Source organism: Nocardia implantans, assembly GCF_035544775.1.
Taxonomy (GTDB): domain Bacteria; phylum Actinomycetota; class Actinomycetes; order Mycobacteriales; family Mycobacteriaceae; genus Nocardia; species Nocardia implantans.
The window spans coordinates 1-56,053 of the sequence record NZ_JAYKYQ010000004.1 but is presented as its reverse complement, the minus strand read 5'-3'; the positions used below and the strand labels follow the sequence as shown (position 1 = coordinate 56,053).

58 protein-coding genes and 1 other RNA gene (1 of these 59 cut by a window edge) are annotated in these 56,053 nt (G+C 68.1%); 31 read left to right on the top strand and 28 right to left on the bottom strand.

From position 1 onward, the window contains the following. On the top strand, window positions 1–517 hold the 3' portion of the coding sequence (locus tag U3653_RS10805; protein ID WP_195078494.1) for an FAD-dependent monooxygenase. The gene continues 239 nt to the left of window position 1, outside the view; 517 of the gene's 756 nt are visible here — the last part of the coding sequence; its start codon lies off the left edge, out of view; it ends in the stop codon at window positions 515–517. 21 nt (window positions 518–538) lie between these two features. Here U3653_RS10805 and U3653_RS10800 read toward each other — a convergent pair whose 3' ends face one another. Further along, window positions 539–1,033, bottom strand: coding sequence for a hypothetical protein (locus U3653_RS10800; protein ID WP_195078493.1), 495 nt, complete (start codon window positions 1,031–1,033; stop codon window positions 539–541). A gap of 839 nt (window positions 1,034–1,872) precedes the next feature. On the opposite strand from U3653_RS10800, the gene U3653_RS10795 reads away from it, so the two are divergent. The 3 genes from U3653_RS10795 (at window position 1,873) to U3653_RS10785 (ending at window position 4,877) form a co-directional block, all read left to right on the top strand. Continuing rightward, window positions 1,873–3,267 carry a bifunctional lysylphosphatidylglycerol flippase/synthetase MprF gene (locus tag U3653_RS10795; protein WP_323124178.1) on the top strand — a complete coding sequence of 465 codons (1,395 nt, stop codon included), beginning with the start codon at window positions 1,873–1,875 and terminating at the stop codon, window positions 3,265–3,267. Between the two features lie 23 nt (window positions 3,268–3,290). Continuing rightward, window positions 3,291–4,244, top strand: coding sequence for a serine/threonine dehydratase (locus tag U3653_RS10790; protein WP_195078492.1), 954 nt, complete (start codon window positions 3,291–3,293; stop codon window positions 4,242–4,244). A gap of 102 nt (window positions 4,245–4,346) precedes the next feature. After that, on the top strand, window positions 4,347–4,877 hold the full coding sequence (locus U3653_RS10785; protein WP_397069027.1) for a thioredoxin family protein: 531 nt from the start codon (window positions 4,347–4,349) through the stop codon (window positions 4,875–4,877). Here U3653_RS10785 and U3653_RS10780 read toward each other — a convergent pair. Next, window positions 4,858–5,649 (bottom strand): DJ-1/PfpI family protein, encoded by a 792-nt coding sequence (locus tag U3653_RS10780; protein WP_195078490.1) that lies wholly within the window; start codon window positions 5,647–5,649, stop codon window positions 4,858–4,860. The two genes, U3653_RS10785 and U3653_RS10780, sit on opposite strands and share 20 nt — an antisense overlap. 121 nt (window positions 5,650–5,770) lie before the next feature. Here U3653_RS10780 and U3653_RS10775 point away from each other — a divergent pair, with 121 nt between their 5' ends. Together U3653_RS10775 and U3653_RS10770 are read left to right on the top strand one after the other, a co-directional pair. Next, window positions 5,771–6,286, top strand: a complete 516-nt coding sequence (locus U3653_RS10775) for an ester cyclase (RefSeq protein ID WP_195078489.1) — start codon at window positions 5,771–5,773, stop codon at window positions 6,284–6,286. A gap of 70 nt (window positions 6,287–6,356) precedes the next feature. Continuing rightward, on the top strand, window positions 6,357–7,277 hold the full coding sequence (locus U3653_RS10770) for a hypothetical protein (RefSeq protein WP_195078488.1): 921 nt from the start codon (window positions 6,357–6,359) through the stop codon (window positions 7,275–7,277). A 4-nt stretch (window positions 7,278–7,281) separates the two neighbouring features. On the opposite strand, the gene U3653_RS10765 is transcribed toward U3653_RS10770, so the two are convergent. Both U3653_RS10765 and U3653_RS10760 read right to left on the bottom strand, forming a co-directional pair. Continuing rightward, window positions 7,282–7,896, bottom strand: coding sequence for a dihydrofolate reductase family protein (locus tag U3653_RS10765; protein WP_195078487.1), 615 nt, complete (start codon window positions 7,894–7,896; stop codon window positions 7,282–7,284). 86 nt (window positions 7,897–7,982) lie between these two features. Continuing rightward, window positions 7,983–8,939, bottom strand: a complete 957-nt coding sequence (locus U3653_RS10760) for a GlxA family transcriptional regulator (protein ID WP_195078486.1) — start codon at window positions 8,937–8,939, stop codon at window positions 7,983–7,985. A 153-nt stretch (window positions 8,940–9,092) separates the two neighbouring features. On the opposite strand from U3653_RS10760, the gene U3653_RS10755 reads away from it, so the two are divergent. Continuing rightward, window positions 9,093–9,548, top strand: a complete 456-nt coding sequence (locus tag U3653_RS10755; protein ID WP_195078485.1) for a hypothetical protein — start codon at window positions 9,093–9,095, stop codon at window positions 9,546–9,548. Between the two features lie 3 nt (window positions 9,549–9,551). Here the strand turns inward: U3653_RS10755 and U3653_RS10750 are convergent, their stop codons facing one another. After that, window positions 9,552–10,457 (bottom strand): universal stress protein, encoded by a 906-nt coding sequence (locus U3653_RS10750; RefSeq protein ID WP_195078484.1) that lies wholly within the window; start codon window positions 10,455–10,457, stop codon window positions 9,552–9,554. A gap of 73 nt (window positions 10,458–10,530) precedes the next feature. Next, window positions 10,531–10,929, bottom strand: coding sequence for an Ig-like domain repeat protein (locus U3653_RS10745; RefSeq protein WP_195078483.1), 399 nt, complete (start codon window positions 10,927–10,929; stop codon window positions 10,531–10,533). Window positions 10,930–11,130: 201 nt separating this feature from the next. Here U3653_RS10745 and U3653_RS10740 point away from each other — a divergent pair, with 201 nt between their 5' ends. Next, complete coding sequence (locus U3653_RS10740) at window positions 11,131–12,039, top strand: EamA family transporter (RefSeq protein ID WP_195078482.1); 909 nt, start codon at window positions 11,131–11,133, stop codon at window positions 12,037–12,039. Window positions 12,040–12,051: 12 nt separating this feature from the next. Here the strand turns inward: U3653_RS10740 and U3653_RS10735 are convergent, their stop codons facing one another. Next, a complete protein-coding gene (locus U3653_RS10735) occupies window positions 12,052–12,939 on the bottom strand; it encodes a helix-turn-helix transcriptional regulator (RefSeq protein ID WP_195078481.1) in 888 nt (295 codons plus the stop codon). 101 nt (window positions 12,940–13,040) lie between these two features. Here U3653_RS10735 and U3653_RS10730 point away from each other — a divergent pair, with 101 nt between their 5' ends. Continuing rightward, on the top strand, window positions 13,041–13,793 hold the full coding sequence (locus tag U3653_RS10730) for an SDR family oxidoreductase (protein ID WP_195078480.1): 753 nt from the start codon (window positions 13,041–13,043) through the stop codon (window positions 13,791–13,793). A 219-nt stretch (window positions 13,794–14,012) separates the two neighbouring features. Here U3653_RS10730 and U3653_RS10725 read toward each other — a convergent pair whose 3' ends face one another. Next, window positions 14,013–14,903 (bottom strand): phosphotransferase, encoded by an 891-nt coding sequence (locus U3653_RS10725; protein WP_195078479.1) that lies wholly within the window; start codon window positions 14,901–14,903, stop codon window positions 14,013–14,015. Between the two features lie 292 nt (window positions 14,904–15,195). Between U3653_RS10725 and U3653_RS10720 the strand changes: the two genes are divergently transcribed. After that, window positions 15,196–15,885, top strand: coding sequence for a DUF899 domain-containing protein (locus U3653_RS10720; RefSeq protein WP_195078478.1), 690 nt, complete (start codon window positions 15,196–15,198; stop codon window positions 15,883–15,885). Between the two features lie 55 nt (window positions 15,886–15,940). Here the strand turns inward: U3653_RS10720 and U3653_RS10715 are convergent, their stop codons facing one another. Next, window positions 15,941–17,101, bottom strand: a complete 1,161-nt coding sequence (locus U3653_RS10715) for a helix-turn-helix domain-containing protein (protein WP_195078477.1) — start codon at window positions 17,099–17,101, stop codon at window positions 15,941–15,943. 159 nt (window positions 17,102–17,260) lie between these two features. On the opposite strand from U3653_RS10715, the gene U3653_RS10710 reads away from it, so the two are divergent. Further along, on the top strand, window positions 17,261–17,425 hold the full coding sequence (locus tag U3653_RS10710; protein WP_323124177.1) for a hypothetical protein: 165 nt from the start codon (window positions 17,261–17,263) through the stop codon (window positions 17,423–17,425). A gap of 296 nt (window positions 17,426–17,721) precedes the next feature. Here U3653_RS10710 and ssrA read toward each other — a convergent pair. Beyond that, window positions 17,722–18,092, bottom strand: a transfer-messenger RNA (tmRNA) gene (ssrA, locus tag U3653_RS10705). A 433-nt stretch (window positions 18,093–18,525) separates the two neighbouring features. On the opposite strand from ssrA, the gene U3653_RS10700 reads away from it, so the two are divergent. Both U3653_RS10700 and U3653_RS10695 read left to right on the top strand, forming a co-directional pair. After that, complete coding sequence (locus U3653_RS10700; RefSeq protein ID WP_195078476.1) at window positions 18,526–19,839, top strand: ABC transporter substrate-binding protein; 1,314 nt, start codon at window positions 18,526–18,528, stop codon at window positions 19,837–19,839. A 50-nt stretch (window positions 19,840–19,889) separates the two neighbouring features. Next, window positions 19,890–21,149, top strand: a complete 1,260-nt coding sequence (locus U3653_RS10695) for an ABC transporter substrate-binding protein (protein ID WP_323124176.1) — start codon at window positions 19,890–19,892, stop codon at window positions 21,147–21,149. Between the two features lie 335 nt (window positions 21,150–21,484). On the opposite strand, the gene U3653_RS10690 is transcribed toward U3653_RS10695, so the two are convergent. From U3653_RS10690 to recQ, 5 genes are all read right to left on the bottom strand, one after another. Beyond that, the gene (locus U3653_RS10690; protein ID WP_195078474.1) at window positions 21,485–22,348 is read right to left on the bottom strand and encodes an EamA family transporter; all 864 of its coding nucleotides are present in this window, start codon (window positions 22,346–22,348) and stop codon (window positions 21,485–21,487) included. Next, window positions 22,345–22,818 carry an SsrA-binding protein SmpB gene (gene smpB / locus U3653_RS10685; protein ID WP_195078473.1) on the bottom strand — a complete coding sequence of 158 codons (474 nt, stop codon included), beginning with the start codon at window positions 22,816–22,818 and terminating at the stop codon, window positions 22,345–22,347. The genes U3653_RS10690 and smpB overlap by 4 nt, the downstream gene beginning before the upstream one ends. A 56-nt stretch (window positions 22,819–22,874) precedes the next feature. After that, the gene (locus U3653_RS10680) at window positions 22,875–23,117 is read right to left on the bottom strand and encodes a WLR motif membrane protein (RefSeq protein ID WP_195078472.1); all 243 of its coding nucleotides are present in this window, start codon (window positions 23,115–23,117) and stop codon (window positions 22,875–22,877) included. Between the two features lie 67 nt (window positions 23,118–23,184). Further along, window positions 23,185–24,264 (bottom strand): metallophosphoesterase, encoded by a 1,080-nt coding sequence (locus U3653_RS10675; protein ID WP_195078471.1) that lies wholly within the window; start codon window positions 24,262–24,264, stop codon window positions 23,185–23,187. A gap of 76 nt (window positions 24,265–24,340) precedes the next feature. Beyond that, on the bottom strand, window positions 24,341–26,224 hold the full coding sequence (gene recQ / locus U3653_RS10670) for a DNA helicase RecQ (RefSeq protein WP_435406558.1): 1,884 nt from the start codon (window positions 26,222–26,224) through the stop codon (window positions 24,341–24,343). Between the two features lie 187 nt (window positions 26,225–26,411). On the opposite strand from recQ, the gene U3653_RS10665 reads away from it, so the two are divergent. Then, entirely contained in the window at window positions 26,412–27,380 is a 969-nt protein-coding gene (locus U3653_RS10665; RefSeq protein ID WP_195078469.1) for an NHL repeat-containing protein, read from the top strand. A 99-nt stretch (window positions 27,381–27,479) separates the two neighbouring features. Here U3653_RS10665 and hisN read toward each other — a convergent pair whose 3' ends face one another. After that, a complete protein-coding gene (hisN, locus tag U3653_RS10660) occupies window positions 27,480–28,259 on the bottom strand; it encodes a histidinol-phosphatase (RefSeq protein WP_323124175.1) in 780 nt (259 codons plus the stop codon). A 301-nt stretch (window positions 28,260–28,560) separates the two neighbouring features. Further along, window positions 28,561–29,157: an NADPH-dependent FMN reductase gene (locus tag U3653_RS10655; protein WP_195078467.1), complete on the bottom strand. Its 597-nt coding sequence runs from the start codon at window positions 29,155–29,157 to the stop codon at window positions 28,561–28,563. 140 nt (window positions 29,158–29,297) lie between these two features. On the opposite strand from U3653_RS10655, the gene U3653_RS10650 reads away from it, so the two are divergent. From U3653_RS10650 to ftsX, 6 genes are all read left to right on the top strand, one after another. Further along, window positions 29,298–30,158 (top strand): helix-turn-helix transcriptional regulator, encoded by an 861-nt coding sequence (locus U3653_RS10650; protein ID WP_195078466.1) that lies wholly within the window; start codon window positions 29,298–29,300, stop codon window positions 30,156–30,158. Between the two features lie 583 nt (window positions 30,159–30,741). Beyond that, complete coding sequence (gene prfB, locus U3653_RS10645; protein WP_195078465.1) at window positions 30,742–31,857, top strand: peptide chain release factor 2; 1,116 nt, start codon at window positions 30,742–30,744, stop codon at window positions 31,855–31,857. Continuing rightward, a complete protein-coding gene (locus U3653_RS10640; RefSeq protein WP_195078464.1) occupies window positions 31,858–32,718 on the top strand; it encodes a mechanosensitive ion channel family protein in 861 nt (286 codons plus the stop codon). Then, window positions 32,705–32,860, top strand: a complete 156-nt coding sequence (locus U3653_RS10635; RefSeq protein WP_195078463.1) for an Rv3103c transmembrane domain-containing protein — start codon at window positions 32,705–32,707, stop codon at window positions 32,858–32,860. Before U3653_RS10640 ends, U3653_RS10635 begins: the two co-directional genes overlap by 14 nt. A gap of 85 nt (window positions 32,861–32,945) precedes the next feature. Then, complete coding sequence (ftsE, locus tag U3653_RS10630) at window positions 32,946–33,635, top strand: cell division ATP-binding protein FtsE (protein ID WP_195078462.1); 690 nt, start codon at window positions 32,946–32,948, stop codon at window positions 33,633–33,635. After that, complete coding sequence (gene ftsX, locus U3653_RS10625) at window positions 33,635–34,540, top strand: permease-like cell division protein FtsX (RefSeq protein ID WP_195078461.1); 906 nt, start codon at window positions 33,635–33,637, stop codon at window positions 34,538–34,540. Before ftsE ends, ftsX begins: the two co-directional genes overlap by 1 nt. A 130-nt stretch (window positions 34,541–34,670) precedes the next feature. Here the strand turns inward: ftsX and U3653_RS10620 are convergent, their stop codons facing one another. Continuing rightward, window positions 34,671–35,075, bottom strand: coding sequence for a Uma2 family endonuclease (locus U3653_RS10620; RefSeq protein ID WP_195078460.1), 405 nt, complete (start codon window positions 35,073–35,075; stop codon window positions 34,671–34,673). A gap of 370 nt (window positions 35,076–35,445) precedes the next feature. Between U3653_RS10620 and U3653_RS10615 the strand changes: the two genes are divergently transcribed. Both U3653_RS10615 and U3653_RS10610 read left to right on the top strand, forming a co-directional pair. Next, the gene (locus U3653_RS10615) at window positions 35,446–36,840 is read left to right on the top strand and encodes an acyl-CoA dehydrogenase family protein (protein ID WP_397069045.1); all 1,395 of its coding nucleotides are present in this window, start codon (window positions 35,446–35,448) and stop codon (window positions 36,838–36,840) included. Window positions 36,841–36,874: 34 nt separating this feature from the next. Next, complete coding sequence (locus U3653_RS10610) at window positions 36,875–38,104, top strand: acyl-CoA dehydrogenase family protein (RefSeq protein ID WP_195078458.1); 1,230 nt, start codon at window positions 36,875–36,877, stop codon at window positions 38,102–38,104. 252 nt (window positions 38,105–38,356) lie between these two features. Here U3653_RS10610 and U3653_RS10605 read toward each other — a convergent pair whose 3' ends face one another. Both U3653_RS10605 and U3653_RS10600 read right to left on the bottom strand, forming a co-directional pair. Continuing rightward, window positions 38,357–39,256, bottom strand: coding sequence for a phosphatidylinositol mannoside acyltransferase (locus tag U3653_RS10605; RefSeq protein ID WP_195078457.1), 900 nt, complete (start codon window positions 39,254–39,256; stop codon window positions 38,357–38,359). Between the two features lie 3 nt (window positions 39,257–39,259). Then, window positions 39,260–39,427 (bottom strand): hypothetical protein, encoded by a 168-nt coding sequence (locus U3653_RS10600; protein WP_195078456.1) that lies wholly within the window; start codon window positions 39,425–39,427, stop codon window positions 39,260–39,262. A 333-nt stretch (window positions 39,428–39,760) separates the two neighbouring features. Between U3653_RS10600 and U3653_RS10595 the strand changes: the two genes are divergently transcribed. Both U3653_RS10595 and U3653_RS10590 read left to right on the top strand, forming a co-directional pair. Then, window positions 39,761–40,393, top strand: coding sequence for a hypothetical protein (locus U3653_RS10595; RefSeq protein WP_195078455.1), 633 nt, complete (start codon window positions 39,761–39,763; stop codon window positions 40,391–40,393). A gap of 84 nt (window positions 40,394–40,477) precedes the next feature. After that, window positions 40,478–40,978: an ArsR/SmtB family transcription factor gene (locus U3653_RS10590; RefSeq protein WP_195078454.1), complete on the top strand. Its 501-nt coding sequence runs from the start codon at window positions 40,478–40,480 to the stop codon at window positions 40,976–40,978. Here the strand turns inward: U3653_RS10590 and U3653_RS10585 are convergent. Next, the gene (locus U3653_RS10585) at window positions 40,946–41,548 is read right to left on the bottom strand and encodes a carboxymuconolactone decarboxylase family protein (protein WP_195078453.1); all 603 of its coding nucleotides are present in this window, start codon (window positions 41,546–41,548) and stop codon (window positions 40,946–40,948) included. The two genes, U3653_RS10590 and U3653_RS10585, sit on opposite strands and share 33 nt — an antisense overlap. Window positions 41,549–41,799: 251 nt before the next feature. On the opposite strand from U3653_RS10585, the gene U3653_RS10580 reads away from it, so the two are divergent. The 6 genes from U3653_RS10580 to U3653_RS10555 all read left to right on the top strand — a co-directional run bounded on the left by U3653_RS10580 (window position 41,800) and on the right by U3653_RS10555 (window position 50,032). Beyond that, window positions 41,800–43,425, top strand: coding sequence for an acyl-CoA synthetase (locus U3653_RS10580; RefSeq protein WP_195078452.1), 1,626 nt, complete (start codon window positions 41,800–41,802; stop codon window positions 43,423–43,425). A 178-nt stretch (window positions 43,426–43,603) separates the two neighbouring features. Then, the gene (locus U3653_RS10575) at window positions 43,604–45,262 is read left to right on the top strand and encodes an acyl-CoA synthetase (protein ID WP_195078451.1); all 1,659 of its coding nucleotides are present in this window, start codon (window positions 43,604–43,606) and stop codon (window positions 45,260–45,262) included. 145 nt (window positions 45,263–45,407) lie between these two features. Further along, on the top strand, window positions 45,408–45,971 hold the full coding sequence (locus U3653_RS10570; RefSeq protein ID WP_323124173.1) for a hypothetical protein: 564 nt from the start codon (window positions 45,408–45,410) through the stop codon (window positions 45,969–45,971). A gap of 319 nt (window positions 45,972–46,290) precedes the next feature. Then, complete coding sequence (locus U3653_RS10565) at window positions 46,291–47,754, top strand: PepSY-associated TM helix domain-containing protein (RefSeq protein WP_323124172.1); 1,464 nt, start codon at window positions 46,291–46,293, stop codon at window positions 47,752–47,754. Between the two features lie 97 nt (window positions 47,755–47,851). Then, window positions 47,852–48,595, top strand: coding sequence for a DUF8020 domain-containing protein (locus tag U3653_RS10560; protein WP_195078448.1), 744 nt, complete (start codon window positions 47,852–47,854; stop codon window positions 48,593–48,595). A gap of 267 nt (window positions 48,596–48,862) precedes the next feature. Next, on the top strand, window positions 48,863–50,032 hold the full coding sequence (locus U3653_RS10555; protein ID WP_195078447.1) for an AlbA family DNA-binding domain-containing protein: 1,170 nt from the start codon (window positions 48,863–48,865) through the stop codon (window positions 50,030–50,032). Between the two features lie 454 nt (window positions 50,033–50,486). On the opposite strand, the gene U3653_RS10550 is transcribed toward U3653_RS10555, so the two are convergent. From U3653_RS10550 to U3653_RS10525, 6 genes are all read right to left on the bottom strand, one after another. Then, a complete protein-coding gene (locus tag U3653_RS10550) occupies window positions 50,487–51,566 on the bottom strand; it encodes a hypothetical protein (RefSeq protein ID WP_195078446.1) in 1,080 nt (359 codons plus the stop codon). A 39-nt stretch (window positions 51,567–51,605) separates the two neighbouring features. Further along, window positions 51,606–52,085 (bottom strand): hypothetical protein, encoded by a 480-nt coding sequence (locus U3653_RS10545; RefSeq protein WP_195078445.1) that lies wholly within the window; start codon window positions 52,083–52,085, stop codon window positions 51,606–51,608. A 136-nt stretch (window positions 52,086–52,221) separates the two neighbouring features. Then, window positions 52,222–52,431, bottom strand: coding sequence for a hypothetical protein (locus U3653_RS10540; RefSeq protein WP_195078444.1), 210 nt, complete (start codon window positions 52,429–52,431; stop codon window positions 52,222–52,224). Window positions 52,432–52,691: 260 nt separating this feature from the next. After that, the gene (locus tag U3653_RS10535) at window positions 52,692–53,006 is read right to left on the bottom strand and encodes a hypothetical protein (protein WP_195078443.1); all 315 of its coding nucleotides are present in this window, start codon (window positions 53,004–53,006) and stop codon (window positions 52,692–52,694) included. Continuing rightward, window positions 53,003–53,332 (bottom strand): hypothetical protein, encoded by a 330-nt coding sequence (locus U3653_RS10530; protein WP_195078442.1) that lies wholly within the window; start codon window positions 53,330–53,332, stop codon window positions 53,003–53,005. The genes U3653_RS10535 and U3653_RS10530 overlap by 4 nt, the downstream gene beginning before the upstream one ends. After that, window positions 53,325–53,813: a DNA-directed RNA polymerase subunit beta gene (locus U3653_RS10525; RefSeq protein ID WP_195078441.1), complete on the bottom strand. Its 489-nt coding sequence runs from the start codon at window positions 53,811–53,813 to the stop codon at window positions 53,325–53,327. The genes U3653_RS10530 and U3653_RS10525 overlap by 8 nt, the downstream gene beginning before the upstream one ends. Before the next feature lie 237 nt (window positions 53,814–54,050). Here U3653_RS10525 and U3653_RS10520 point away from each other — a divergent pair, with 237 nt between their 5' ends. Then, the gene (locus tag U3653_RS10520) at window positions 54,051–55,244 is read left to right on the top strand and encodes a helix-turn-helix domain-containing protein (RefSeq protein WP_195078440.1); all 1,194 of its coding nucleotides are present in this window, start codon (window positions 54,051–54,053) and stop codon (window positions 55,242–55,244) included. A 294-nt stretch (window positions 55,245–55,538) separates the two neighbouring features. On the opposite strand, the gene U3653_RS10515 is transcribed toward U3653_RS10520, so the two are convergent. Next, complete coding sequence (locus U3653_RS10515) at window positions 55,539–56,051, bottom strand: ArsI/CadI family heavy metal resistance metalloenzyme (protein ID WP_195078439.1); 513 nt, start codon at window positions 56,049–56,051, stop codon at window positions 55,539–55,541. Between the last annotated feature and the right edge of the window lie 2 nt (window positions 56,052–56,053).

Below are 56,053 nucleotides of genomic sequence, written 5' to 3'. Positions count from 1 at the left end.
GGCGTTCTTCGCCTTCCGGGAGGACCGTGTCCTCGATGTCGATCATCGCGACCAGGATGCTCAGAAAGCTCTGCTGCGCCGGCATTTCGACGATCGAGCCTGGCAGGTGCCCGCGCTGCTCGACCAGGCCACCGCCGACGACGGCTTCTATTTCGACGCGGTGAGCCAGGTCCGCATCCCGGCCTGGTCGAACGGGCGCGTCGCGCTGGTCGGCGACGCAGGCTACTGCGCGACGCTGCTGTCCGGAGCGGGCGCGGCGCTGGCCATCGAGGGCGCGCATCTGCTCGCGACCGAGCTGGCCGCGGCGGGCGGCGACCACCGGATCGCCTTCCGCCGCTACGAGCGAATCCTGCGTCCGAACGTGGTGCGGGCCCAGCGTTCGGTGCGGGCGAGCAGTTCCATGCTGATCCCGGCCACCGGCGGCCACATCTGGTTGCGCAACCAGCTGACCCGCCTGATGGTGCTGCAGGCTCTCGCGTCCCGCGTCTACCGGCCGGTCACTGTGCGCGCCGCCTGAGCGGCGGTCACCGAGCGCGGGTCAGCGCTGCGGCGGCGCGATCGGAACGATGGCGCGCGGCACGACGCGCAGATACGGATCACGCTGCGCGGCGGCGATCTTCGATTCCGGATCCCGGCAAGCCACGGTGACGTCGGTGTTCGGGACGGAGGAGAACGTCCACACCGTCACCCAATCCGTCCCGCCGAACGCCTCGGTCTTCTTCGCGTCCGACGAGCGCAGATCTTCATTCCGACCGGAACTGTCGGTGACCGTGCAGCGAATGCCACTGGCGGCCTGTCCCCACGCGGCGGGAGCCCGGATATCCAGCACCACATCGGCGGGCACCGGCACTTTCTTCGCTTCTCCCAGCAAAATTCGCAGACCGCCGTCGGCCGCGTCGTCGTCGCGCGCCGCGGCCGTCGTCGCCGCAGCGCTCGGCGCGGCAGCGGCATTCGTCGAGGTCGCCGCCGCACCCTCCCCCGGGTCGTCGGAACAACCGCATACGGCGGCGGCGACCAGCGCGGTAATCGCCATCCAGCTCAATTTCACAGTCGGACCTCTCGTCGCGCCCACTCGACAGGCGATTGGTTCGGATCAGCCAGGCACTGAGCATGACAACGGGTCAGCGGAAAATCTCGGATACACGCCGAAGAACCGGCAATTGGACCGCAATCTCTTGAATCCACGCCGTACAGAAAGAAATAGGGTTGAATTGTCGATTCACTCCGATCGGGTGCCGTGCACGTTCGAGCAATCGTTCTGCAGCCGAGGGTTTCTTCGGTGCGGCGCACCAGCCGCTGCCAACGCCCGAACTCGGAGACTTGGGCGCATGCGCTGCGTCCTTCCCGGCGCTCGGCCGATGCGCGAGGCGCACACGCCCCGGCGGGCGATCGAGGACGCGCACGCCTACCTCGACCGGCTGGCGGGCTCAGCGTTCGTCGCGCCAAGCCCGCTGGCGGCTATGCCGGCGGCTCGCGCTGCGCACGGCGGCAGCCTTCGGCGACCGGATCGCCGCGGCGGCGAGTTTTCACGGCGGCCATCCGGCCGCCGAGACCCCGCATCAGGAGGCGGCGGCCATCACGGCGGCATCCCACGAGGACGCCTGCGAACGGCAGCTGCGCGAGCTCGTCGCGCTGCTCGATCGCTCGTTTCGGGCGACGAGGGAATAAAACGAGATTCATCCGATGTTTGCGCCTGCGTGGCGGGGCCTGCCTCCGGTCCGGTTCGCGCCACGCCAGCAACCGGCCGGTTTCGAAAAGGCATTTCCTCGAGACCGCCCGGGCGCATAGTGTGTCGGTAGGCGATCATCTGGAGGGCCACCATGGCGAAACTGTCGTGGGCATCAGAACGCGAAGGCAGGGCGGAGCCCCGTCGTGCCTGACGGCCAGGGAACCTCCAGCGCGCGCACGTTGCGCGCCGCCACCCTCAGCGGCTACCGGGAAGCCGCGTTCACCACGACACCCGCCACGCGCGCCATGCTGATCACGTTGGCACTGCTGATCGCGGTGATCCTGGCCTACGAATCCAACGTCACCTCCGACGAGACCGTCGACCACGGGTGGTTCGTCGCGCTCGCGCTGTCCGGGGTGTTCGTCGCGCGCGGGCTGCATCTGCGCAGGCCGATCACGCTTCCGCATCTCACCGCCGCGGTGCTGGTGCTCGCCGTCGCGCATGTGGCCTACCGCGCCGAGCATCCGGACGCCGGTTTCGTGCTGCTGGCCGCCACCGGCTTCGTGCTGGTGCTGCCCATATCCAGCAAACCGCAGCCCGATCAGCTGTACCGGGTGGCCGAGCTGGTCGGCCGCACCGAAGGCGATCCACTGGCGCCGTTCGCCTTGCACTCGGCCAAGACCTACTTCTTCAACGCGTCCTCGACCGCCGCGATCGGCTATCGCGCCCGCTTCGGCATCGCCGCCGTGGCCGGCGACCCGATCGGCGATCGCGCGGCTTTCCCCGAACTGGTCGCCGCGTTCTCCGACTTCGCCGTCAACCAGGGCTGGCGCGTCGCCGTGCTCGGCGCGAGCCCGGAACTGGCGGAGCTGTGGCAGGTGTGGGCGCTGGAGCATCGCGGGCTGCGCGCGGTCCCGATCGGCCGCGACGTGGTGCTCGACGTGGACAAGTTCAACCTGGTCGGACGCAAGTTCCGCAACCTGCGCCAAGCCGTGAGCCGCACCAAGAATTTCGGCGTCACCACCGAGGTGGTGTACGAGTCGGCGCTCACCGAGCAGCGGCGCGAAGAGTTGCTCGCCATCGTCGACGAATGGCGGCGGGGCAGGCAGACCCGCGGCTTCTCGATGATCCTCGACCATCTGCTCGACGGGCGGAACCCCAACATGCTGGTGGTGATCGCCAGCGACGCCGACGGCAACCCGGTCGGCTTCCAGCGCTACGGCGTTTCGGGGCGGGGAAGGGAACTGAGCCTCGACGTGCCGTGGCGGCGCAGAGACGCACCCAACGGCCTGGACGAACGCATGATCGTCGATCTGGTCGACTATGCCGCGGCGCACGACATCCACCGGATCTCGCTGGCTTTCGCCCCGTTCCCCGAACTGTTCGCCGAGAAGGACAAATCGCGCACGGCCACGCTGTTCTACCTGCTGGTGCACCTCGCGGATCCGCTGATCCGGCTGGAATCGCTCTACCGCTTCCTGCGGAAGTTCCACGCGCTGTCGGAGCAGCGGTACGCGTTGATCCGCTGGCGCGAAGTGGTGATCGCCGCCGCCGCGCTGCTCACCTTGGAGTTCGTCCCGCACCGCCGCGAGCACTGAGCGGCACGACAGGCGGGAATCCGATGGAACTGACCCACAGCGACGTCAAGGCCGCCGCCGCGCGGGTGGCCGGGCAGATCAGGCCGGTGGCCGTGGCGCAGGCCGACCACACGGGCGAGTTGTGGTTCGCGCTGGAGTTCCTCCAGCACACCGGCAGCTTCAAAGCGCGCGGAGCGCTCAACTTCTTGCTCGCGCACCGCGAGAACGGCACGCTCCCCCGGGTCGGCGTGACGATCGCCTCCGGCGGCAATGCCGGACTCGCGTGTGCGTGGGCGGCCCGCAACCAGGGCATCCCCGCCACGGTGTTCCTGCCCACCACCGCGCCGCGGGTCAAAGTGGACCGGTTGCTCTCCTATGGCGCAGACGTCCGTCTGGTGGGAACGCAGTACGCCGACGCGCTCGCGGCCAGTCGCGAGTTCGCCGACGCCACCGGGGCCCTGCTCTCCCACGCCTACGACAACCCGCTGATCGCGGCCGGCGCAGGCACGCTGATGACGGAGATCCACGAGCGCATTCCCGACCTGAGCGCCGTCGTGGTCGCCGTCGGCGGCGGCGGGCTGTTCGCGGGTGTCGCCACGGCCGCCGACCACTACGGCGTCCGGACCGTCGCCGTCGAACCCGTCCGTTGCCGCGCGTTGCACGCTGCGATCGCGGCCGGGCAGGTGGTGGACGTGGAGGTCGACTCGGTCGCCGCCGACTCGCTCGGCGCCCGGCGCGCCACGGAGCTGGCGCTGACCGCCGCACGGCGTTACGACGTGACATCGGTGCTGGTCGAGGAGGACGCGATTGTCGCGGCGCGCCGCGAGTTGTGGGCGCGGCGCCGCCTCGCTGTCGAGCACGCCGCGGCGACCGCGCTGGCGGCGCTGCGCGGCGACGAGCCCGCGTTCCGGCCCCCACCCGGCGAGCGGATGTGCGTGGTGCTGTGCGGAGCGAACACCGACCCGGCCGATCTGGCCGGCGCCCGCCACGCCGACTGACGGCCCATCGGCGTATTTCCGACGAATCGGACGACACGGGGTTAGGCTGCCGCTGTCCTCTGCGATCCCGACGGAAGGCACACCATGGCGCATACCTCCCACATGGTTCCCATCGGTACACCGCTACCCGGCTTCTCGCTGCCCGATCTCGACCAGCGGATCTACTCCCGCGACGACTTCGCCGACGGCCCGGGTCTGCTGGTCGTCTTCGCATGCAATCACTGCCCGTACGTCAAGCACATCGAGGCGGCGCTCGGCGAACTGGTCGACTCGCTGCCGTCCATGCCGACCGTGGCGATCTGCACCAACGACGCGACCGCCTACCCGGACGACGCCCCGCTGCGACTGCGCGACCAAGCGATCCGCGCCGGCTGGACCTTTCCCTACCTCGTCGACGAGGAACAGCACGTGGGCCGGGCCTTCCGCGCGGCGTGCACCCCCGATTTCTTCCTCTACGACGCGAACCTCCGGCTCGCTTACCGCGGCGCCTTCGACGAATCGACACCCGGGAACGGCAAACCGCTGACCGGAAACGACTTGCGCACGGCCGTCGAAGCCGTGCTGGCGGGCGAACCCGCACCCGAACCGCACCGCCCGAGCATGGGTTGCTCGATCAAATGGCGGGACGCCTGAAGACCTTCCCGCGTTCGCGCGCCCGACGAATCGCGCTACGCCACGCCAACTGCGGCACGGCGGCCGACAACCTGGCGAATTCCGCGAGGTTGCCCGGCTCGACCACGGTCCTGGCCTGTTGGGCGGTGGCGGCCAGCCGCACGGCGCGCGAGGCTTTGCCGACATGACCGGCGTCGTAAGGCGGCTGCGGGTCGTACTCGATGATCAATTGAGCGGTCTGCGCCTGCTGCTCCCCGAAGATCTCTCCCACCAGCCACAGCGCCAGGTCGATGCCCGCGGAGACGCCCGCGGCCGTGACCGTCTTCCCGTCGCGCACCACCCGTTCGTCCGGGCGAGCGTCGGCGCCGAGGGCGCGCAATGCCGACTGTGCCAGCCAGTGCGTCGTGGCGGGCCGTCCGTGCAGCAGTCCTGCGGCCGCCAGTACCAGCGAGCCCGTGCACACCGAGGTCGTCCACAGCGTGCTCTGGTGCGCTCGCCGCAACCAGGCCAGCAGCGCGTCGTCGACCGCGGCGACCGTCGAGCCGGGTCCACCGGGGACGAGCAGGATGTCGGGCGTCGGCGTCTCGTCGAACGAGTGCGTGGCGCCCAGCACCAGCACCCCGCTGTCGGTGGTGATCGGTCCCGGCTCGTGCCAGACGAACCGGATCTCCACCCCCGGCGCGAAACGCAGCACCTCGTACGGGCCGATCGCGTCGAGCGCGGTCATCCCCGGATAGGTCACTATCGCGATACGCACGGTCTTGCCCGCTGCGCGCCCTTCGGACCCGGTCATCGTCGACCCCTCCGCCGAAAATCTGTGAGACGAAGAAAGAATCAGACTCTCATTGTGCCCGGCGCGTGTCAATCGCTGCCGTGATGGACGCACCCGCCGTTTCCCGACGAAAGGATTCCCGTTGACCGAATCAGACGAGCCGGGCGCGGTGGCGCGTCGTTATGTCGAGGCGATCGGCGCGCAGGACTGGCCCACCGTCGCCGGCTGCTGGCGGCCCGGTGCGCGTGACGTGTTCGTCGGCGTCGCCGATCTGCGCGCTCCGGGCGAGATCGTGACCTTCTTCCGCGACGTGCACGCCGCGGTCCCCGATCTGACCGTGGACATCCTCTCGGTCACCGCGCAAGACGAGCGTGCCGTGGTGCACTGGCGCATGCGCGGCCGGTTCGACGGCACCGCGCCGCTGATCGGGTTGGCCCCCAACGGAAGACAGCTCGACTTGCTCGGCACCGATGTGTTCGTCGTGCGCGAGGGACTGATCGAGTCGAACACCGCGATCGTCAACGGACTGGAACTCGCCCGCCAACTCGCCGTCCTGCCCCCGCAGCACTCGATCGCCGAGCGAGTGCTGTTCGGGCTCGTCAATTCGATTGCGCCACTGGGCAAAGCGATCCGGGCGCGCAACCGATCCGGACGATGATCCCGGCTGCCGATCTCGCCCCGGATGAGGGACACTGTTCCCGGCACCGGGGAACGAAAGGGGTGGGACATTGGCGACGATCGTCCTCGTACACGGCATCGCGCAGGAACAGGAATCGGCCGACACGCTGGAGGCGCGCTGGCTGCCGGGGCTCGCGGGAGGCGTCCGCAACCACGGCGCACCGGAATTGGCTGACCGCTTGTGGCGCAACGGCGCTCCCGGCGACCTGTCCACCCGCATGGCCTTCTACGGCGATCGGTTCCTGATCGAGGGCGCGCAGGGCACGGGTGCCGAACTCGACGACGCGCAACGGGATCTGATGGAGCAACTCGCGGCCGCATGGCTCGCCACGGCCGTGGAACACGCCGGTGACCAGCGCGATCGAGCGACGGCCCGCCGCCTGGGCACCCCACCGCCGCCGGACGCGGTGGCGCAGGGAACGCAAGCGCGGCTGCGGCCGGCTTTGAACGCGCTGATGCGTTTGCGCTGGTTCGCGCCGTTCGGATTCGGGCTGGCGCAGAAGTTCGTCATCTCCGCGTTGTCCCAGGTCGCTCGATACTTCACCGACGACGAGTTGCGGGAGTACGCCCAGCGGCAGGTGCTCGACCAGGTGGGCCCGGAGACACGCCTGGTGATCGCGCACTCGCTGGGCAGCGTGGTCGCCTACGAAGCGCTGCACCGCACCGGCCACCCGGTGACGCTGCTGACCATGGGCTCGCCGCTGGGCCTGCGCACGGTCGTGTACGACCGGCTGCGCCCGCAGCCGAGCGCCGTGCCGAAGGCGGTGACGAGCTGGCACAACCTGGTGGACGAGGATGATCTCGTCGCGGCGCACCTCGACCTCGCTCCGTTCTTCCCGCCGTGTTCCGGCGGCGCCGTCGTTCCGGTCACCGAGCCGCACTTCGACAACGGCGCGTCACCGCACGACTCGACGAGTTATCTCGTCAAGTCGGTCACCGGCGGCATCGTCGCGAAGGCGCTCGGCCACTGAAGTCCTACCGGACTGCTTGGGACAGATGCACTTTCGCGTCCTCGTAGGTCCCGGCCTGCGCGGCGTCGTCGCGGGTGTAGACCAGATGCAGCACACCGGTGTCGAAGGTGGCCGACGACAGCAGGCGCAGCGCGACGGTGGGCGCGCCGTCCTGGAACAGGCGCTCGCCCTTGCCGACCGCGATCGGATGCACCAGCAGATGCAGCTCGTCCAGCAGCCCGGCGGCCAGCAATTGACGGACGACCGAGACCGAGCCGCTCATACCGATGTCCCCGCCCGGCTCGGCCTTCAACGCCGTCACCGCCTCGATCAGGCCGCCGTCGATCACTTCGGAGTTGCGCCAATCGAATTCGAGATGCTGCCGGGTCACCACGATCTTGCGCGCATCGCCCAGTTTCTTCGCGAACGCCGCGTCCGGGCCGCCCGCCGCTTCGCGCTCCGGCCACGCGCCGGCGAAGCTCTCGTAGGTCTTGCGGCCGAGCAACAGGGTGTCGGCGGCGCCGAGCTGGGCGTCGACGGCCGCGCCCATGGCGTCGTCGAAGTACGGGAAATGCCAGTCCTGCGGGTCTTCGACCACGCCGTCGACGGCGATGAACAGACCAGCGGTGATCTTCCTCATGTGCGTTGCTCCCGGATCGTGTTACGAAGGTGGTCGCTTGATCCGACGGGACGACGCGCGGGAACTCATCGGTCGGCTCGACACGCCTATCGGTTCGCGCCGGAACCGTGGAACGCCGCACGGTAGCTGTGCGGGCTCGTCCCGACCACTCGCTTGAAGCGGTCACGGAACGCGGTCGGCGACCCGAACCCGACCTGGCCCGCGATCCGATCGACCGGGTGGCTGGTGGCTTCGAGCAGATGCTGAGCCTGCCGGATGCGGGCGCGCAGCAGCCATTGCAGCGGAGTGGTTCCGGTGTGTTCGCGAAACCGGCGGTTGAGCGTGCGGGTGCTCATCCCGGCCTGCGCGGCGATGTCGTCGAGGGTGAGATCGCGCGCGGAGTTGTCCTGGATCCAGCGCAGCACCGGCTCCAGCGCCGAGCCGCGCGGCGTCGGCGGCTGATCGTGCACGATGAACTGCGCCTGTCCGCCTTCCCGTTCCAGTGGCACGACCGACTTCCTGGCCGCGTCCGCCGCGACCGCCGAGCCGTAGTCGCGGCGGATCATGTGCAGGCACAGGTCGATTCCGGCGGCGGCGCCCGCCGAGGTGAGCAGCGAGCCGTTGTCCACGTACAACACGCCGGGGTCCACCTCGATGTCCGGGTAACGGGCGGCGAGTTCGGCGGCGGCGAGCCAGTGCGTGGTCGCGCGATGACCGTTCAGCAATCCGGTCGCCGCCAGGATGAAGGCGCCGGAACAGATCGACGCGATGCGGGTGCCCGCGGCGGCGGCCCGGCGCAGCGCGTCGATCACCTCGTCCGGCACCGGAAGGCCCACATCGGCGCAGCCGGGCAGCACGATCGTGTCGGCCTCGGCCAGCGCGTCGAGACCGCGGGACGCTCGCAGGGTGAACACTCCGGCGTCGACCGTCGGCGCGCACGCGCAGACCAGCACGCGATAGGCGGGGCGGCCGTCGGGCAGGCAGGTGCGGCCGAACACCTCCACCGGCGTGGCCAGATCGAACGAGATCACCTGGTCCAGCGCGAGTACGACCACGGTGTGCATGGCAATAGTGTAGTAGTCCAGTCGATTCCAGCCAACGCGGTTCACCTGGGTCTCGCAAGGACTCCGCATTTCACAGTGGGTGGCGATAATCCGGCGGTATATGGCACTTTCGCCAATTCCTCGCGCGCCCGACACTGGTTAGTGTCGACCGCCGTGACGAAGTTCCTGCTCTCGGTCCACGTGCTCGCCGTGATCATCGCCGTCGGACCCGTGACGGTGGCTGCCAGCATGTTTCCGGCCACCACCCGCCGTGCCCTGACCCCTTCGGGGGCCGACCACAGCCCCGCCGTGCTCGGCACGCTGCACCGCATCTGCCGGGTCTACGCACTGCTCGGTGTGCTGGTCCCGGCGTTCGGCGTGCTCACCGCCCTCAGTCTCGGCGTGCTCGGCGACGCCTGGCTGATCGTGTCGATCGGGTTGACCACGGCCGCCGCGGGCGTGCTCGCACTGCTCGTGCTGCCGGGACAGCAGAAGATCCTGGCCGACCTCACCGGGACCACCCCGGCGCTGATCCGCCGTCTCGCCATGGACACCGGGGTCTTCAATCTGCTGTGGGCGGCGGTCACCGTTCTGATGATCGTCCGGCCGGGTTCTACGACCGGAGCGTGACGCTCAGTCGGGCAGGTGGCGGACTTCCATCGAGAGGTCGCGGACGATCATGATCGGGCACGCCACCGACAGCAGCAGCGACTGACTGGTCGAGCCGAGCAGCATGCCGGCGAACCCGCCCCTGCCCCGGCTGCCCACCACGAGCAGCTGGGCCTGTCCGGACCGTTCGAGCAGGCAGCGCTCGGGCCGGTCGGTCACGATCTCGCGGCGGATCTCGACATCGGGAAAACGCTCCTGCCATCCGGCGAGGCTCTCCGCGAGCACGATCTGCTTCTCGGTGTCCACCGCGAGCTCCGCGCTCACCGACGGCACTTCGGCGCCGGTCCACACGTGCAGGGCCAGCAGGGGCGCATCTCGCGCCGAGGCCTCGTGCAGCGCCGCTTCGATGGCGGGTTCGCTGATCTGCGTGCCGTCCACCCCGACCACGATCAGCTGCTTCCTGGCCTCCTCGGTGAGCGGCGCGCCCTCCCGGACCACGACCAGCGGGCAACGCGCCCGGCGCGCGAGCGCCGCGCTGACCGAGCCGAGCAGCGCGCGCCTCACGGTTCCGCGTTCGCGGGTGCCGACCACCATCATCCGCGCTCCGCCGGTGCGATCGAGCAGCGCCGGACCGACCGGCTCGTACACCATCTCGGTGGCGATCTCGATGTCGCGCAGCGCCCTGACCGCGATCCGCGCCTCTTCGGTCGCGGTGTCGAGCACCCAGCGTCCGTGCCCCTCCAGCCGGGTGTAGTCGGTGCTGGTGAGCGGTTCGGTGACGCCGGGCCCGTAGTCGGCGACCGGGTCGAGCACGTGCACCAGACGCAGTGGCGCCCGATGCTGCGCGGCGGCCTGTGCGCCCCACGCGACCGCCGCCGACGATCCGGCGGAGCCGTCCACACCGACCACGATCGGCCCGTTGCTTCGCATGCTCAGTTCCTTTCCGGACGAAAAGATCGAGCTCGGCATCGCCGGTTGCGGCCCTACCGGCGCGGCGAACCGGTCAACCGCCGCTGACGATGCACGCATACCCGAGGTGGACGCCTTCACCGACCCGCAGGTCGATACTCGCCACATACGGCGCGTACGGCTCCTGCACCGCGCTGACGGTGTGCGGGCCCGGTGTGGCGGGCACCCAGTCGATCAGCGCGACGCCGCCGGACGGCCGCACCACGCCGAACGGAATGCCGTTGTCGTAGAAAGTCACCGGTGCGACGGTGTCGGTCACCGTGGCTCGCGCGGTGTGGGTGCAGCCCGTCCCGTAGTTCGTCGCCAAGCCGTAATTGATGCCGGGATACATCCCTACCTGGGTCACCGTGGCTCCGGCCAGGGAAGGGCAAGCCAGCGCGACTGCCGCGCCTGTTCCGATCGCCGCCGCTGTCGCGGCAACTCCTTTTCGCATGCGAGGTGGTCCTATCGGTCGTGTGTCGCTCTTCGTCGAACGGACGCCGGCCGCGCACCGGCGCGATAACTAGATAGTCACTCCCCCACGGGTTCGACGGAGGCAAACCGCGGAATCTCGATCAGATGCCTTACCGACCGGCGGTCGTGTCATACCGGCGTGGTTGTGTGTCCGAAGGTCTTGCCGAGACGGAGGTGTGGCGTGGTTGCGATCGACTTCGAGCGGAGGGTGCGCGGCGCGAGGCCGGTGTCGATCTGGCGATCGGTCGCCGCCCATGGGCTCGGTGGCGTCCCGCCGACGGCGCTGGTGCTGACGGGCATCGTCAGCGTGCAGGTCGGCGCGGCGGTGGCGAAGCAGTTGTTCGCGGCGACCGGCGCGGCTGGGGCGGTCACGCTGCGGCTGGTCTTCGCCGGCATCGTCCTGCTGGTGATCTGGCGCTCGTCGCTGCGGGTGGCGCGTCGTGCGTTGCCGGTGGTCCTCGGCTACGGCGCGGTGCTCGCGCTGATGAACCTCTCGTTCTACGAGGCGATCGACCGGATTCCGCTGGGCATGGCGGTGACCATCGAGTTCCTTGGACCGCTGAGCGTCGCGCTGGCCGGATCACGGCGCTGGATCGACCCGTTGTGGGCGGTGCTGGCCGGGGCCGGAGTGCTGCTGCTGACCAGGGCGGACGGCGAGGTGAACTGGGCCGGGGTGCTGTTCGCGCTGGCCGCGGCGGCGTGCTGGGCGGGCTATATCTTGCTGAGTGCCGCGCTCGGCGAACAGACCAGTGGCGGCGGCGGTCTGGCGCTGGCCATGGCGTTCGGCGGTGTGATCATGCTGCCGGTCGGCGTGCTCGACGCAGGGGCCGCGCTGTTGCAACCCGGCGTGCTCGCCGCCGGGTTCGCGGTGGCGATGCTGTCGTCGGTGCTGCCGTATTCGGTGGAGCTGGAAGCGCTGCGGCGGATTCCGCCGCGCGTCTTCGGCGTGCTGATGAGCCTGGAGCCCGCGGTCGCGGCGATCGCGGGCCTGCTCGTCCTCGGCCAGATCATGAATCTCGGACAGTGGGCAGGCGTGGCGTGTGTGGTCGCGGCGTCGGCCGGGGCGACGCGCACCGAAGCGAAGGATTGACGCGCGGGCCGCTCAGCGGGTTTGCCGGGAGGAGTCCGGGTGCCCGGCGGCGCGCTGCTCATCGGCTGCCGTGCCGGGGTTGTCCGCGATCAAGCTGCCGAGCAGCGCCAGCGATCGCTCCGAGGACGATCCCGGTTCCGCGTGGTAGGCGATGAGCATCTGCCCCGGCGCGCCGTTCACGCTGAACGTCTCATAGGACAGGGTCAGGTCCCCGACCATGGGGTTGCGGAATTCCTTGACGCCCGCGGTCTTCACCCGCACGTCGTGGCGCGCCCACAGCTGGCGGAACTCCTCGCTCTTCAGCGACAGCTCACCCACCAGCTCGGTCAGTCGCGGGTCGTCCAGGTCCGCGCCCGCGGTCGCGCGCAGGCTGGCGACGGTGTCGGCGGCGATGGTCGGCCAATCCAAGTAGAGGTCGCGCGCCTCCGGATCGAGGAAGACCATGCGCACCTGATTGACGCCAGGAACCGAACACGAGTTGACGGCCGCGGCCAGCGGGTTCGCCGCCAGCACGTCCAGATATCTGCCCAGCACCAGGGCGGGAGTGTTCGGCCACGCGTCCATCAGGCGCAGCAGGCCGGGCGCGACGCGTTCGGGCCGCCGCGAGGCGCGCTGGCGCTTTGCCGTGGGCCGGGCCAGTTCGCGCAGGTGCGCCGTGCCCTCCTCGTCCAGCGCGAATACGCGTGCGAGCGACGCGATGACCTGTTCGGAGGGATGCCGGTCGCGCCCTTGCTCCAGTCGCACGTAATAGTCGGCGCTCACCCCGGCCAGCAGGGCGATCTCCTCCCTGCGCAGCCCCGCGACCCGCCGCTGGCCGCCGCCGGGCAGGCCGAAATCCTCCGGTCGCACCAGTTCGCGGCGCGCGCGCAGGAAGGCGCCCAGTCGATTGTCGGAGTCCATGATTCGAGCGTAGGTCAGGCGGCCTGCCCCTGGGTGGCCCTGCGACTCCCAGGAAGTCCGCAGCCTGTCAGGTGCGCGCGAAGGGCAGGAAGGTGGTGGACATGACGAACAACAACCTCACCGGCCGCGTCGCGGTCGTCACCGGAGCATCGAGTGGAATCGGCGCCGCAACCGCGCGGCGGCTCGCGCAGGGCGGCGCCAAGGTCGCCTTGCTGGGAAGGCGCAAGGATCGCATCGAGGAACTCGCCGCCGAACTGGGCGCGGACGCGCTCGCGGTGGTCGCCGACGTCGGCGACCAGCAGTCCGTGCGGGATGCCGCCGCCACGGTGCGCGCGGCGTTCGGGCCCGTCGACCTCGTCGTCGCGAACGCGGGCGTCATGCTGGCCGCGCCGTTCGAGTCCGCGCTCACCGACGAGTGGGACCAGATGGTCGGCACCAACGTCACCGGCCTGCTCTACACCGGGCGGGCGTTCATCGAGGACCTGCTCGCCGCCGCGAGCGAAGGCAAGCGCGCGGATCTCGTGCTGGTCGGCTCGATCGGCGGGCACACGGTCTTCCCCAACTACGCCGTCTACACCGCCACCAAGGCGGCGGTCGCGCACCTGACCCGCAATCTGCGCGCCGAATTCGGGCCGCGCGGCGTGCGGATCAAGAACATCGAACCCGGTTTCGTCGGCACCGAACTCGGCGACGGCATGCGGGACGAGCAGCAGCGCGCGGGGTTGGCGCAATGGCGAACGGCGATCAAGATCCTGGAACCCGGCGATATCGCCGACGCGATCGCCTACGCCGTCGACGTTCCCGAGCACGTCAACATCGCCGAACTCGTCGTCGTGCCGACCCAGCAGGGCTGATCACCGACGCGTTCGCTGTCACCGTCCTGCGGATGACGGAGGTCGCCCCGGTGCTGCGCCACGCCAGGTCCGACGACGCCTCGGCGATCGCCGAGATCCGGTACTCGGCCGGCGGGACGCGCGTCGGGGACACCGTCGCCGCCCCCCTGGACGGCGCGGTGGCGGGCTTCGGCATGACGACGTCGACCGGGTGGACGTCACCGGACGGGCGCGACCTCGCTAGTCGAGGTCCGCCCACCCCGGCCACGGTCGCATGCCCTCGTCGCCGCGGATGTAGGCGAGGCGGCGCAGCGCCTGCCGTTGGTAGGCGGGGTCGGCGGTGGCGGCTCGTAGCGACTGCAAGGCCATCCGGAATTCCTGGATGTCGCGCAGCAGGTAGAAGCCGTCCCAGCGCATCACGTCACGGCCGTATCCGGCGCAGAATTCGGCGTATTGCGCGGCGGTGATCTTCTTGGCGGTCCAGCAGTCGATCGCCGTACGCACCAGGTCCCACTCCGGCGGGCCGACCATCGCCCGGCCCAATCCGACCAGGATCACGTCGCCGTCGTCGCCGACCACGACGCCGTCGTCCCCGCCCGCGCCTCGGACCACAGACCATGGCAGGCCCCGCGGCAGGGCCTTCCAGCGGCCACGCAGTTCCTCCAGGTGTTTGCGCAGCCAGCGGCGGTCGTCCTCGGTCACCGTCCGCGCGGCGTCGATCTCGTCCTCCACTCGAGCCAAGGGCGACATCCGGCGAAGCTCGAAGCCGGGCAGCGGCAGCCGATGCAACTGCCCCAGCGCCCTGGCGACATCACCGGGCGTACCGGGATGGTGCGGCGGCAACTCCTGCCAAAAGGTGACCGGCCTGCTGTCGATCACGACCGGCTGCGGGATGTCCGGGACGACCCGCGTGGCGGAGACCCCGCAGGTCTCCAGCCATCGAGCCACGGCGACTTCCCTGGAGGCCGCCAGCTTCTGTCCCCGCCTGCCGATCCGCACGACGATTCCGTCATGCAACCGGTAGACCCCCTGGGCGTCCACCGCCTCGGCATCGCTCGCATCGACACCGACACTCACACAGGCGGCACGCAGGACCGACGGCGTGCCGTTGCCTGCGACATCCGCGGTCATGTCGACCTCCCGCACCCACCGTGGGGGCAAGAGTTCCGCATCTCGGCTTCGAGCATCATGGCAGCCATCCAGATACCGGGGGGCTAACACCCCATTTTCCCTGGTCAATGGACATTGATCCCGGAATTCCACGAGGCTCAGCAACCAAACAGAATCCGACCTATTGGACCGAATTGCCCCATTTCGAACACCGTCGCCGAGGAGGCGATTCGGCGGGCGCCGATTAGTTCCGCTCGCGTGCGCGGTCTACACCTGCAGCCCACCCGAGAACACGCCAGAGAGGACGACCTCCATGAGCACCACAGCACTCCCGCCCGTCGCCGACGCCGACACCTGGCAACGCGAACTCGAAGCGCTGCGTGTCCGGGAGAAGGCCGCAACCAGGGAGCTGGACGCGATCGCCGCGCAGCGCCGCCGCCTGCCGATGGTGCAGATGCCCGACTACACCCTCGAGGGCGAAGACGGGCCGGTCCGGCTGGTCGACCTCTTCGACGGCATGCGGCAGCTGATCGTCTACCACCACATGTGGTTTCCCGGCGAGAAGTGGCAGTGCGGCGGCTGCACCGGCTTCACGTCGCAGTTCACCCGCCTGGAGTTCCTGAACAACTACGACGCCAGGTTCGTCATCGTCACCCAGGGGCCGATCGAGGAAGCGCTCGCCTACAAGCGGCGAGTCGGAAACGGGATGACCTGGTACTCCACGGCGAACAGCTCCTTCGGCGCCGACGTCGGCGCACCCCCGGGCGGAGGATTCGCGGTCAACGTCTTCCTCCGCGACGGCGACACCGTCTACCGCACCTGGCACACCACCGGCCGCGGCACCGAACAACTCAGCCACTCCTTCGCCCTGATCGACCTGCTCCCCTACGGCCGCCAAGAGGAATGGCAGGACTCCCCCGAAGGCTGGCCCCAGTCCCCCACCTACAGCCGATGGAGCAGCTCCCAGGACATCGCCGCGGCGTACGGCGATCCGAACGGATGACATGAGAAGGCCCCTCGCCTGCGAGGCAGGTGAGGGCCTTGTGGTGGAGCCGAGGTCAGAGCGTCGTTCCGAGCCAAGACGCGAACCCCACCAGCCCCTCGCTCTGCCGACGCTGCGCGGCGGCGATCCCGTGAACCGTCTCCCGCACCCCCGGGTGTAAACGGGTCTGCTGTGGCGCAGCTGCCCGCGCCTTGTTGAGCGCCACCAACGCCTTGTCCGGTTTTCCCGACATCAGCCACGCACGGGCGTTGTCCTGCCAGTGATGGCCGATCCGGGTAGGTGGCGCTCCGGCCGAGTAGACCAGCTCGGCGCCCTCGATCGCGGCCCGGTTCGGGTCGCCGGATTCCAACTCGATCGCGTGCGAGTGGATCTCGGTGTTCAGCGGCCCGAAGTCCACCATGTACTTGTCGGTCTCGCCGGTCCGCGCTGCGATCTCACGCGCTGCGGCGATGTGGTCTACCGCAGCCGAATGGTTCAGCTTCCGCGCTTCGTTGACCGCTCCCGCAAGGTGGGAGTACCCGCCCAGGATCAGTCCGGGTCGCGTTTCGTCGGCTGCGGATATGGCCGAATCGATGAGTTGCCCAGCGACCTCCGATTCCCCGTAGTGAGTGAGGACCCGCGCCCGTGCCAGGACGGAGAACGCGCCCCAATTGCGATCATCGGCCAGCGGCGCGTAGGTGTCGGCGAGGTCGAGCGCGGGCAACGTCAGCAGCAGGTGACCCGTACGCCTGGCGGACCACTCAGCGAGCACGTACGCGGCCGTCAACAGGGTGTACGCGTGGGCCTGCTCGTCGCCGGACAGCTCCCGCACCGCGCCGTGCAATCGGCGGATGATGCCGGGCAATACCTCGATGGTCTGCCGCGTCCGGTCGCGGCGGTACAGCAGTTGCGCGGCGGACAGGTCGGCCTCGAGCTGGGCCAGCGGACCGGGGTCAACCGCTCGGGCGTATCGGCCTTCGGTCAGCAGCACCGACAGTTGGTTCACCGCGTCGGACAACGGCTTTCCGTCGTCGTAGGGCGCGCCGGTCAACTGCTCCGGGGTGATCCGTAGGGCACGTGCTACCGCCGAGATGAAGCCAGGAGAAGCGGGTTCCCGCCCTTGCTCGACTGCCTTCACCATGTTCAGGCTGTAGGCGGCCCGGGATGCGAGCGCCCGTTGGCTGAGTCCGGCGATCTTGCGTTCCGACGCGATCCGCTGCCCCATGCTGTCGCTCATGCCCCAACGGTAGATCGATCGCGGCCCGCTGTCCCACCACTGGCCCTCGGCGACCTTGCCGTCCGCGAATGTTTCCGGCAGGCCCCGGCGCCGGGTGAACCGTGAATCCCCGGCGCTGGGTGCCAGCCAACCAACACCACGATGCAAGGGGGTTCCGGAGTGACCGAACTCGCAGTCACCCTTATTGTCATGGCCGCTGTCGGCGGCCTGCTCATCCTCGTGTTCTGGGTCCTGCCTTGGCTACTCGATCTCGGAGGCGATACGGACGAGCAGGTGCCGTTCCGTGAGGTCATGGACCGCATCGAGAGCGAGGACAAGCGGTGACGACTCGGCGTTCCTGGGTGCAGGACTATTGCGAGGACGGCAACATGCCTGCGGACGAGAAGCACGCGCGTGGTCTGCTGAAGATCCACACGAACTGCGAACCGCCATGCCCCCGCAAGGTGTCCGCTGAGCGATACCTCCGGGACAGTGGCAAGGCCGGCGAAGGCAAGGCGGGGGCTAGCGAGGACAGCTAGCCCCACCCGTGACGTCACGCAATCGGCTCCGAAGACATGATCGGTTCGGACGGTCGCGTTACGAAAAAGGCCCCTCACCTGCGAGGCAAGTGAGGGGCCTTGTCGTGGAGCTGCCGGGAATCGAACCCGGGTCCTCCGCCGCGTCTTCAGGGCTTCTCCGTGTGCAGTTCGCTGTGTCTCTACTCGGATCTCCGGGTCCCGCGAACAAGCCCGGATGACGATCCCAGTCGCTGTTGGATGTCCCGACCTACTCCGCGACCGAGTAGGACGGTGAGCCCTCTAGCTGATGCCGGCACCGGAGCCGAGGGCATGCCCCGGGCCGACAGAGACGCTCTGCTGATCAGGCAGCGAGAGCGTACTCGCGCTGATTGGAATCGGCGCTTAATTGGTTGCAACGACGCTTACGGTGGTCTCTTGCCTGCACCGACACGCTTCCCCTGAATCAACGTACGCAGTCGAAACCGTTCAGCCCCGTACGTCCCGGCACCTTGCCGGGCTGTTCATGTTAACACCGGGGAGAGCACGGATCATCCCGATATCCGGGGGTGGCGGTCGTCACGCCCGCGTGCGGTCCACGGAGGTGAATACCGCAGGTCAGGCCCCTGGTTACCCAAGGTCGACGCTGATCGCCGGTGTCCGCTCGACCGGATGCCCTGCTGGCCGCGCATCCGGAGCGCGGACCCCGGATACAGCCGGAAGTCCGCCCGCGAGCCGGCGGACCATCGACCCGGCGGTGGCGCTCCGCGAGCGCACGGGCCGACCCAAGCGCATGCCACGCGTCGGCTCCGATCCTTCCCGGATGCTGGTAGCCGATTCCCGGGGTCCGAAGACCAACCCGACTTACACTGCACGAGCCGTACGATCGGCTCTGAGCAGCGGATCTCGATTTCAGACTAAGGAAACACTTTGGCAGTTCGCACCATTCGGGACAGGTTGCTGCGCCTGTGCGCCCTCACCGTCATCGCCGGACTCGTCTTGACCGGGTGTTCCGCCCTGCGCGACAAGTCCAACGACGCCATCGAACCCGGGGTCACCTCCGATCCGTGTCCGAACGCGGTGGACCCGCGCAAAGGGTGTATCTATCTGGGCGTGCTTTCCGATCTGACGAGTGGGCCGTTCGCCGCGCTGGGCAAGGACATTCACAACGGCCAGCTGGCGTTCTGGCGGGCGGTGAACGAAGCGGGCGGGATCGGCGGCAAGTACGAGGTGGACATCGCCACCTATACCGAGGACACGAACTACGATCTGCAGAAACACGCCGAGGCCTACCGGAGAATCGAGCCGCACATCCTCGCGCTCTCGATGAGTTTCGGCACCGTGCAGACGCAGAAGGTACTTCCCGAGATGGACGCGGCGAACATGATCGCCATCGCCGGAACCCTGTGGTCGGGCTGGCAATTCGAGAACAGTGACAAGGGTCTGCTGCTGGAGTCGGGCTACTCCTACTGCTCGGAGGCGATCATCGCGCTGGACTGGATCGCCGAGCACGACGCCAAGCCGAATTCGATCGCCACCGTCAGCTACCAGGGCGACTACGGCGGCGATTACGCCACCGGCGCCAAGAAGTGGGCGTCGGCCAATCGCGTGGACCTGGTGGCGCAGATCGACACCGAGCCGAACACCCAGATCGGCAACCAGGACGCCGCGGTCGCCAAGATCCTCAACAGCAGGGCGGATCTCGTGCTCTTGGCCACGGGGCCCGCGGAGGCGGGCGAGATCATGGGCAAGGCGGCGCTGGCCGGTTTCCCCGGCAAGTTCCTCGGCTCGGGCCCGACCTGGAACGGCGGCCTGCTGAAAAGCCCTGCCGCCTCGGCGATCACCGCTCGCTACAACATGACCTCGCCGCTGGACGGCTGGGACGGCACCAGCGCGGGCGCCAAGAAGGCAAGGGCCTCGGCGACCAGGGAGCCGTCCACGTGGGGCTACAGCGCAGGATGGATGTTCTCGTATCCGATGAAAGCGCTGCTCACCCGCGCGGTCAACGAAGGCAAGCTGACCCGCAAGGGCGTCCGGCAAGCCGTGCACGGACTGCGCGTGGACTACGAGGGCGCGATTCCCGAACACACCTACGGCGCGGTGAAACCCGACCTCACCCGGCAGCGCGCCGTCATCGAAGCGCCCGATCAAACCGCGCCGCTGGGCGCGAAGACCCTGGCGACCGACTATCACGGCCCGACTCAGGACCGCGTCACCCTCAACGAGCCCTGCGTACAGCCGTAAGCGAGCGACATATGCCTGTTCACAGTAAATTTCGTCGGCTACTTCGTCTCGTGGCCGCTCCCCTCGCGCTCGGGCTCGTCCTGACCGGCGGCTGTTCGTCCTCCTCGCCCGGCGCCGCGCCCGGCGTCACCCGCGAAGCCTGCCCCCATGCGATCCAGCGGGACAAGGGCTGCATCTATCTCGGCGTGCTGTCGGACCTGAACAACGGTCCTTTCGCTCCGCTGGGAAAGTCTTTGCAGGAGGGGCAGATCGCGTTTTGGAACGAGGTGAACAAACAGGGTGGCATCGGCGGATACGAAATCGATATCACGACCTACACCCGCGACACCGCCTACGATCCGCGCAGGCACGTCACGGAATTCGAGAACATAGCCCCGCACGTGCTGGCCCTGGCGATGAGTTTCGGGACCGCGCAGACGCTCGCGGTGCTGCACGAGATGGACGAGGCGGACCTGGTGACCGGGGCCGGCACCCTCTGGTCGGGGTGGCAGTACCGCACCACCGACCGCGATCTGGTGCTCGACGACGGATTCTCCTACTGCACGGAAGCCGTGCTCGGCCTGGATTGGTTCGCGCAGACCTTCTACCAGCCGCGCACGCTCGGTGTGGTCGCCTACCGCGGCAACTACGGCGGTGATTACGCCAGCGGCGCGCTCAAGTGGGCGTTGGACAACGGCGCGACGATCACCGAGCGGATCGACACCGGGCCCAACACGGAGGTCGGCACACAGGACTACCCGGTCGCCGAGATCATGGCCGACCCGCCCGACGTGGTCCTGCTGGCCACCGGACCGGCCGAAACCGCGGAAATCGTCGGCAAATTGGCGAAATCCGGTTACACGGGCCGCTTCCTCGGATCCACCCCGACCTGGAACAGCGCGCTGCTCAAGACACCGGCCGCGCCCGCGCTCACCGCGCTGTACAACTACACCTCTCCGTTCGACGGCTGGGACGGCGCGAGCACCGGAGCGAAACGCGCCAGGAACGCCGCGCCGAGCGAACCCACGAATTTCGGCTACAACCTGGGCTGGGCGATTTCGTATCCGCTGAAGGCGCTGCTCACCAAGGCGGCCGAGACGGGCAGCCTGGACCGGCCGACCCTGCGCAAGACCCTCGCCGGGCTCACTGTCGATTCCGAAGGCATGGCTGCGCCGCAGGTCTATGGGCGCGACGAACCGGATGTCGCGGCGCAGCGCGCGGTGATCAACGTGCCCGACCCGTCCACGTCGCTGGGTTCGCGCACCGTGGTGGCCGACTACCGCAGCCCGACGCTGAAGCGCATATCGATCCGGGAACCGTGCACCCGCTGATCCGCGCGGGATAGCTCTGGGCAGCGGAACGGCTCCGGACGACGGAACCGCTCGGTGCGACGGAACAGCTCCGGGCGACGGAACCGCTCCGGACGGCGGGACAGCTCCGGCGACGGAACCGCTCCGGCAGCGGAACAGCTCCGGCGACGAGACAGCTCCGGCAGCGGAACAGCTCCGGCGACGAGACAGCTCCGGCAGCGGAACGGCTCCAGACGGCGGGACGGCCCTGGGCGGCGGGGCTGGAACCTAGCCGGTTCTCCCTCGCTCGGGACGGCCCGACACCCCTCGCCCGAGTCGTCTCCGGCTCGCTTCGGAGCGCATCCCGGCCGGTGAACTCAGGCCGCGGCGATGAGTGCGACCGCGGCCAACGCGAGAAGCAGGCCGAATTGCTGCTGGCGGTGGACCCGCTCACCGAGCAGAACCATCGCCAGCAGCACGGTCACCGCCGGGTAGAGCGAGCCGATCACGCTCACCAGCGACAGCAGCGAACCGTGGAAGGCGTACAGCAGCGCCGCGTTGCTCATGACGTCCAGCACGCTGATGTAGCAGGCCAGGCGCAGCGGTTCACCCCGCAACCGCCCGAACTCTCCCGCGGTCAGCGCGGTCAGCCAGACCACCGCGGTGGCCGCGAGACGCTGCATGAGCAACGGCCACAGTCCGGAGTCCGACGCGGTTTCGTGGAAGAAGACGAACGCGAGACCGTACGCCGCACCGGAACCGATGGTCAGCGCGGCGACCTTGCGGGTGAACCGTAGTTCGCGTCCGCCGGTGATCTCCTCCGTCACGTCGTCCGGCGACTCCCGGCTCACCAGCAGCACCGAGACCAGGGCGAACACGATACCCGCGAAGGCGAGCGGGCCGGGGCGCTCGCCGGTCGCCAGCCCGGCGAGTACCGGAATGCCCGCGACCAGCACCGCCGTCAGCGGCGACACGACCGCCATCGGACCGTCGGCCAGGGCGGCGTAGAACCACCACACGGCGACGCCGCTCGCGACGCCCGCCGCCGTGCCCCACCACAGCGACGCCGCGTCCAGGCTGCCGGACACGAACGGGAGCAGCACCAGGACCAGCAGCACCGAGAACGGATAGGAATAGATGACCACACGCAGCGCGGTCACCCGCCGCGACGCCACACCGCCGTAGAAGTCGCTCACGCCGTAGCCCACCGCGGCTGCCAGCGCGAGCAGGACGGCGGTCACCGCATGCCTTTGACCCGCCGTCCTAGTTCACGAGTGACCTCTCGCTCGGCGGTGCGCCGGGCCAGGTCCTGCCGCTTGTCGTAGTCCTGCTTGCCCTTGGCCAGCGCCAGTTCGACCTTCACCTTGCCGTCGGAGAAATACATCGACAGCGGCACCAGCGTCTGGTTGCCCTCTCGCGACTTGCCGACCAGCCGCTCGATCTCGCGCTTGTGCAGCAGCAGCTTGCGCACCCGGCGCGGCGCGTGGTTGGTCCAGGTGCCGTGGCTGAACTCGGGGATGTGCAGGCCACGCAACCACACCTCGCCGTTGTCCACCGTCGCGAAGGCGTCCACCAGTGAGGCCTTGCCCTCACGCAGGCTCTTCACCTCCGTGCCGACCAGCGCGATCCCGGCCTCGTAGGTGTCCAGGATCGTGTAGTTGTGCCGCGCCCGGCGGTTGGTCGCGATGACCTTGCGCCCCTTCTCCTTCATAACGGTCCACTTTAAGTGACCCGGCAACCGGATTATTCCCGCAGGTCGCGGACGCGCTAACCACCCTGGTGCAGCACGACGTAGAGCGCGAGGACGGCGAGGAACGCGACGAGCAGCGCCACCGTCGACATCCGCGGCACGCCGGGGCGCTGCGGCGGCGGACTGCGGCGCAGCCACACGTTCTCGACCGCCGGATCAGTTCGGCTGCGTACAGACGGCGGCGTGTCCGGGGTCTCGCCCCCCACCGAGCTGATGGAAAGGTCATCGCCTGCGTCACTGGAACCATCACCCGGTGCCATAGCCAGAACGGTAGCCGTCGTGACGGCGGCACGCCGCAATTCTCGCGCGGCGCAACACAGTTGGAACTCAGGCCAGACGCCGCCGGAACGCCTCGGCAGACGCGCCGGTCGCCGGATCGACCGTGTGCACGCCGAGGTCGACCCCGCCCCCGGTGAGCTCGAGCACCATGAACCCCAGCTCGTGGTAGTTCTCGTAGAGCGCACCGTGGCCCGCGCTCGCCACGAGCCGCGGCTCCGCGCCCACCGTTTTCGCGGCCGCACCCGATACGACCTGCCTGGTCCCCTTCGACTCCGTGGTGGGTTCCAGCACCTGCAGCGAGTGATCGTGCCCGGACAGGATGAACTGACAGCGCCCGATCACATGGTCTTCGAAGAAGCGTTTCACGTGCACGCCGCTGATCGGCTCCAGCGAAAGGCCCTCGTAGCGGCCCGCGTCCCCGTGCGGGCCGTTGTTGAGATACGGGTGGTGGGTGCAGGCGATCTTCCACGTGGCGGGCGAGTCGGCGATGGCGCGATCGAGCCAGTCGCGCTGCTGGTTCATGAACTGGCCGTCGACCGCCCAGTACGGCGAGAAGACCGGCGGCACGTAGGCCGCCAACGGGTTGACGTCGAGGACGAAGAACTCGACGACGGGGTCGTGCTCCGGAATCCGGACCGAGTAGTAGCGGCTCGGCATCCACCAGCGCCGGGAGTTCGCGTGGTACTCCACCTCGGCGTTGCCGCGCAGCAACCACCCGCCGTCACCGCCGAGAACCGAGCTGTTGTCGTGGTTGCCCAGCACCATCAGCCAGGGGAAATCCAGTCCGGCGTTGGGGTTTTCGAACTTGTCGGCGAACTGGACGTCGGCCGCGCTCTCGGGCCCGTGCTCGTAGATGTTGTCGCCGAGGCCCACGGCGAGCGAGATGGGTTCGCGGCCGTGCAGCGCGCGCATGGCGTCGGCGACGGCCCACTGGGTGCGGGTGCCGGTGCCCGCGTCGCCGGTCACCAGCACCCGCACCCGGCGCTGCGCCGGGAAGGGGAACTTGGTGACGCCCTCGGCTACGGGTACCGCATGCGCTGGCGTGCGCCCGGCCAACGTGGTCCCGGCCGCGAGGGTGGCCGCACCGGCCAGGAACGCCCTGCGCCCGATCGTCTGGCTGCGAGTCACACTGTCCTCCACGGTTTTCGGCGATCCGGCTCGGTGGCCGTCCGCGCCGATCGGTATGCCGCGTGAGGGTAGCGGTTCATCCGGCGGCGAGCACCTCGAGCACCTGTTCGCCGTATTTCGCCAGCTTGTTCTCGCCGACACCGCTGACGCCGCCGAGCTGGGCGAGGCTCGCCGGCTTGCGCGCCGCGATCTCGCGCAAGGTGGCGTCGTGGAAGACGACGTAGGCGGGCACGCCCTGTTCCTTCGCGGTGGCCGCGCGCCATTCGCGCAACTTCTCGAACAGCGGCAGGTCGGTGGGCGTCAAATCGACGGAGACGGCCTTGGCGGCTTTCACGGACCGGGCGGGCTTGGCCTGGCGCTCCGGCTCGCGGCGCAGCGGTACCTGCCGCCCTTCGAACAGCACCTCGCCGCTGGCCTCGGTGAGCGTGAGCACGCCGTAGTCGCCGTGGACGGCAAGCAGCCCATGGGCCAGCAGTTGCCGCACCACACCGCGCCACTCCGTGTCACGCAGGTCGGTGCCGACGCCGAACACCTTCAGCTCGTGATGGTCGTATTGCAGGACCTTGGGACTTTTCTTACCGAGCAGGATGTCCACGATGTGGCCCGCGCCGAAGCTCTGGCCCCGTTCGCGCTTCAGCCGCAGCACGGTGGACAGCAGCTTCTGCGCGGCCACCGTGCCGTCCCAGGATTGGGGTGGCGACAGGCAGGTGTCGCAGTTGCCGCAGGGCAGACCGGGCTCGCCGAAGTAGGCGAGCAGTTGCGTGCGCCGGCAGCCGACCGTCTCGCACAGCGCGAGCATCGCGTCCAGGTGCAATTGGAGCTGGCGGCGGTGGGCGGCGTCGCCGTCGGAGGAGTCGATCAATTTGCGCTGCTGCACCACATCGCTCAGGCCGTACACCATCCACGCCGTGGAGGGCAGACCGTCGCGGCCGGCGCGGCCGGTCTCCTGGTAATAGCCCTCGACCGACTTCGGTAGGTCGAGATGGGCGACGAAGCGCACGTCGGGCTTGTCGATGCCCATGCCGAAGGCGATGGTCGCCACGACGACCAGCCCGTCTTCGCGGAGGAAACGCGCCTGGTTCTCCGCGCGGGTGCGATGGTCCAGGCCCGCGTGGTAGGGCACCGCGGTGATGCCGTTCTCGGTGAGGAACGCCGCGGTCTTCTCCACCGAGTTGCGCGAGAGGCAGTAGACGATGCCCGCGTCGCCCGCGTGCTCGGCGCGGATGAATTCCAGCAGCTGACGCTCGGGACGGTTCTTCGGCTCGATCCGGTACTGGATGTTGGGGCGGTCGAAGCTGGACACGAACCGGCGGGCCGAGCCGAGGTCGAGGCGCTGGATGATCTCGTCGCGGGTCTTCTCGGTGGCGGTCGCGGTCAACGCGATCCGCGGGACGTCCGGCCATCGCTCGTGCAGCACCGAAAGGCCGAGGTAGTCGGGCCGGAAGTCGTGACCCCACTGGGAGACGCAGTGCGCCTCGTCGATGGCGAACAGCGCCACCTTGCCGCGATCGAGCAGTTGCGCGGTGGAGTCGAGGCGCAACCGTTCCGGGGCCAGGTACAGCAGATCCAGTTCGCCCGCGACGAACTGCGCTTCGACGGTCCTGCGCTCGTCGGGGTACTGGGTGGAGTTGAGGAAGCCCGCGCGCACGCCGAGCGCGCTGAGCGCGTCCACCTGGTCCTGCATGAGCGCGATCAGCGGGGAGATGACCACACCGACACCGGGGCGAACCAGAGCGGGGATCTGATAGCACAGCGACTTGCCGCCGCCGGTCGGCATGAGCACCAGCGCGTCGCCGCCGTCGATCACGTGGCGCACGATCGCCTGCTGGTCGCCGCGGAAGCTGTCGTAACCGAAGACTCGGCGTAGAACCTCTTGCGCCGCAACGGATCCGGCGTCCGATCCGGACGCGACTTCGGTCGCTACAGCAGCGAAGACATCGGGGGGATTCACCCGGCCCATCCTACGAGCGCACCAGCGGGGCGGTACCCGCGCGGTTCGGCGTTCGCCCTGCTCGGCCGCCGAGTTGTCCACATGTGGACAACTCGGATCGGGATTTCCCGGCACGGCTCGCCGACCTCGCGTTTCTTCCCTTCGAGCGGCGTTCGCCGGCCCGCCGGCGTGGCCCGGCGCTGTTATGTTGTCGCTCATGGCAAAAGGGATAGGCCGGGCGCGCGCGGCGGTGTTCGGCGCCGTCGCCGTCGCCGCCGGGGTCACCGCGGCGATACCGGCGGCGCGGGCGGAGACATTCCCCGCCCGGTGCTCCGATGGCTGGGAGATCACGACCGTGGTCGAAGGGGCCGGCAATCTGGAGAATCTCGATTCCGACGGGCGAGGCGGCTTCTACGTCACCGGTCTGATGGACGGCTACCTGGCGCACGTCGACCGGGCCGGCCGGATGGAGAAGCTGGTCACGGACCTGTACCGCCCGGCGGGCGTGCGCGTCGCGGGGCGCTATGTCTACTTCCTCACCGGGGACGGGCTCAGCGAACCGCCGGGCACGCTGCAGCGCTACGACACCGAGACCGGCGCCGTCAGCGTCCTGCTCACCGGGTTGAACGGGCCCAACGGCCTGCTGTTGCTACCCGACGGCAGCCTGCTGTTCACCACGATCGGTCTCGGCGGACCGAACGGGATCTCGCGCTACTGGCCGCAGACGAGCGAATACGAGCGGGATTGGTCGGTGCTACCGCCCGCCAACGGCCTGGCGCTGGCCGCCGACGGCGAATCGGTCTACGTCGACACCATGACGCTGCAGATCCTGCGCATCCGGCTGGACGATCCGGCCCACCCCACCGTCGTCTCCGGCATTCCGGACCTGGTCGCGCTGCCCGACGATATGGAAGCCACCAAGGCGGGTGCGCTGTTCGTGGCCGATCACGTGCTCGGCGCCGTCTATCAGGTGGACACCGCGACGGGCGCCACCTGCGCGATCATCACGGGTTTGATCAAGCCCGCTCCGGTGCGCAACCCGCCGGACGGCGCCACGTCGGTGCGCATCGACCGTGACGGGGACGCGTGGGCGTTGTTCGTCACCAGCATGGACGGCACGCTGCGCCGCATGCGCCCTCCGGCCGGGATCGACCTCACGCCCGCGACTCCGGGGCGGGCCGGATAGCTCCGAACCTGCCCACGGCCGACCGGACGCACTCGGGTTCGGCCCCGGCGACCGATCTCCGTGCGCTCGGTCCCGCGGCGCAGCGCGTCGTGGCCGCGATCAGCGCAAGCGGTCGAGAACCTCGTCGTGCAGCAGACCGTTGGTGGCGATGGCGTCGCCGCCGTGCGGACCGGGTGTACCGTCCAGCGCGGAGAATCGGCCGCCCGCCTCACGGACGAGGATGTCCAGGGCGGCGAGGTCCCACAGGGACACCTCCGGTTCCGTCGCGATGTCAACGGCGCCTTCGGCGAGCAGGCAGTAATTGAGGAAGTCGCCGTAGCCGCGAACACGCCAGACGTCGTCGGTCAGGGCGATGAACTGCTCGCGCAGGCCGCGATCACGCCACCCGGACAGACTGGAGAATGCCAGGCTGGCCGCGCTCAGCTCACCGACGGCCGACACCGAGATCCGCCGTTCCCGCCCTTCGAAGCTCGACCACGCCCCGGCTCCCGCCGCCGCCCACCAGCGCCGTACCAGGGCGGGCGCGCTCACCACGCCCACGACCGGTGCGCCGTCCTCCAGCAACGCGATCAAAGTCGCCCACACGGGCACTCCGCGCACGAAGTTCTTCGTGCCGTCGATCGGATCGACCACCCATTGCCTGCCGCTGAATTCGGCGGCGCCACCGAATTCCTCACCCAGCACGGCGTCGTCCGGTCTGGCTTCGGACAGCACCTGCCGGATCGCCTGCTCGACGGCCAGGTCGGCGTCCGACACCGGCGTGAGATCCGGTTTCGCGTCGACTACCAGATCCAGCGCACCGAAGCGAGCCCGCGTGATCTCGTCGGAGATATCGGCAAGCCGCAGGGCGAGTTCGAGATCAGAGGAATACACAGCCACGCCCCGCACCCTATCGGCCCGCCTGGTCACTGCCTCTTCGGTCCGCCGCGCCCGAAAGCAAACCGCGGGCATCTCTCCGCCCACCCGTCCCCGCCTCCACTGCCGAGCCGACGGAACACAGCGCTCCCACAGCTTCATCCGGGAAGAACCGGGGCTGCGGTTCCGCCGAGCACGCGCGCAGCCGCCGAGGCGGTGCCCCTCGCACCCGGCGGCGCCGCCCTACCGCGCCCACCGCCGCAGTCGGCAACGGCTCGCGGCCCCGCCGTCACCGTGCCGACGATGATCTGCGCCGATCCCGACCTCACCCCACAGCTTCCAGCGACCGCGCCGCGGCCAACGCGGTCGCCCACCAGTGCAGTTGGTCGAGCATCGCCGTCGCGGCGGCCGCGGGCTCCTCCGGCTCCCTCAGCCGGCCGTCTTCATCGAAGAGCAGGTAGTAGCGCGGGAACGACACGTAGTTGCGCACGGTGTGCGCGTTGAGCTCGTTGAAGATCTGCCGCAGGTGCTCGATGGCGAGCAGGCCGCCGGAGGCTCCGCTGTAGCCGACGAAACCGATCGCCTTCGCGTCCCACTGGGTGTAGTGCCAGTCGATGACGGCTTTGAGGGACGCGGGGATGCTGCGGTTGTAGTCCGGAGTGACGATGACGAAGGCGTCGGCCGCCGAGAGCCTGCGGGTCAGGTCGGCCATCTCTTCCGGCCGCTGCAGGTCCGGGTCCAGTGCCGGGGGTACCGCTGGCAGTTCCAGCGGAATCCGTGCGTCGGCCAAGTCGATGACGTCCACCTCGAACGAACCGTGCCGCCGCGCCTGCTCGCTGAACCACCTGGCCACGACCGGCCCGAAACGTCCCTCGCGAACGCTGCCGATGATCACCGCGAGCTTCAGTGGTGCGTTGGACATGCTTTCCTCCTGAGATCACAAGCGGCCCGGCCGGGCCGTCCATCTCAATCTGCTGCCGGGCGCGCGGCGCAGGGAGACCGCCGTAAGAGTGGTAGTGGCAGGGATACTCTCCGGGCACTCCGCCTTGTTAACTTCGTAAGGTGAGCGACAACGAATTGGGGCTGTTCCTGCGCACCCGCCGCGAAGCGGTGACGCCCGCCCAAGTCGGCCTGCCCACCGGAGCGCGGCGGCGCACCCCCGGCTTGCGCCGCGCGGAGCTGGCCACGTTGGCCGGTGTGAGCGTGGAGTACGTCACCCGCCTCGAGCAGGGCCGCGACCGGCGTCCCTCGCCCCCGGTGCTGTCCGCGCTGGCGGACGCGTTGTGTTTGAGCCCCGCCGAGCGTGTGCACCTGCATCGGTTGAGCAAATCGGTGGACAGCGGCTTCAGCTGCATGGGCGACGCGCAGCCGCTGCGCGAGGTGCGGCCGACGGTGCGCGCGATCCTGGACCGGCTCGAGCCGACGCCCGCCGTGGTGGTCAACCGTCTCACCGAGGTGCTGGCCCACACCGGCGCCTACCACCGGCTGATGGCGCCGACCGGACTCTTCGACCAACCCCATACGCCACCCAACCTGGCGCGTTTCGTCTTCTGCGCCTCCAGTGCCCGCGATGTCTACGCGGACTGGGAGCACGTCGCCGACGAGACCGTCGCCACGTTGAAACAGGGACCGTTCCGCGCCGACCCCCACATCGCCGCGCTCGCCGACGAACTCACCGTCACCGTCGGCCCTGCTTTCGCCGACCGGGTCGAGACCGTGCCCAGCTTGGCCGCGGCCTCCGGCATCACCCGGCTGGCTCACCCCGAAGCCGGATCGCTGCGCTTGGCCTACGAGTTCCTCGACCTCTCCGCCGACGACGACCAGCGCGTGATCGTCTACCTACCGGCCGACGACGCCACCGCCGCGGCCCTCGACGCGCTCACCGGACGCCGCCCGGGCGGATTGCGCGCGGTATCGGGCTGAGCGCATCACATCACTGCGTGCGCAGTGGTACCAACGGGGCCTCCGGTGATCGCCAGTTCGGCGCATGACGATCCAGCCGGTGACGACTGGACGAGTTCGACGCGAGCACCTGTCTCGCAGCGTGCCGGCACCGCAGAGCTACCGGACTGGGCGCGCGGCGGTCCCACTCGCGCCCGGTCGGCCACAGTTCGCGGAGCAGAGCGCGAGGGCTCCCGTCGGCGTCGCTGCGCGGCCGACGGAGTGGAATTCGCCACATTGTCCGCCGCGCAGCGAATCCGTCCGCCCGGCAAGACGACTGATCAGGCACGACCGGCGTCCACGTACGCGGACGAACCAGCGCCTCCGCCGCGAATTCCAAACACCAACTGCGCCAAGCGCGGTCGCGGTTTAGGGTGGAAACCCATGAGGCGTCCGTCACAGCGCACCGACCCGGCCCGCGGTGGGCGGCGAGCGCTCCGCGTCCCGGCGATCCGCTCGCCCGGCCGGTGCGCGGCGCAGGCCGCCCACGCCGACGCCGTTCCCGGTCACACACCGCGCGCACTCGTGTGCTGCGGCCGGAGAGGGGCAGCTAGGCTTGACGATCGTGCATCCTGACGTTTCCGCTGATCTCGCCGACCTCGACGCCACCCTCAAGACGGTCGAGTCGGTCCTCGACATCGACGAGCTGCGCCGTCGTATCGACGAGCTCGAACATCAGGCCGCCGACCCCGACCTGTGGAACGACCAGGACCACGCCCAGCGGGTCACCAGTGAGCTGTCGCACGCACAGGGCGAGTTGCGCCGGGTGGAGGAGCTGCGCCAGCGGCTCGACGACCTGCCGGTGCTGTACGAACTGGCCGAAGAGGAAGAGGGCGAGGCCAAGACCAACGCGCTCGCCGAGGCCGACGCCGAGCGCGCCGCGCTGCGCAGCGACGTGGAGGCGATGGAGGTTCGCACGCTGCTGTCGGGCGAGTACGACAAGCGCGACGCCTTGGTGAACATCCGCTCCGGCGCCGGTGGCGTCGACGCCGCCGACTGGGCCGAGATGCTCATGCGCATGTACATCCGCTGGGCCGACCGGCACAACTACTCGGTGGAGGTCTACGACACCTCCTATGCCGAGGAGGCGGGCATCAAGAGCGCCACCTTCGCGGTGAAGACGCCCTATGCCTACGGCACGCTGTCGGTCGAGATGGGCACGCACCGGCTGGTGCGGATCAGCCCGTTCGACAACCAGGGCCGCCGCCAGACCTCCTTCGCCGAGGTCGAGGTGCTGCCCGTGGTGGAGACGACCGACCACATCGAGGTGCCGGAGACGGAGATCCGCGTCGACGTGTACCGCTCGTCGGGCCCCGGCGGTCAGAGCGTCAACACCACCGACTCCGCGGTCCGCATCACCCACCTGCCCACCGGCATCGTGGTCACCTGCCAGAACGAGAAATCGCAGCTACAGAACAAGATCTCGGCGATGCGCGTGCTGCAGGCCAAGCTGCTGGAGCGCAAACGGCAGGAAGAGCGCGCCGAGATGGACGCGCTGAAGACCAACGAGGGCGCGTCCTGGGGCAATCAGATGCGCTCCTACGTGCTGCACCCCTATCAGATGGTCAAGGACCTGCGGACGAACTACGAGGTCAACAACCCGTCGGCGGTGCTCGACGGCGACATCGACGGGTTCATCGAGTCGGGGATCCGCTGGCGGATGCGAGAGCAGGGCAGCTAGATGAATGTCGCGGGCATCCAGGCGATCGCTTCCACCGGTTTCACCACGTGGCTACGCGGTTCGGGCCTGGAGATCGTGCTGCTCATCCTCGGCGCCATCCTGTTCAGCCGGTTCGCCACCTACGTGCGGGATCGGGTCACCCGCAGGATCGACGCCGGATTCCGCAGCAGCGACGCGCTGGTGCGCACCGAGGCCGCCAAGCACCGGCACGCGCTGGCGCAGGTGATCACCTGGGTGGTGCTGACCATCGTCTACGTGCTGATCACCATGGAGGTGCTGCGGCGGCTCGGCTTCGCCGTCACCGGGTTGGTCGCGCCCGCCGCGGTGCTCGGCGCCGCGCTCGGTTTCGGCGCGCAGCGCATCGTGCAGGACATCCTCGCCGGATTCTTCCTGATCACCGAGCGGCAGTACGGATTCGGCGATGTGGTCCGCATCGCGGTGACCGGCGCCGCGGAGCAGGCGGAGGGTACGGTCGAGGACGTCACGCTGCGGATCACCACGCTGCGCAACGCCGACGGTGAAGTGATCACGGTGCCCAACGGCCAGATCGTGAAGGTCACGAACCTGTCGAAGGATTGGGCGCGCGCCGCGATCGACGTGCCGGTGGCCGCCAGCGCCGACATCACCAGGGTCAACGAGATCCTGCACGAGGTGGGTACGAAGGCGTACGAGGACGCTCGCCTGAAGCCGTTGCTGCTCGACGAGCCCACCGTCATGGGTGTGGAAGACCTGACCGTCGACCAGATGAACATCCGAATGGTTGCTCGGACGTTGCCGGGCAAACAGTTCGACGTCGGACGCGAGCTGCGGGTACGAGTAGCCGCAGCGCTGCGCCGGGAGGGAATCAGTGAGACCACGTAGATCCACGGCGATCCTGATAGCAACCTGGGTCGCCACGTTCGTGCTGTACGTATTCGTGAAACCCGACGAGACGACCACCGCTCCGGCCACCCTGGTCAACGCGGTGCCCGCCGCGGTGTTCACCGACTCGTCCGACCGCTGAGCCGAGCGGGACGGACCGGCCGCCGCACTGTCACCCACGGTTGACAACGCAGGCCGCGAGTGGTTGCTGGTTACACTGGCTCCCCGTGATAACCATGCGGAACGTGACCAAGTCGTACAAGACCTCGACGCGACCCGCGCTGGACAACATCACCGTCGATGTGGGCAAGGGCGAGTTCGTCTTCATCATCGGACCGTCCGGCTCGGGCAAGTCGACCTTCATGCGCCTGCTGCTGAAGGAGGAGACGCCGACGGCGGGCGAGATCAGAGTGGCCGATTTCCGGGTGGACCGCTTACCCGGCCGCAAGGTGCCCAAATTGCGCCAGCGGATCGGGTGCGTCTTCCAGGACTTCCGGCTGCTGCAGCAGAAGACCGTGTACCAGAACGTCGCGTTCGCGCTGGAGGTCATCGGCAAGCGGCGTCAGTTCATCGACCGCACGGTGCCCGAGGTGCTCGACATGGTGGGGCTCGGCGGCAAGGCCGACCGGCTGCCGACCGAGCTCTCCGGTGGTGAACAGCAACGTGTCGCGATCGCGCGGGCCTTCGTGAATCGGCCGCTGGTGCTGCTGGCCGACGAACCGACCGGCAACCTCGATCCCGACACCAGCGCCGACATCATGCTGCTGCTGGAGCGGATCAACCGCATCGGCACCACGGTGGTGATGGCCACCCACGACAATCACATCGTCGACGCGATGCGCAGGCGGGTGGTCGAGCTCGACCACGGCCGCCTGGTGCGCGACGAGGCGACCGGCGTGTACGGGGTGGGCCGGTAATGCGCGCGAGTTTCCTGTTCGGCGAGGTCTTCGCGGGCCTGCGCCGCAACGTCACGATGACCATCGCGATGATCCTGACCACCGCGGTCTCGCTCACCATGCTCGGTGGCGGCCTGCTCGCGGTGCGCATCGCGGACAAGACCGAGCAGTACTTCCTGGACCGGCTCGAGGTGCGGCTGTATCTCACCGAGGACGTCTCGGCCAACGACCCGGACTGCTCGCTGGATCCGTGCCGCACGCTGATGGCGGATCTGAAAGCCACCGGCGGTGTGGAGTCGGTGCAGTTCCTCAACCGGGAGGAAGCGATCCGCGAGGCCAAGGAGAAGACCTTCAAGGATCAGCCCGAGCTGGCCAAGTACGTCAGCGAGACGCCGTTGCCCGCGTCGCTGCGGGTCAAGATGGAGAACGCGGAGCTCTACCCGACGATCTACGAGAAGTTCTACGACCGCCCCGGCGTCGGCATGGTGCGCAACGACAAGGACATCGTGGACCGGCTGGTCAGCCTGTTCGACGGGTTGCGCAACGCGGCGTTCGGCCTGGCCGTGCTGCAAGCGCTGGCCGCGGTGATGCTGATCGCGAACATGGTGCAGATCGCCGCGTTCACCCGGCGCACCGAGGTCGGCATCATGCGGTTGGTCGGCGCGACCCGCTGGTACACCCAGTTGCCGTTCCTGCTCGAGGCCGTGGTCGCCGCGCTGGCCGGTTCGGTGCTCGCGATGCTCGGCCTGCTCATCGCCCGGCCGCTGGTGATCGACCGCGCCCTCGGCGACCTGTTCGCCAGCAAGGTCTTCCCGCGCATCACCGGCGACGACATCGCGATGACCGCGCTGGTCATCGCCCCGGTCGGCATCGTCTTCGCGGCCATCACGGCCTATGCGACGCTGCGGTACTACGTACGCGAGTGATCATCCGGGGCCGGTGGACGCCTGTGCCACCGCCCGGACGGATATTGCCGAACTCGTGCACGCGGGGACCATCGTGGGCGGCGCCGCACCGCGACGAGTCCCGCGTGCGCGGCGTCGGTCGCGCGGTCCTTCACAGCACGAGATCGGTGAGCTGGTCCCAGTCGAGCTGGATGCGAATCGGTAGATCGATGGCGAACGCGGTCTGCGGCTTCAGGACGCGAGCGAGCCGGTAGTGGCCGACGCTGTGGTCGAGGCCGTAGGCCTCGATGGCGGTCACCTCGGTGTCCGAAACGCTGACCAGCCAGTACCAGGGGATTCCGGCAGCGGCGTATTCGCCCATTTTCTCGAGCCGGTCCGTTTTGACATGGCTGGGCGAGATGATCTCGACGGCGATCTTCAGATGGCGTGCGGGCATCGGTCGCACATCCGCCGGCACGCACTCGAACAGCGCGATGTCAGGACGCCGAATCGTGTCGGTTACCTCCTCGACATCGCCTGTCGCCGCCATGCGTCTCACCACCGTCACGTTCCGCACAAGCTCCGCGGCTCGCTCCCACAGGACGCAACCTCATACGAGCTTCGACACCTGCCGCCCCGGTAACGAATCGGCATCGATCGTCGCTATGGCCTTGGAGCGGGGCGAATCGGCGGCGGTAATTCCGGCTATCCGGGTCGAGAGGTTCGCGTACGTTCCGAAAGCGCAGCTCATCGCGTTGCACGGCGTAGCACGAGGCCGGATGAGGCAGGCGGTCGGCCCCGGGACGCAACTTCGGGCACTTGTCCAGCAAGGCGTGGATCACCCGCGTATGCTGCAGCTCGACGCACTTCTTACTCCGCAGTAAGATAGCCTTACTCCGGAGTAAGATAGCTGGGGTAAGACCGCATCAACCCATCCGAGAAAACAGGTGATGATGAGCACTCGAGACAGCGCAACGAAGCGACGTCCAGACACGTCCGCGGTCGGCCTGAACCAACCCAAGCGGGATTGGATGGGCGCCGCGATGCGGGTCATGACGACCATTACCGGGTCGGAACTGGCCGAGAAATACAACCTGCGCAAGCCGATCGAGCGCGTCACCTACGAGGGCACCAAGACCGGCTTCCGCACGCTGGGCGCGGCGACCCGCGCGTTCGCCAAGGTCGCGGGCGGTGGCGCTCCCAAGCGCCTGGCCGCCAACGAAGCGAAGAACAAGGACTTCTTCGACCTGACGCCGACCGACGAGCAGCAGATGATCGTCGAGACGGTGAAGGAGTTCGCCGCCGAGATCCTGCGCCCGGCCGCCTACGAAGCCGACAACGCCGCCAAGGCGCCGCGCGACCTGCTCGAGCGCGCGGCCGAACTCGGCATCACCCTGATCAACGTGCCCGAGGAACTCGAGGGTGCGGCCTCCGAGCGCGGCGCGGTGACCAACTCGCTGGTCGCCGAGGCCCTTGCGCACGGCGACATGGGTCTTGCCCTGCCGATCCTGGCGCCCAGCGGCGTCGCGGTGGCGCTCGCCCAGTGGGGCAGCGACGCGCAGCAGAAGACCTACCTGCCCTCCTTCACCGGGGAGAACGTGCCGCAGGCCTCGGTGGTGATCAGCGAGCCGCGCGCCCTGTTCGACCCGTTCGCCCTGGACACCAAGGCGGTGCGCTCGCCGAGCGGCTACCGCATCTCGGGCGTGAAGAGCCTGGTGCCCGCCGCGGCCGACGCCGAGCTGTTCCTGATCGCCGCCGAACTCGACGGCCGTCCCGCGCTGTTCATCGTCGAGTCGGACGCGCCCGGCCTGGTGGTGGAGGCCGACCCGAGCATGGGGCTGCGCGCCGCGGGCCTGGGCAGGCTGATACTGGACAACGTCGCGGTCGGGGCCGACGCCATCCTGGGTGACGGCGACGCCGCCAGCCGCGCCGAGGAGTACGCCGACGCCGTGCGCCTGGCCCGCCTCGGCTGGGCTTCGCTCGCCGCGGGCACCGGCCGCGCCGTGCTGGACTACGTGATCCCGTACGTCAACGAGCGCGAGGCGTTCGGCGAGCCGATCTCGCACCGCCAGGCGGTGGCCTTCATGGTCGCCAACATCGCGATCGAACTCGACGGCCTGCGGCTGGTCACCCTGCGCGGCGCGTCCCGCGCGGAGCAGGGCCTGTCCTTCGGCCGCGAGGCGGCGCTGGCCCGCAAGCTCGCCACCGACAAGGGCATGCAGATCGGCCTCGACGGCGTGCAGCTGCTCGGCGGCCACGGCTTCACCAAGGAACACCCGGTCGAGCGCTGGTACCGCGATCTGCGGGCCATCGGCGTCGCCGAGGGTGTCGTGCTGATCTGACCGGCCCGTTCCGTTTTCCAGGAGACCTTCACCAATGATCAATCTCGAACTCCCCAAGAAGCTGCGGGCAAGCGCGAACCAGGCGCACCAGGTCGCGCAGGAGATCTTCCGCCCGATCTCGCGCAAGTACGACCTCGCCGAGCACGAGTACCCCGTCGAGCTGGACACCATGGCCGCCATGGTCGAGGGCCTGGCCGACTCCGGCACCCAGAAGATCGGCGGCGCCGCCGGTGGCCGCTCCGATGACAGCGACAGCGACCGCCACGCCACCGAGCTGCTCGGTAACACCAACGGCGGCAACATGTCCGCGCTGCTGAACGCGCTGGAGACCTCCTGGGGCGACGTCGGCCTGATGCTGTCGATCCCCTACCAGGGTCTGGGCAACGCGGCCATCGCCGCGGTCGCCACCGACGAGCAGCTGAAGCGTTTCGGCAAGGTGTGGGCCTCGATGGCGATCACCGAGCCGTCCTTCGGCTCCGACTCCGCCGCCGTGTCCACCACCGCCGTGCTCGACGGCGACGAGTGGGTGCTCAACGGCGAGAAGATCTTCGTCACCGCGGGCCAGCGCTCGACCCACATCGTGGTGTGGGCGACGGTGGACAAGAGCCTCGGCCGCGCGGCGATCAAGTCGTTCGTCGTGCCGCGTGATGCTCCCGGCCTTTCGGTGGCGCGGCTCGAGCACAAGCTCGGCATCAAGGCCTCCGACACCGCCGTGCTGCTGTTGCAGGACTGCCGGATCCCGAAGGACAACATCCTCGGCAGCCCGGAAGTCAACGTGGAGAAGGGTTTCGCCGGGGTCATGCAGACCTTCGACAACACCCGTCCACTGGTCGCCGCTATGGCGATCGGCGTGGCCCGCGCCGCGCTGGAAGAGCTGCGCTCGATCCTGACCGGGGCGGGCGTGGAGATCTCCTACGACACCCCCGTCAACAACCAGCACGCCGCCGCCGCCGAATTTCTGCGGATGGAAGCCGATTACGAGGCCGCCTACCTGCTCGCGCTGCGCGCCGCGTGGATGGCCGACAACAAGAAGCCCAACTCGCTCGAGGCGTCCATGTCCAAGGCGAAGGCGGGCCGCACCGGCACCGACGTCACCTTGAAGGCGGTCGAACTGGCCGGCGCCATCGGTTACTCCCAGCGCACCCTGCTGGAGAAGTGGGGCCGCGACTCGAAGATCCTCGACATCTTCGAAGGCACCCAGCAGATCCAGCAGCTGATCGTGGCACGGCGCATTCTGGGCAAGACCAGCGCCGAGCTGAAGTGACGCCGCGCTAGAGGTGTCGGCGACGAAATCCGGTGCGAGCTTCTCGGACTCGCACCGGATTTCTCGTTCTCCGGGCCGTCGGTAGGCAATCGGCGTGCCGGCGAACACTTTCGGTCAGGCGTAGCTATGGATTTCGGCCCGCTGCTTCCGTACTCTTCGCCCCCATGTGGAGCATCGTTCTCATTTCGATCGTCAGTTGTTTCGTGATAGCCGCTGGATTCGCGTGGGGGCTGCCCGGCGATTGAGGGCGGTTCAAGCGTTTCGGCGAGCGAGCCGGGCGGCGGTGACGTCGGCCGTCCAGAGGGGCTGGAGCATGTGCCAGTCGGCGGGGTGGGCGGCGATGCCCGCGGCGAAGCGGTCGGCCAGCGCCTGGGTGGTCGCGCGCACTCCGCCGCTGGTGTCGAGAGGTGGATCCACCCGGAATCCCCAGCCGCCGGGGCTGAACCAGCAGTGCACGGGCAGCAGTGGCGCGCCGGTGTCGATCGCCAACCGAGCGGGCCCGGCAGGCAGCCGAGCCTCCTCACCGAAGAAGGTGACCGGTACGCCCCTGCCGGACAAGTCGCGTTCCCCGAGCAATCCGACTATCCGCCCCTGCCGGATCCGCGCGGTCAACTGCGGGAACGGCGGCGTCGCCGAACCGGTGAGCGGGATGATCTCGAATCCCAGGCGTTCGCGGAAACGGACGAAGCGCCGGAACAGCGATTCCGGCGCGAGCCGCTCCGCGACGACGGTCGGTGAGCCGACGCGCTGCACCACCCAGACTCCCGCCAGGTCCCAATTACCGCTGTGCGGCAGGGCGAGCACCGCGCCGGTGCCGCGTTCGACCGCGTGGTGGATGTGTTCGAGCCCGGTCGCCGAGGATTCGATGATGTCGGCCAAGCGGATCGGGTCCATCGTCGGCAACCGGAAGGCTTCGCGCCAGTACCGGGCATAGGAGCGCAGGCTCGCCAGGATCAGCGGCTGCGGCACCTCGTCCGGCGTGGTGCCCAGCACCCGGGACAGGTTGCGGCGCAACTGATTCGGCCCACCATCGCGAGCCGCGCGTTCGGCTCCCACGTCGAAGAGACGGACGGCCAGCGGTTCCGGCATGGCGCGCACCAGCCGCCAGCCCGCGGCGTAACCGAGATCCCATGCGGTGGCGGCCGGCTTCATCGGTCACCCGTCGGCGGCCTGCGTCGTTTCGTCGGTCGCCATGGCGGGCGTTGCGGTGACGGCGTCGCTGAAGACGGGCAGATGGACCGCACCGGGCGCGGGCGCGCCGGTCTCCACCGGCTCACTGCGATGGCTGAACAGGTCAGATGACGGTCGGTTACTTCGATACATTCCGGGGTTCTCCGCTCACTCGCGATCGATGGCACCCGACTGGGTGGCGTACCGCGAAGACACGATCGCCGCCGCCGTGAATTCGGCGGTCACCTCGAGACTCCACACTACGCCTACCCAGATCAAACGGAACGGTTTTTTCGGAACTGCAGCCACCGTCGACGACCCTGTGGCTGCGTCGATGGGTCAATGACACGATCACGCCAATCGGCGTTCATCCCTGGACAGGCGCACCCCCGCCGAGGCAGCGTATCGCCCTGAGTCGCTGGATCGACGAATCAGCGGACGTATCTTCACTCGAGCAGTACCAGAAAACCTCAAGGAGAACTGGTTATGCAACGACTGAGTTTTACGCGTCGCCTCGCTACCGCCATCGCCGCCTCGGCGGTGTTCGCAGCGCCGTTCGCCGGACATGCCGCCGCCGAACCCGCCGGGGTGGATTGGTCCGCCGCCGCACAGCAGCTGCGAGCCGCCGCATCCGGCAATCCGGCGGCGGAGCGGGCGGTGGACCGGCTGATCGCCTCCGGACAGCTGGCGAAGGCGGGCCAGGTGGCCTTGCCCGCGCAGCCGTTCCAGATCCCCGCGCAGTCGGACATCGGCCGCGGCGAGGGCCCGGGCGTGTACGGATCGGGAATCGCGCTCGGCATGGACGGATTCCGCATCGGATTCTTCGGCGGACCCGGCACCATCTCGCCGAACCAGGGCGGCGCGAAGCTCGAGGCGCTGTGGATCAATCTCGCGAACGGACGCAGCGGCACCGAATTGCTCTACGAACACAACGACGTTCCGGTGGACACCACCATCCGCACCCGCGCCTTGGACACCGGCGCGGGCCCGGTGGTCGCCGCGGTGTACGGCTCGCTGTGGCACCGCTGGTCGGTGCCGGTCAGCGACCAGAACCCGGACGGGTACGCCTACCGGCTGGGCACGATCTCGGTTCCGTCGTTCGGCGCCGTCTACAACTGAGCGCCGCGGCTCCGGCTCCCGCCGCCACGGGAGCCGGAGCCTTCGGTTTGTCGGAAGGTGGGTCCTTCCGTAGCTTTTGGGTTCGTGAGTCTGGAAGACCGGGTCGCCGAACTGGAGCGGCGGCTCAGCGCGCTGGAGGAAAGCATCCGGCCCGATGGCCTCCCACCGGGGGCCGAGCAGTGGGCGGTGGCTCGTTTGCGGGAGGAGTTCGCCGCGGCCGACGAACCCGACGGCGGCGTCGTGTTCGCCGGGTCCGTGCGTCTGCCCAACGATCAGCAGCGCGAGTGGCAGGCCCGGTTCACCACCGGCGACCTCATCGAGGACGACTGGGCCGAGACGGCGGAATGCCTTGCCGCGCTGGGCAGCCCGGTCCGGCTGCGCCTGCTGCGCGAGATCATGGGCGGGCGGCGAACCGCGGCCGAACTGGCCGGAGTCGACGGTGTCGGCGACTCCGGCCAGATCTACCGGCATTTGCGGCAACTGGCCGCGGTGGGCTGGCTGCACACCGCAGGGCGCGGGCGATTCGAGGTGCCCGCCGCCAGGGTGGTGCCGCTACTGGTCGCCCTGGCCAGCGCTCGCCGCTGATTCCGGCGGCGTCGCGGCGGCCACGTATCCCGCGGTGGCGAGCATGCCGCCGATCTGCTCGTAGGTCGCCCGCTCCCGTGGCGCGACCGTCGCCAGGCCGTCCACATAGCGGTTGAACATGCAGAACGCCGAGGCGACCAGGACCGCGTCGTGGATGTCCTCGTCCTTCGCGCCCGCGGCGCGCGCGTTCTCGATGTCCTCCGGCGTCACCTCCAGCCCGGACCGGCGCACCTTGTCGGCGATACGCAGCAACGCGCGCAGTTTCGGATCGATCGCGGCGGAGTCCACGTCCTCGATGACCGCGTCGACCAGTTCGCGGCCGCCGTCCACCAGCGCCGCCGCGGTCGCCGCGTGCGACTGGGTGCAGAAATAGGTCTGGTTGCGCGAGGACACGTACGCGGCGATGGTTTCGCGCTCTCCCGGCGTCAGCGGCGACGACCCGCGCAACAGCGTCTGCGCGAATTCGCTGAGCGCCATTCCGGTTTCGGGCTTGAAGGCGAACAGACCCCGGATGCCGGGCAGATCGCCGGGAATGTCGATGAATGGTGCACGGTCCTGCGGATCGGACATCGGCCGCGGCTCCCTTCGAGCGGTCTCGAGACGTTGCGAGGGTAGCGCTACCGGCCGGTAACGGCGGGCGAAAAGGGCGAAATCGGTCCGACGGCCGTTCCCAGCTGGGACGGAAGCCACCGAACCGAGACGGATTTGTCCGTTTCTATTGTGACCTGTCACACTCCGCACTGCTACGGTGGCAAGTCAACACGCCGTACCGGTTCGCTAGGTCGAGGACCGACGCGAGGGTTTTGTGGAGGTAATTCGACATGAACTTGGCCCACACGCTGGAGGCCGTGAAGGCGCTAGGGGTGCTGCGGAGCCGGGGTGTCACCGACCCGAAGAAGCCGCTGGAGACGCTGCGCACGATGCGGGAATCGCGCATCCTCGGCCCCCAGGCGACGCTGATCCGGCACTCCGCGCGGGTGGCCCCGGACGCGCCGGGCATCGTGGACGAGGCAGGCACGCTGACCTACCGGGAACTGGACGACCGGTCGACGGCCGTCGCGCGCGGCCTGCAGGCGGCGGGCATCACCGAAGGCCAGGTGATCGGCCTGCTCGCGCGCGATCACCGCGGGCTGATCATCGCCATGGCCGCCGCGGGCAAGCTCGGCGTGCGGGTCGCGTTGATGAACACCGGGTTCGCCAAGCCGCAGTTCGCCGAGGTGTGCGTCCGCGAGAAGGTCAAGGCGGTGCTGCACGACAGCGAGTTCCTGGGCCTGCTCGACGCGCTGCCCGCCGACTTGCCGCGCTACCTCACCTGGGTCGACGAGGGCACCGCCCTGCCCGAGGGCGCGCAGACGCTCGACGACTTGGTCGCGGCCAACTCCACCGAGCCGCTGCCTGCGCCGAGCAAGCCCGGCGGCTTCATCATCCTGACCAGCGGCACCACCGGCCTGCCGAAGGGCGCCCCGCGCACCAAGGTGACTCCGCTGTCCACGGCGCAGATGGTCGACCGCATCCCGTTCCCCCGGCGCGGCACCCAGGTGATCGTCTCGCCGATCTTCCACAGCACCGGCCTGGCCACCTGGCTGGTCGGCGCGGCGCTGTCGAACAAGGTGGTGGTGCGCAGGCGGTTCGACGCCGAGGCGACGCTCGCCCTGGTCGCCGAGCACCAGGCCGACATGCTGGTGGCGGTGCCGACGATGCTGCACCGGATGGTCGAACTCGATCCGGCGATCCGGGCCGAGTACGACACCTCCTCGCTGAAGGCGATCGTGCTGGCCGGCTCGGCCCTGTCGCCGGAACTGACCATCAAGGCCACCGAGGCGTTCGGCCCGGTGCTGTACAACCTCTACGGCTCCACCGAATGCGCCGTGGCGACCGTGGCCAATCCGGAGGACCTCGCGCTCGCGCCCGGCACCGTCGGGCGGGCGCCGATCACCTGCGAGGTGCGGCTCTACGACGACAACGACCAGCGCGTCACCGCCGTCAACACCACGGGGCGCATCTTCATCCGCAGCGGCGCGCCGTTCGAGGGCTACACCGACGGCAGGCACAAGCAGATCATCGACGGCTACATGTCCAGCGGCGATGTGGGCCATTTCGACGAGAACGGTCTGCTCATGGTGGACGGCCGCGACGACGACATGATCGTCTCCGGCGGCGAGAACGTCTTCCCGCAGGAGGTGGAGAACCTGCTGCTGGAACGGCCCGACATCTTCGACGTCGCGGTGGTCGGGGTGGACGACGTGGAGTTCGGCAAGCGCCTGCGCGCCTTCGTCGTTCCCGAGCCCGGCTCATCGCCCGACGGTGAGGAGATCAAGGCGTACGTGAAGAACAACCTGGCGCGCTACAAGGTGCCGCGCGAGGTGGTGTTCCTCGACGACCTGCCGCGCAACGCGACCGGCAAGCTGCTGCGCCGCGTGCTGGTGGAGTACGAGGTCAAGGCCTGACCGACAGCGGGCCGGGCCACCGCGCCCGGCCCGTTACCAGCGGGTATCAACCCGATGAGATACGTGACACAACCGGTTACACACGCTTGCTAGTGTTAGCACCAGCACTGGGTATATCGAATTGCGGTCCGCACCACCCGGAGGATCACCGGGTGCCACCGCCGGAAGGTTGTCGTCGATGTCTCTTTCCCTCCCCGCGTTGGGCGGCGCCGCCCGCAAGGCGGGCGATCTGGCCCTTGGCGTGAACGTGATGGTCAAGCGGCGGCTGTTCAATCCGCTGCGCCCCGACCATGCCGCACGGTCGGCGTTCAACATCTTGAAGTTCGGTCCGTTCGCCGGTGTCGTCATGCACGCCGCGCAGACCAGGCCGCACGCCGTCGCGATCGTCGACGAACGCGGGGAGCTAACCTTCGGCCAGCTCAACGAGCAGTCCAACGCCCTGGCCCGCGGGTTGCAGGCCAAAGGCATCAATCCCGGTGACGTGGTGGCGATCCTGGCGCGCGACCACCGCGGCATGGTGCTGAGCCTGCTGGCCACCGGCAAGCTCGGCGTGCGCGGGGTGCTGATGAACACCGGTTTCGCCAAGCCGCAGTTCGCCGACGTGGCCGAGCGCGAGAACGTCAAGGCGGTGCTGCACGACAGCGAGTTCATCGATCTGATGAGCGCCATTCCCGCCGCGATCCCGCGCATCCTCACCTGGGTGGACGAGAAGGACGGCGCCGATCCCGCGATCCCGACCATCGATTCGCTGATCAGCGGTCAGTCCGGCGCGGCGCTGCCCGCCCCGGCCAAGCCCGGCGGCATCGTCATCCTCACCAGCGGCACCACCGGCACCCCGAAAGGCGCCCCGCGCGACCGGGTCAGCCCGTTCGCCTCGGCCCAATTCATCGACCGGGTGCCGCTGCCCGCCGACGGCACCATGATCATGGCGGCGCCGATCTTCCACGGCACCGGTCTGTCCCAGTTCACTCTCGGCCTCGCGCTGGGCAACCGGGTGGTCTTCCAGCAGCGCCGCTTCGATCCCGAGCAGACCCTGGCGAATATCGAGAAGTACCGGGCGGATTCGCTGGTGGTGGTCCCGACCATGCTGCAACGCATCCTCGACCTGGACGCGGACGTGCTGGCGAAGTACGACGTCAGCAGCATCAAGGTGATCTTCGCGGCGGGCTCGGCCATCGCGCCCGACGTGGTGACCCGCACGCTGGACCACTTCAACGACAGCCTCTACAACCTCTACGGCTCCACCGAGTGCGCCGTGATGACCGTCGCGACGCCGGAGGACCTGCGCAAGGCGCCCACCACCGCGGGCAAGCCTCCGGTCGGCATCAGGATCGTGCTGCTCGACGCCGACCGCAAGCCGATCACCGAGCCGAACGTGACCGGAACCATCTTCGTGGACAACGGCTTCGCCTTCACCGGCTACACCGACGGCCGCACCAAGGAGATGGTGGACGGCATGATGTCCAGCGGCGACGTCGGGCACTTCGACGCCGACGGCCTGCTCTACATCGACGGCCGCGACGACGACATGATCGTCTCCGGCGGCGAGAACGTCTTCCCGCTCGAGGTGGAGAACCTGATCGCCGGGCGCGACGACATCTTCGAGGCCGCCGTGGTCGGCGTGGACGATCGGGAGTTCGGCAAGCGGCTGCGCGCGTTCGTCGTCCCGGGTCCCGAGTGCAAGCGCGACCCGCAGGAGATCAAGGACTACGTCAAGGCGAATCTCGCTCGCTACAAGGTCCCGCGCGAGGTGATCTTCCTCGACGAACTGCCCCGCAACGCGACCGGCAAGCTGCTGCGCAAGCCGCTGATCGAGATGGAGGTCGACGCGGGCTGAGCGGCGCGTCCACGGTCTGCTCGGCGGTGCGCGGGCCGCCAGCCTCGCGGGCCGAAGTAGGCCCAGTTGCAGCCGCATGTCGCACCGGATTTCGGTGCGTGCCGATGCGGTCGGACGCGTGCAATCGGTCCGCTATCATCAGCGGGTGAGTTACGAGTTCGACCGGTCTGCCGCGGGACGTCGCGGCGCCGTCGCGCGGGTGCGCGGTGGCTCGGCCGGTGCGATCTCGGGGGCCATTTCCGTCGCGGCGCACGGCTGGGCTTCCGGCGGCATGCTGCCGGGCACCACCGCGCTGGCCCTGCTCGCCGCCGCGTCCGCCGTGATCGGCGCGATGGTGGCGGGCCTGGCCCCGCTGCGCGAGACGTCGTCCGGGCTGGTCGCGGCGCTGGTCGCCGGGCAGCTGCTCGGGCACTTCACCATGGGGCTCGACTCGGGGCACCTGCATCACGGTGATGCCCAGCTGACTCCGGCCATGCTCGCCGCGCACGTGTGCGCGGCATTCGCGGCGGCCATCGTCATCCGGGGCGCGGAGGCCGCGTACCGGATCGCGACCGCGGTGCTGCGCCGCGTGCTGCCGGTGCGCCACACTTCGCCGATCGTCGCGGGCCGCGCTCCTTTGCGGACGGTCCATCGCGACCGGGTCGTCCTTCGTGTGTTCGCGGCCGAGGCGCTGCGCACACGTGCTCCGCCATTCGCGGTCGTTCGCTGATTCTTTCCACACCCGGTGCACGCGTGGCGTGAGTGTTGCTCATCGTCACGGTCTTTCGTGCGGCACCGCGTCGCCTCGCACCCTCGTGCCCACGCTGAGCGCGCGGACGCGACGTGTCGTCCCGGGTCGCGAATCCATCCCTCCGCCTGCGGCGGTGCGATCGGGCTCCCTCGAAGGAGCGCGTGTCCCGCCGTCGGAACAGTCGTATCCGCGACGAGCGCGTTCGATGTATGCGCTCTCGCCGTGGCGACCCCGTGCCCATGGCTATCGAAGGGTGGTGCGGCCCCGACCGGGTTCCGCCGTCAGAAACGAAACGATCGTGAGTACAACAGAAACCATTTCCGACGCCGACTTATCGGCGCCGTCGGATTCCTCCGGCCCGCGCAGGGCCAGCGCGCGTAACAGCCTGTACGCGCCGGCCATGCGCCTGCACTTCTACGCGGGTGTGTTCGTCGGGCCGTTCATCCTCATCGCCGCCGTCACCGGCGCGCTCTACGCGATATCGCCGACGCTCGAGTCGATCGTGTCGCGTGACCTGCTTACGGTCACCGAGACCGGAACGCCGAAGCCGCTGTCGGAGCAGGTCGGCGCGGCCGTCGCCACCCGGCCGGACCTGCCGCTGGCCGCCGTCGCCCCCGCCGCGGGCGCGCGGGACACCACCCGGGTGCTGTTCAGCGACCCCTCGCTGGGCGAATCCGAGCGGCGCGCGGTGTTCGTCGACCCGTATACCGCGCAGCCGGTGGGCGATTCCGTCGTGTACGGCAGCTCGGGTGCGCTGCCGATGCGCACCTGGATCGATCGGCTGCACCGGGACCTGCACCTGGGCGAACCGGGCCGGCTCTACAGTGAGCTCGCCGCGTCCTGGCTGTGGATCGTCGGGCTGGCCGGGCTGGTCATCTGGGTGCGCCGGGTGCGCAGCCGCCGGACCCGCAACGGCTGGGGCTGGCTGCTGGCGGCCGATCGGTCGCAGCGTGCGCGAGGCCGCACCCTGAACTGGCACGGTGCGGTCGGGATGTGGGCGCTTCCCCTGGCGCTGCTGCTGTCGGCGACCGGCATGACCTGGTCGACCCACGCGGGTGAGAACATCACCGACTTGCGCGAGCAGCTCAGCTGGACCACACCGGCGGTCAGCACCGCATTGCCCGGTGCCGTCGCGCCGAGCCATGATTCGGGTTCCGATCACCACGGCGGCGGTCACACCGAGCACGCGCCCGCCGACCCGGCCGATCGGATCGCCCAGCTGGATCGGGTGTACGCGACCGCACGCGCCGAAGGCATCACACAGGCGGCCGAGATCGCCGTCCCGGCCGCGCCGGGCCGAGCGTTCGCGGTGAAGGAACGCCGGATGCCGGGCGTCTACACCGTCGATTCCGTGGCCGTCGACGGCGCGACCGGCGCGGTCACCGATCGTCTGCCCTACGCCGACTGGCCGCTGATGGCCAAGCTCACCAACTGGGGCATCCAGTTCCACATGGGCTTGATGTTCGGGCTGCTCAATCAGTTGTTGCTGCTCGCGGCGATGATCGGCCTGATCACCGTGATCGTGCGCGGCTATCTGATGTGGTGGCGCAGGAGGCCGACCCGCGACGCGGGGCGGTTCGCGCTGGGCCGGGCGCCGCGGCGCGGGGCCTTGCGCAAGACCTCGCTGTGGCTGGTCGTCCCGCTGGTGGCCGCCGCGCTGGTGGTCGGCTGGTTCGTCCCGTTGGTCGGGCTGAGCCTGCTGGTGTTCCTCGCGATCGACGTGCTGCTCGGCCTCGCCGGACGGATGCGCGCCGCCGCTTAATCACATATCCACGGGCTGCGGCCCGTTACTTCCACGACCTACCGAACGTCACGGGTATGGCCGTCGCTTCGCCATGCCTCGAAAACCAAGGATTCCCATGCAGATCACGAAACTAGCCCTGGCCGCCGCGTTCACGACCGCCGCGGTGAGCATCGCCGCCGGCACGAGTTCCGCCGCTCCCGAGGTCGCTGCGGTGGACAGCACGTCCGTCGAGTCCACGTCCACCGAAGCCGCCGAGGCCGTCGGTTTCACCGCCCACGCCACCGAGACCGCCAGCGTCATCAGCATCGATTCCGGCTCTCTTGTGGTCGAGGATCACGTGTTGAAGGTGAAGGCCGCCGACGGCACCGTCGTCGCGGGCGCGCCGTTGACCTTCCTGGTCGACGAATTCGAATTCCCCATCGCCGCGGAGATCTCCGGCCGCACCGCGACCCTGACCCCGCAGTTCGACATGGCGCACGCGGTCTACAAGCCGGTCGCCCTCCCGTTCGAGGACAAGGCGCCGTGGAAGACCGAGTACGACCGTGAGCAGGCGGCCTGGTCCCGGATGACCAGCACCATCTCCATGGGCGCCACCATCGGCACCCTGGTCGGCGGCATCGGCGGCGCGGCGGTGGGCTGCGTGCTCGGCGGCATCGCCGGCGCGACCGTCGCCGCCGCCACCATCGTCGGCATGTTCGGCCCGTTCATCCCGGCCGCCGCCGTCGGCTGCCTCGGCGGCATCGTCGCCGTCGGCGCCCTCGGCACGGTCGCGGGCCAGATCCTGGTGACAGCGCCCGTCGCCATCGGCGCGGCGATCATGTACTTCTCCACGATCAACTCCCCATTCGGGGCGAAATGATCTGACCTGGGGAAATAGCCCTAGCATCCGGTCTGAACTGGAGGTTTGCGATTGGTGTGACGTAACGCACATATCGGAAGGGGACCTGCCCGAGGGAGTCATTTGGCTCCCTCGGGCACAGTCGTCGTCGGTTGCCGGACTGTGTGAATCGGTCGCCTCCGGGTTGCGCACACCTCAGATGCTTAGCCGGACGAAGCATCTGGTGCCTAGAGGCAACGACAGACCATGCGGTTCCGCATACCGCGATCCGATGCCATCCTCGACAGTGTGTCTGAACTGAGATGGTCCGAGCGTCATGAGAAATTTGTGACAGCAGAGGGCATGGCAGTCGGAAGGCTCGATGAGCGCTTCCGAAATGAGGTGTCGGTTGACATTGAAGACGTTGAAGACGTCGATCTGGAGGCGCTGCTAAGCGCCCTGGGGGATGCGGCTGATTGGTACGACCGTGTTGAAATAGTACGCGGTAGTCCACATGCTGGAAGTCACTCGATATTTACTATGCAGATAGGCTGCATGTATGACGCTAAACCATGGATTTTGCTTGAGTTCGATAGCGATGTCCTGGGCAAATTAAGATTGGTTATGGGTTTGCCGAGCGCCGAGATTTCCTGGACCAGGGATAGCGTCAATCGGTTAATTCAGCATATATGGTCGCCGTTCGACTGTGAAATAGAAACCATTAGGCGTACTGGCCCCGTGGACTTGTACAATGATCGCGATCACGAGCGTCAGCTTCCACATGGTTGGGAAGTCTGTCTTCTTCTGGGAGGCGATGCTTGTCGTTCTGTAGGCGACATTATGCAACTGGGAATGCTAAGCCAATCCATGCTCCAGTTGGCACCGCAGATTCCGACCAATGCAGTACGGATTGACGGCAGAATGGCTTGGAGCCTTTTGCGCACCGGTCAAGCGGAATGGCTACTGGGGCAAGAAGAGTCATCTACGCTTGAAGTTAAATCGGCGGCATATGACCTTTCTCAATGGTCGGGAAAGATCGAATTGGCGCAGGACGTTGCACGCTTTGCTAACGCGGAAAACGGCGGTACGCTGATAATCGGGGTTAGGACCAAGAAAAAGATCGGGTCCGAAACGGTCGTAAAAATTGTTCCGGTATCGTGCGAACACGAGTCCATTGCCCAGTACCAAAAAGTAATTGATAGTAGGGTCTATCCACTTGTGGATGGTCTGGTTGTGGACAGATTTCCACATCGGGACGGTGGGTATATTATGGCGATAATGATTCCGCCTCAAAAGGAGGACTCAAAGCCGTACTTAGTTCAAGGCGCATTCGTTGACGGTAAATATGAAGGCGCGTTCATCTCAATAGTTAGACGGAGAGGGGAAGGGTCCGTTCCTGTGACTGCGTCGGCAATTCACGCCTATCTCGTCGCAGGGCGCAAAGCGCTGCACCAGCCGGAGAAGGGCGTTGGGGGATAGAAGCGGAAAGTCTCGACTAATTCCGGAGGGGCGCGGCAGCACTTCGTGTCATGTGTTGGATGCGGTCGATCCTGGTGTGGTGGTTCGGTCCCCACCCTGGTTGCGCGCCAGCAGCGCCCCGCCCGCAGCGGAGCGAGGACGGGGTGCCTGGCGCGACGCGGCGTAGCCGCGCCGTTCTTGATTCTGTAGAGGGAAATTCGGCAAATTCTGTTGGAGGTTTCCTACCTCCCTTTTCTCTTTTTCTTCTCCCCAGTAGGACGCGCCAACTTCTCTCCCTGCGCTACAACGAATCTCGAGAACATCCCGCACACCCACTCACCCGCGAATGCTCCCTGGCACCGTAGGACGAGCGGACGCGAGGGCGTGGCACTGCTGCCGCACAACCCAGCGTGCGACCCGAACCCCACCCCTAACCAGGAGGCCGACCGCGCTGTGAGCCGATCGGCTGTGATGGTTATCGGTCGCGAGTTATTCCGCGTGCGCGGTCTTGTCCGTGTCCGGTGCCGCCACGCACAACGCTCGGGGCTTGGCCGGGTGGGTGCCTCACCGCTGCTTGTGGGTGATGCGCCTGCCCCAGCCACAGAAGTCGTTCGACCTCCGAGAGACGACCTTTCTCGTCCAGCTCCTTGAACGCGGCGTTGCGCGCCTCGTCCAGCGCCTTGAATGCCGCTTCCCGTTCCTTCTCGGCTGCTGTTGCGCGTGCCTCGGCTGCTTCGCGCTCAACGCTGGCGGCGTCGGCTGATTCTCGGGCGACTTGTTCTGCGGTGTCGGCGGTTTCGCGTTCCTGGTACTGGCTTGGTACCGGGAATTCCTGCGCCACCCGTTCGGCGGCTTCTCGTTCGATCCGTGCCCGCTCGGTTTCCGGTGTCTGGCGTGCTTGCCGGGCTCGCTCTGCCTCTGCTCGGGCCTGCCGGTCGCGTTCGACCTGTGGCGCGTCCGCTCGGCCACGCGCGGCGGCTTCCCGGAACTGCTGCATCTTCCGGAATTGTTCGGCTCGTTCTTGCGCACGCACAATCTGGCGGATCTTCGCCAGCCGTTCCCGCGCCCGGTCGGCCCGTTGCAGCTCGTAAGGCCGGATCAGTTCCAATTGCTTGGATGCCAGCGATCGGCCGAGTTGCATAGCGCGCAGGGCGTCAGCGCGGGAAATGATCACGTGCTGGAATTTGTCACCGAAATCACGTGCCATGTCACGCAGGTCTTCGCGGACTTTGTCGGGAATCTTCTCACCCGCCACCGTTTCCCATCGCGCATGAGTAATGCGGCCGGAATTGAGTCCATCCCGGTCCTTTCGTAGCTGAGCGCGAGCATCTACCTCGTTGACTCGACCCGACTTACGTTCGACACCTTGAACACCTCGACCTTGTGTTCGTGCTGAATCCAGAACGCGAGGACCGTCTTTGGTTTCTATCCTGAAATGGTGAGCCCATCCTTTTTCCGGCGTTTCCCCTAGTTCGTGCGCCCTACCGAGTTCGAAATACAGCCCTTTCTCGTAATTGGTCAATCTTCTACGAACGGCATCGTATTCGTCGGGCACGGCTGCACCACCCCCGTTTACATTGAGCGAGTCAGAGCGCTATCTGGTGGTCCGAGATTTCCGGACGTCGCGCACAGCCTCAGAGATGTTGTGTTCGATCAACCTAGGGCCATCACTGTCGGACAGATATTCCGCGATCGACACCATGCTTCGAGTGCCGTCACCCTGCACAGCCGGGCCGAAATCGGTGTACAGCGGTGGACCCCACTCGGGGCGATTCGTCCATTGCAAGCCGCCACGCCGCACATAGCATTCGCCAAGGAATCGGACGAACCCGTCCGCAAGTTCGCGGTTTTCGGGGGCAGTCAATCCGGCCTCGCCGAACAGCTGTTTCGCCGCTTCCATGATCCGGGTCGAAAGCGGCGGCTTCCACCAGGCCGCATCCTCCGCGATATCCGGGACTGTGGCCACGAGGAATGCGCGCACCCCTGATTCCATGCGTTCGGGTGCAACCCAATCGAGGAAGGCTTGGGTTTTGTCATCGAATTCCATATCGAAACCGATCTGTTCGTCGTCCACAAGCTGGGCCTTTCCCTCGTACTGACTGTCTGATGTCACAGAATCGATGCACTACAGTGTTGCGCCCACGCAAGTCCCCGGGCAAACAAGGGACACAGGCGTAAGTGTCGCAGTCGCGGATGCTCGGCCGGAACCGTCATCTCTCGACATACAGCCGTTCACAGGGCAACCGGGGCAGCCGACCAGTTGCGCCGCTGGCGACGGCTACGGCGTCGGTGCAACGGCGGACACTCTCGTCTTGCAGGAACACCAGAGCCGCAGTCAGGCACGCCGCGTAGTGCAGGGTGTGGCCGCGCATTCGCACGATCAGGTGCACGTCGGGTTCGTCCGGCAAAGGTGAGGTCATGCCGTGTATGGAGTGGCGCGGTTCGTCTGCGGGTTGCATGGGAGCCTTCCGTGAAGGGTTGACCCTTGCGTGAATATCGCTGCGGTGCAATGAATTCAGTGGGGCGGGGAAGGCTGGCGGGCGGGTTCGGTTGGGCACACCGATGGAGTTCCGTCCGCGCAGCCTTCCCCCTTTTGGGTCCCCCGGCACCTGGCGCGCTTCCCCTGTGGTGCAAGGGGGGGACCAGGGGACGCGCTTTCGTGCGGGGCGGTCTGGGTGGTTCAGGTGTTGTTGAGGTGCTGGCCGATGATGGCGGGGATCAACAGGTCCAGAAAGGTGATGTCGTCGGCGGCGGGAATGTTCTCGATGATCGGATCGAGTACCGGTGCGGCATACAGGCGTCCGGTGTGCGGTGCGGCGGCAGTGCGGGCGCTGCTGATCAGTTCATAGACCACCATCGCCATCACACGGACACGGGTCGTGTCGCTCATCCCACCCCGCACCGCGTCTGTGGTGGCGGCTACCAGAGTGCCGATCACGTCGGTAAGAACGTCGAGTTCGGCGTCGGCGCGCTCGGCGTCCTGGTCCCCGGTCACCGACCGTCCTCCGACGGCTGGGTTGGTGGCGGGGCAGGCTGGGCGGCGAAGTCGGGATAGCGGGTGGGATCGAACACGACGTGGATACCGATCCACGGGCATTTCTGGCCACCGAGCGCGATGTCCATGGGGGAATCGTGGTCGGCCATGCGACCGCGAACCACCGTCACCATCTGCCCGAAGCAGTTCATCGACGGGCATTTGACCGACAGCACTTCCCCGGTCTGCTGGTCGAAGGTGAACAGGCCGCACTGCTCGACGGTGATCCACGGCCCACATGCCGGACCACACCCGTGCGGCACCACAGCGTTGGGTTGTTCAGGCATACGCCATCACCCGCCCTCGATGCCGCGCACGCTGGGCGACGCATCCCCGGATCGCGTCGACCACGACCCGCCCCGAGGGCCGGTAGGCATCGCGGGGCGGATGCACCCACGCCCGAAACAAACCGGGCCGCTGACCGGGACCGGGCAAGGCGATCTCCCCCGCCCGCAGGATCGACACACCCAACCGCGACATCTCCGCGAACAACCGAATGTCCTCCGGCAGATCCGGCCCGGTCAGAAACGTCCAACGCTGCGAACGCGGATGCGTCATCACCGGCCCGGACGGCTGACCCGTTCGATCCATCCACACCTTGACTTCCGAGCCGATGAACGCGGGCATCATCACCCCGCACACCCGGCCCGCGCGTAGCGTGATGCGCCCCAGATGCGGCGGGTGGACTTCAGCGGGCAGATCGCACACCTGCCGGTAGAAGTGACACACCGACAACGGTGTGTGCCCAGGCTGTTTCGACGAATTCACGAACAACTCCCCTGCTCGATGCACTGGTGTGCACCCGACGCCGAGGCCGAACCGCACGGCTGCGCATCATCGGGCAACCAGCAGGGCCGGGATGAGAACCGGCAACACCCGGCGTCGGGGCTGAATCCAGGCTCTGCGCGTGGGGCAATGCTCACAATGGCAGTACTGAGCAGCGGTGTTTGAAACTACTAATTGCGAGTGGTCTCGAAGTGCGTTGTGCCCGCGTACCGTTGGCATATGGGCGCACAACTAGGGGACCGCCTGCGCAGTATCCGCAAACGGCGTGGGCTCACTCAGACCGAGCTAGCAGAACGATCCGGTGTGTCGGTTCAGCTGATCAGGCTGCTCGAGCAGGGCGGGCAGGAGTCGACGAGGACCGAAACGGCGCGTCGGCTGGCGAACGCGCTGCGGGTCGAAACCTCTGCTCTGATTGTGAAGCCGGATGCCGCCGATCCAGACGTGACCGATGTCGAGCTGTGGGCCGATGTCCGTCAGGCGCTGGCCGGTATCTACCCGGCCGATGAGTACACCGAACCGCCGACCGTCGCCGGTGTCAGCGCAACGTTCGCGGAAGTGAAGCCATTGTTCCGCGGTGGCCGTTTCGCTGAGCTTGCCCAGCACCTGGTGCCGATGTTGCGCGATGCGGATTACCTGGTCTCTGCGGCGGATTCGGGCACCGTCGATGCACGCAGGCTGCGGTCTCGGATTCGCCAGATGGTGGCCTGGCAAATGTGCCTGACCTGGCAGTTCGACGCAGCAGACCACGCAATCGCGTTGGCGCTGGATGATGCGCCGGATCTGCGGGCAGCTGCGCCGTTGGCGGATGCGGATTGCTGGCGCTGGATTCGGAAAGGGGACCTCGCCAAGGCCCGCGAGGTTGCAGCCAAGTGGGCGGATGATCTCGAACCGCGCCGAATCTCCAAGGCATCGCGAGAAGATCTCGCCAGTTGGGGACTGATGCTGCAACGGGTCTCCACAGCGGCGATACGGGACAACCGACCTGGGGAGGCAGATGACGCGCTGGCGTTCGCCCGCGTAGCCGGGATGGCGATCCGCCATGGCGAACACGACTCGAGAGACGGCCTACTGCACGCATTCGGCCCGGTCACGGTACAGATGCTGGCTGCGGAGAACGCCATGGTGATCGACAAGCCGCAAGTCACTTTGGCGATCGGCGCACAGCTGGAGGGAACGAAATACCCTCTCCCATGGCCGTGGCAGCGTCATCGCCTCGACGTCGCAGCAGCACACGCAGCGATGCGGCAGTACCCCGAAGCTCTGGCCGTACTTCAACAGATCCGCCGCGAGCTCCCCGAATGGCTGGTGAAACAAAGATTCGCGCGTGACATCCTGGCGGGCATGATCAACAAGCGCCGGACGCTCACGGCAGAAGTCCGTGAGCTAGCAGACTTCGTGCAGGTCCCGTACTGAGCAGCCTCACACAGTTACTGGCGAACCGGCACAGAGAGACCCTTGTTCTTGTCTTGCGAGTTGCGCCCGTAGATCCACGGCACTAGATCAGGAAAATCATGAGGATTCAGAGGCATATCCCCACGGTACGACGTAGACACCTCTTTTCGAACTTCTCCACGATCAACTCGCCCATGCCCGCTCCCCTCAAGTGACCCGTTGACGCGAGTGGCACGCCACCGAGAGCTCTACTCACGGTTCGCCGCAGTGGTGTGCCACTCGTGTTCGTCGGTGGGGGTTGGGGGCCTACCGGGGTCAGGCGCAGCAGGTGGCGCCGGAGGCGAGGGCTTCCTTTTTCGCAGCGGGGGTGCAGCATCCGCCTTCGGCGGCGGCTTCCTCGGCGGTGCCGCAGCATGCCTTGACCGCGTCGGACGAGGTCGGTTCGGATGCGGTGCCGAAGGTTTCGCTGTCGGCCAGGACGGTGTAGACCTCCCAGCGCTCCTTGTCCGGTGCGGTGACCCAAACCTTGTCCTGGGTGGCGAAGCAACAGGTCGTGGCGAGCTGTTCTTCGGTGAACAACCCGGCTGCCGACAGGCGGGCGATCTCGGCGTGCACCTTCTCGGAGGTTTCGACCTCGACGCCGAGGTGGTTGACGCTGCCGCCGTGGCCTGGATTCTCGATCAGCACCAGTTTCAGCGGTGGTTCGGTGACGGCGAAGTTGGCGTAACCAGGCTTGCGTTTGGCGGGCTCCGTCGCGAACAGGGTCGAGTAGAACGCCACGGCCTGGTCGATGTCGTCGACGTTCAGGGCGAGTTGGATGCGGGACATGA

Bases quoted from the DNA above. Each gene is read 5' to 3' on its own strand.
- U3653_RS10800 (WP_195078493.1), bottom strand. From the start codon at position 1,033: ATGGCGATTACCGCGCTGGTCGCCGCCGCCGTATGCGGTTGTTCCGAC.
- U3653_RS10790 (WP_195078492.1), top strand. From the start codon at position 3,291: ATGGAACTGACCCACAGCGACGTCAAGGCCGCCGCCGCGCGGGTGGCC.
- U3653_RS10785 (WP_397069027.1), top strand. From the start codon at position 4,347: ATGGTTCCCATCGGTACACCGCTACCCGGCTTCTCGCTGCCCGATCTC.
- U3653_RS10780 (WP_195078490.1), bottom strand. From the start codon at position 5,649: ATGACCGGGTCCGAAGGGCGCGCAGCGGGCAAGACCGTGCGTATCGCG.
- U3653_RS10765 (WP_195078487.1), bottom strand. From the start codon at position 7,896: ATGAGGAAGATCACCGCTGGTCTGTTCATCGCCGTCGACGGCGTGGTC.
- U3653_RS10760 (WP_195078486.1), bottom strand. From the start codon at position 8,939: ATGCACACCGTGGTCGTACTCGCGCTGGACCAGGTGATCTCGTTCGAT.
- U3653_RS10750 (WP_195078484.1), bottom strand. From the start codon at position 10,457: ATGCGAAGCAACGGGCCGATCGTGGTCGGTGTGGACGGCTCCGCCGGA.
- U3653_RS10745 (WP_195078483.1), bottom strand. From the start codon at position 10,929: ATGCGAAAAGGAGTTGCCGCGACAGCGGCGGCGATCGGAACAGGCGCG.
- U3653_RS10735 (WP_195078481.1), bottom strand. From the start codon at position 12,939: ATGGACTCCGACAATCGACTGGGCGCCTTCCTGCGCGCGCGCCGCGAA.
- U3653_RS10730 (WP_195078480.1), top strand. From the start codon at position 13,041: ATGACGAACAACAACCTCACCGGCCGCGTCGCGGTCGTCACCGGAGCA.
- U3653_RS10725 (WP_195078479.1), bottom strand. From the start codon at position 14,903: ATGACCGCGGATGTCGCAGGCAACGGCACGCCGTCGGTCCTGCGTGCC.
- U3653_RS10720 (WP_195078478.1), top strand. From the start codon at position 15,196: ATGAGCACCACAGCACTCCCGCCCGTCGCCGACGCCGACACCTGGCAA.
- U3653_RS10715 (WP_195078477.1), bottom strand. From the start codon at position 17,101: ATGAGCGACAGCATGGGGCAGCGGATCGCGTCGGAACGCAAGATCGCC.
- smpB (WP_195078473.1), bottom strand. From the start codon at position 22,818: ATGAAGGAGAAGGGGCGCAAGGTCATCGCGACCAACCGCCGGGCGCGG.
- U3653_RS10680 (WP_195078472.1), bottom strand. From the start codon at position 23,117: ATGGCACCGGGTGATGGTTCCAGTGACGCAGGCGATGACCTTTCCATC.
- recQ (WP_435406558.1), bottom strand. From the start codon at position 26,224: ATGGGCCGGGTGAATCCCCCCGATGTCTTCGCTGCTGTAGCGACCGAA.
- U3653_RS10665 (WP_195078469.1), top strand. From the start codon at position 26,412: ATGGCAAAAGGGATAGGCCGGGCGCGCGCGGCGGTGTTCGGCGCCGTC.
- U3653_RS10655 (WP_195078467.1), bottom strand. From the start codon at position 29,157: ATGTCCAACGCACCACTGAAGCTCGCGGTGATCATCGGCAGCGTTCGC.
- U3653_RS10640 (WP_195078464.1), top strand. From the start codon at position 31,858: ATGAATGTCGCGGGCATCCAGGCGATCGCTTCCACCGGTTTCACCACG.
- ftsX (WP_195078461.1), top strand. From the start codon at position 33,635: ATGCGCGCGAGTTTCCTGTTCGGCGAGGTCTTCGCGGGCCTGCGCCGC.
- U3653_RS10610 (WP_195078458.1), top strand. From the start codon at position 36,875: ATGATCAATCTCGAACTCCCCAAGAAGCTGCGGGCAAGCGCGAACCAG.
- U3653_RS10605 (WP_195078457.1), bottom strand. From the start codon at position 39,256: ATGAAGCCGGCCGCCACCGCATGGGATCTCGGTTACGCCGCGGGCTGG.
- U3653_RS10600 (WP_195078456.1), bottom strand. From the start codon at position 39,427: ATGTATCGAAGTAACCGACCGTCATCTGACCTGTTCAGCCATCGCAGT.
- U3653_RS10595 (WP_195078455.1), top strand. From the start codon at position 39,761: ATGCAACGACTGAGTTTTACGCGTCGCCTCGCTACCGCCATCGCCGCC.
- U3653_RS10585 (WP_195078453.1), bottom strand. From the start codon at position 41,548: ATGTCCGATCCGCAGGACCGTGCACCATTCATCGACATTCCCGGCGAT.
- U3653_RS10580 (WP_195078452.1), top strand. From the start codon at position 41,800: ATGAACTTGGCCCACACGCTGGAGGCCGTGAAGGCGCTAGGGGTGCTG.
- U3653_RS10575 (WP_195078451.1), top strand. From the start codon at position 43,604: ATGTCTCTTTCCCTCCCCGCGTTGGGCGGCGCCGCCCGCAAGGCGGGC.
- U3653_RS10560 (WP_195078448.1), top strand. From the start codon at position 47,852: ATGCAGATCACGAAACTAGCCCTGGCCGCCGCGTTCACGACCGCCGCG.
- U3653_RS10540 (WP_195078444.1), bottom strand. From the start codon at position 52,431: ATGACCTCACCTTTGCCGGACGAACCCGACGTGCACCTGATCGTGCGA.
- U3653_RS10530 (WP_195078442.1), bottom strand. From the start codon at position 53,332: ATGCCTGAACAACCCAACGCTGTGGTGCCGCACGGGTGTGGTCCGGCA.
- U3653_RS10520 (WP_195078440.1), top strand. From the start codon at position 54,051: ATGGGCGCACAACTAGGGGACCGCCTGCGCAGTATCCGCAAACGGCGT.
- U3653_RS10515 (WP_195078439.1), bottom strand. From the start codon at position 56,051: ATGTCCCGCATCCAACTCGCCCTGAACGTCGACGACATCGACCAGGCC.